The following is a 57465-nucleotide window of genomic DNA, read 5'->3' on the forward strand; positions in this document are numbered from 1 at the left end:
AGGCTGCTTCCCGAGCCGCTGGCGGCGCACACCGAGTACACGACCACCAGCCATGACCTGCTGGACGGGGAGATCGACACCGTGCGGCGCACCGGGTACGCCGTGGAGGCCGAGGAGCGTGCCCTGGGGCGGGCTTCGCTGGCCGCGCCGGTCCGGGACGCGTCGGGCGAGGTCGTGGCCGCGATCTCGCTGTGGGGGCCCACCTCCCTGCTGGGCAGCCGGACCGAGGCCGAGGGGCAGCGGCTGGCCCTGACCCGGGAGGTCATCGAGGCCGCCGACGTCATCAGCCAGGCGCTCGGCGCCCTCTGACCCACCGCACGCCCCGCGCGTTCCGCGCCCCGCAGGCGCCCCGGACGGGAATGCCCCCGGCGGGGGGCTCCGGGCGGGAAAGGAAAGGAGGGTGGTGCAGGCCCGCGGGCCTGCACCACCCCTCCTTTCGTCTGCCGGTCAGGCGCCGTATGCCTTGAACGCGATCACATGGGCGTGCCGTGCCCCGTGCGTGGCGTCCACGACGAGGCGCAGCGCGTCGGTGCGCACGGGGCCGCCGTCGGGGTTTTCGAGCCGGTGCACGCGGTGGCGGCGGCGGTTGTCCGTCACCGTGAGCAGGGTGTGCCAGGTGCCGTCGGGTTCGCGGCTCTGGACGCGGTAGTCGCGGACCAGTTCCGGCATGATCTCGAACGGGGTGCGGTGGCGGTGCAGGTTGTTGAGGTACTCGTCGACGTCGTCGTCGAACACCACGCGTGTTTCGGTGAGCTGCTGTTGTTCGTCCCAGTCCAGGAGCAGCCACTGGGCGGCCTGTTCGGGGTCGGGCAGGGGTGCGGAGGACCACATCTGGGGGCCCTTGTAGGGCCGCTGGTATCCGCCGACGGCGCGCTGGGGCAGGAAGGCGGTGGTGTCGGGGGTGGCGCGGAAGGCGAAGGTGTGGCGGCGCAGGCCGCGGGCCTGCCATTCCAGGACGAGCTGGCCGTCCTCTTCGGGGATGTCGTGGTCGACGGCTGCGTCTCCTTCGGCCCTGCTGCGCAGGGCGAGGACGCCGTCGGTGCGTTCGGGGAGCAGGACCAGGGCGGTGTCCGGGCAGGCGCGGACGATCAGGACGGCGTTGTGCGGGGTGTCGGGGCGGTGGTCGAGGCGGGCGGTGACCCAGTGGGGGCCGTCGGCCGGGGCGGTGACGGTGGTGGTGAGGAGGTGGTCGGTGGGGACGGCGTTCTCGGGGCGGCCGGTGTTCCACAGTTCCACGGTCAGTTCGCGGGCCTGGCCGGGGGCGCCGTGGACGAGCAGGTCGACCGTGTCGAGTGCGGGGTCCACGGGGAGGAGCAGGGCGAGGTCGCGGGTGAGGGGGTAGGGCTCGCCGGGGGTGGCGGGTGCGGGTTCGGCGGCCAGGCGGGTCTGGTGCGAGGAGGCGGTGACGCGGGCGGTGCGGGCGAGGTTGTCGGGGTCGTCGTCGGCGAGGCCGATGACGGAGGCGTCCTGGCGCAGGAGGGTGCGGCGGACCAGGTCGGGGTGCTGGGTGGCCAGTTCGCGGGGGGTGAGGTTCTTGGTGGTGCACAGGGCGGCGGCGGTGCCGGCGGCTTCGCCGAGGGTGGCGCAGGTGGCCATGACGCGGGTGGCGCCGAAGGCGATGTGGGTGGCGGAGATGTTGCGTCCGGCGAACAGGAGGTTGGTGACGTTGGCGGAGTAGAGGCAGCGCAGGGGTATGTGGAAGATGCCGTCGGCGTAGCGCTGGCGGGCGCCGGGTTCATCGGCGTACATGCCTTGTGCGGGGTGGAGGTCGACGGACCAGCCGCCGAAGGCGACGCGGTCGGTGAACTGGCGTTGTTCGAGGATGTCCTGCTGGGTGAGGATGTGGTCGCCGAGGAAGCGGCGGTATTCGCGTTTGCCGGGGAGGCTGCCGACCCATTCGAGGGTGAGGTTCTCGGCGTCGGGGAACTGGCCGGAGTTCTTGATGTGGTCCCAGATGCCCATGATCACGGCCTGGAGTTCGTCGCGGATGCGTTCGTTGTCGTGGACGGTGTCGAGTTCGCCGCCCCATTCGATCCACCAGTAGTCGCAGCCGTTGTCGCCGGTGCGCAGGACGCGGTTGCGCAGGATGGGGGTGGTGGTGAGGTCGCGGGCGTAGGTGGGGGGGACGAATTTGACGGGGCGGCCGGTGTCCTTGGTGTGGAAGAGGATGGTGGAGCCGAGGAGGGCTCCGTCGGCTTCCTGGGGGGCCCAGGGTTCGCCGAATTCGGCTTGTGCTTCGCGGCCGATGCGGTGGTGGGCGCCGGCGAGGTGGCCGAGCAGGCCGTCGCCGGTGCAGTCGAGGAACTGCTGGGCGTGGAAGGTGATGCGGCGTTCGGAGCCCATCATCCAGCCGGTGCAGGAGTGGATCTGGCGTGCGTCGTCGGGGCCGGTGGTGTGGGCTTCCCGGACGTCGGTGTTGAGGTAGAGGTCGATGTTGGGTTCGGCGCGTACGGCGTCGAGGACGACCTGGTCCCAGTAGTAGGGGTTGCCTTCGGGGTTGCGGTACTGGTTCTCGGTGTACAGCTCGCCCATGATGCCGGTTTCGCGGGCCCAGCGGTGGACGCCGTGTGCGGTGGCGCCGCAGACCCAGACGCGGATCTCGCTGCTGGCGTTGCCGCCCAGGACGGGGCGGTTGTTGACCAGGGCGACGCGCCGGCCGAGGCGGGCGGCCGCGATGGCCGCGCAGGTCCCGGCCAGGCCGCCGCCGATGACGGCGATGTCGTAGTGGGCGTCTTCTTCCCGCACGGTGCGGCCTCCTTGGTGTGAAGCTCGGATACGCTCCGGTGTAACGGAGCGGCCTTGAACGTACATCACATGCATATAGTGCAACCACTATTCAGCTAGTGGGATGTGCTGTAGATTTCCGGCGCAGTCGACGATGCCGTCGCCGTGGGCCGACGGCTGGATTCGGCCTGTTCGGCGATGCCGCCGTCCTGCTATGGAACCGGCGTTTCGCCAGCCAGAAGGGTTGACGCCGTCGCGCGATATGGAGAACGATCCCGCATGCTGCAACTTGCGTTCAATGGAGCATGCATGGCATTCACACAGGGGCCCGGCCGGGACTGGGGACGGGGCGCGTCGGCGCCCGCGCCCGGCCGTGCCGCGCCCGCCCTCCGGCGCGCGGCCCGTCGTGCCATGCCCCGTACCACCGCTCCCGCACCGTTCGAGAGGACACACCCATGAGTACGGCCGCACCTCCTCACAAGGCCGCACCCCCCCGCACAGCCCCCGCGCGCCGCGGGCGCCTCGGCGGGCGGCTCTCCAACGGCGCGTTCGCACTGCTGCTGACCGCACCGGGGCTCGCCCTGTTCGCGACGATCATCATCTATCCGCTGGTGTCGGCGCTCTTCACGGGTTTCTTCAAGCAGGACCTGCGGCTGCCGGGCCGTGAGTTCGTCGGTCTGGAGAACTTCGCGCACTGGCTGGACGGCGACTTCCTCACGATCCTCGAGCAGACGATGGTCTTCACCGTCGGCGCGACGATCGTGCCCTTCGTGATCGGCTTCGCGCTCGCGCTCGCGCTGAACTCGGGCCTGAAGGGCAGCGGCTTCCTGCGCGGCCTGTTCCTGTTCCCGTGGGTGATCCCGGGCGTGGTGATCTCCTTCCTGTGGATGTGGATCTTCAACGCGAACTACGGCGTGCTCAACGGCATCCTGATGAAGGCCGGGATCATCGAGGAGTCCGTCTCCTGGCTCGGCCAGCCCGGCACCGCCATGCTCGCCGTCATCATCACCAAGACCTGGGCGAGCTTCCCCTGGATGATGGTGATGCTGCTGGCCGGCCTGCAGACCGTGCCCAAGGAGCTGCACGAGGCGGCCGCGATGGACGGGGCGGGAGCGGTGCGGCGCTTCTTCGCCGTGACCTGGCCGCAGGTGCGCGGGGTCGCCTCGATCGTGCTGCTGCTGGAGTTCATCTGGAACTTCCAGCACTTCGACACCATCTACGTGCTCACCGGCGGCGGCCCGGCCGGCGCCACCGAGACCTTCGCGACCGCCGTGTACCAGACCGCCTTCAAGGGCTTCGACATCGGCCGGGCGACCGCGCTGGGCGGCCTGTGGATGCTGCTCCTGCTGCTCCTGGTCGTCGTCTACATCCGGATCACCGAGCGGAAGGGCGACGCCCGATGACCTCCACGACCTCCACGACCCCGCTGTCGGGCACCGGACGGCACCGCACGCGCACCGCACCCGCCGGGCGCACCTCGCGGCGCCGGATCCGCAAGGACCTGCTGCGTTCGCGGATCGCCGCCTGGAGCGCGGTCCTGGTGATCGGCGCGTTCGGCATGCTGCCGGTGTACTGGCTGCTGGCCACCGCCCTCAGCAGCCCCGAGCAGACCTTCCAGTTCCCGCCGAAGCTGGTCCCCACCGACATCACCTTCGACAACTTCACGGCCCTGGCCGAGAACGAGCAGCTGATCTCGTACCTGGTCAATTCCCTGATCGTGGCCTCGATCACCGCCGTGCTGAGCGTGGTGGTCGCCACGTACATGGGCTACTCGTTCTCCAAGTTCCGCTACCGGGGGCGGCGCTCGCTGATGCACCTGGTGCTGGCCTCCCAGATGTTCCCCCAGGCGCTGCTGCTGGTGACGCTGTACGCGGTGTTCTCCAGTTTCGGGCTGCTGAACACGTACACCGCCCTGGTGCTGTCCTTCACCACGTTCACGATGCCGCTGTGCGTGTGGATGCTGAAGGGCATCTTCGACACCATCCCCGACGCCCTGCTGGAGGCCGCCTCCATCGACGGCGCGTCGCGGTGGCGGACGCTGCACTCCGTGGTGGCGCCGCTGGCCGCGCCCGGGATGATCGCGGCAGGCCTGTTCGCCTTCGTCCGCGGCTGGAACGACTTCATCTTCGCCGTCACGCTGGCCGACAAGGAGAAGCAGACCCTGCCCCCCGGCCTGGTCTCCACCTACATCGGCGAGTTCCAGACCGCGTGGCCCGAGCTGATGGCCGCCTCGCTCGTCGTGTCGGTCCCGGTGGTCATCGCCTTCATGTTCCTCCAGCGCTACCTCGTCGGCGGCATGACCGCCGGCTCGGTCAAGAGCTGAAGCCGGCGGGCCCCGTCCCCCGCCCCCCCTCCCCCCACCTGCCCCTTTTCCGCCCACTCCCCCATCCATGGAGACACCATGACCACCTCTGGCATCAGCCGGCGCGGCGCGCTGCGCATGTTCGGCATCGGCGCGCTCGGCGTGGCCGGCGCCGGCGTGCTGGGCGCCTGCGCGCCGTCCGGCGCGAGCTCCTCCTCCAACGGAGGCGACACGAAGTCCAAGGACTTCGACTTCACCTCCTGGTCGCTCAACGAGGAGGCCGCCAAGCCGGCGATCGAGAAGATCATCAAGGCGTGGGAGAAGGCCGAGGGCTCCAGGATCCGCGCGGTCTCGTACCCCTACAACGAGTACCTGAGCCAGCTCACCCTCAAGCTCGGCGGCGGGGAGACCACCGGCGCGGTGCACCTGGACATCGCCTGGCTGGCCGCGGTGGCGCAGATGGGCAAGCTCGCCGACCTGAGCGCGGTGGCCCTCAAGGGCGGCTACACGAACGTGGCGCTGGACAGCGGCATGTACGACGGCAAGCAGTACGGCCTGCCGTGGAACACCGGCTCGATCGGTGTGATCGCCAACTCCAAGCTCCTGGCGAAGGCCGGAATCAAGAAGCACCCCACCACCATCGAGGAGTTCGAGGACGCGCTGCGGGAGCTGAAGGGGCTGGGCGGCGGCATCGTGCCCTACGCCGCGGCCACCAAGGTCGCGCAGCTCAAGGACATCTTCCCGTGGATGCAGACCTTCGGGTGCACGCTGCTGGAGGGCAACAAGGTCACCATCGGCGACGACGCCTCCGTCGACGCGGTCACCTGGTACAAGAAGCTGCACGACGAGAAGCTGATCGCCGCGGACGTGGACCGCTTCGACGCGCGTGCCCTGTTCGGGCAGGGCAAGGCCGCCTTCTACGACGACGCCATCATCGGCAAGGGCGTGACCGCGGCCCAGTCCAAGGACAAGACGCTGGCCGACGCGATGCAGCCGATGAAGCGCCCGGTGCTGCGCGCCGGTGACAAGCCCCAGGCGCTGCTGTGGGGCGGTGTGATCGCCATCGTCAAGGGCAAGGGGCAGGACGCGGCGACGCAGTTCGCGCTGCACGCCACCTCCGACCGGGCCACCACCACCCAGTACTTCACCGAGCGCGCCCTGCCGCCGTCGACCACCGCGGGCCTGTCCGACCCGAAGGTCGCCGAGGACACCTTCACCACCCAGTGGACCGAGAAGATCACCGACACGGCCACCGGCAGCCCCTTCTGGCAGTACGCGCAGAACGCCCAGATCGAGGAGGCCGTGGCCAAGCAGGTCCAGGCCGTCCTGGTGGGCAAGGAGAAGCCGAAGGACGCGATGAGGAAGGCCGCCGAGGAGGTCACCGACCTCATCAAGCGCTGAACCGGCACCCGGCGCCCCAGGGGCCCGGCACGGACCGCGACGGTCCGTGCCGGGCCTCTGGCCTTTCCGCACACGTATTCCTCAGGGCGTATTTCAGATCCGTATTGTGCAACTTCTGTTCATGATCCGGGATCCGCTGTAGGCTCCCGGCGCGGCGGAGGGGCGGGCCGGCCTGCGGGGCCGCTTCCCGCCCCGCCCGCACCGTCTCCACCCCACGCCCGCGAAGGAGTTCACCTTGCGACGTCCCACGGCACGCGCGTACGCCGCCTCGGCCGCGGCCCTGGCCGCCCTGCTCACGGCCCTGCCGGCCGCCCACGCCGACAGCACCGACAGCGCCGGGGGCACGGCGGCCGCGGCGACGGTGATCGAGAAGGTCCCGTACGCGATGGACTCGTCGAACCAGGCCGCCTGGTGGACGCCGGTCGCCACGTACAAGGGCCGCGGCCAGTACACGTACTTCGCCTTCAACGAGCCCGGCTCGACGGCCGCCACGCACCGCCCGGCCATCGCCCGGCGCGACCCCGACGGGGTCTGGAGCCGGCTTCCGCTGCTGAACAGCAACGGGCAGCAGGCCGAGTTCCCCGACGACAACGGGCACAACCAGCCCTCCGTGGCGCGCGACGGCAGCGGCCGCCTGCACGTGTTCGCCTCCATGCACGCCAGCTCCTGGCGCTACTTCCGCACCGAGGCCCCCGGCACCGACGTCACCGACCACGCGGCCGAACTGCCCGACCAGGGCGTGGGCATCACCTACCCCGTCGTGACCACCGCGCCCAACGGCGACCTGTACCTGGCCGCCCGGGTCGGCTCCGGCGCCGACCAGCGGCCCGGCAAGCTGTACCGCTGGGACAACGCCGCCGCGCGCTGGAGCACGGTCGCCACCTTCGCCGGGGCGCTGAACCGCTCCGTGTACCCCGACGACCTGACGGTGGACGCCGCCGGGCGCGTGCACCTGCTGTACGAGTGGGCCAAGGCCCCGGCGACCGCGTTCCGCCACCAGCTGTCCTACCTGCGCTACGACCCGGCGACCGGCGCCTTCGCCGACAGCACGGGCGCGGCCGTCACCACCCCGGTCACCCCCGCCACCTCCGACGTGATCCAGGACCTCACCGCGGGCGAGGAGTGGAGCATCGACAACGCCTACACCGGCCCGGCGGTGCAGAGCGCCAAGCTCACCCTGGACGGCTCCGCCCCGAAGGTCGCCTACCGCTACCGCTCGGCCGACAGCGGCGGCAACTTCCGCGTGCACTACGCCTACCCGAGCGGCAGCAGCTGGGTCAGCAAGACCGTGTACGCGGGCGGCCAGACCGCGGCGGCCCTGGGCATCACCTGGAACGCGACGGACACCAAGCGGGTGTACTACATCACCGGCACCGGCACCGACCGGGTCTTCGCCGCGACCCAGGCCGCGGACGGGACCTGGACCTCGCAGTCCGCCGCGCCGGGCGTGAGCGCGGACCGGCTCGCGGTGCAGCGGGACTCCGACGGCAGGGACGTGCTGTACCTGCCGGACGTCGCGCACAACTCGCTCTACTACGGGCTGCGCTGAGGCCCCCTCCGGCAGCAGCCGGACACGGACGGACAGGTGGGCGGGCGGGCCGGGGTGCGGCCCGCCCGCCCGTCGTCGTCCGGGGGCGGAAGGCCGCGGTCCGGGGGCGGTATCGGTGTGCGGGCCCGGGCGATAACCCATGGATAAGGGTGCCGCCTACCTTCGGGTTCCATGCAGGAGGCTCAGACCTGAAAGGGGTTTGCCGCATGGACTTCCGGATTCTCGGGCCGGTGGAGGCCCGGCGTGAGGGGGACTGGATCGCGCTGTCCGGTTCCAAGGTGCACACGGTCCTCGCCACGCTGCTGCTCGCGCACGGGCGGGTCGTCTCGGACTCCCGGCTCAGCGCGATGCTGTGGGGGTGGGACCCGCCGGTCACCGCGAACGCGCAGATCTACACGTACATGTCGCGGCTGCGCAAGCTGCTCGGCGACGGGGTCGAGATCGTGCGGCGCCAGCCGGGGTACATCCTGCGCGCGCCCGGGGCCCGTATCGACGTCGTCGAGTTCGAGCGGCTGGACCGGCTCGGCCGTGAGGCGCTGCGGGAGCGGCGGCACGCCGATGCGCGGGCGCTGCTGGGCGAGGCGCTGGGGTGGTGGCGCGGTCCGGCGCTGTCGAACGTGACCGAGTTCCTCCTGGAGGCCGAGCTGCCGCGGCTGGAGGAGGCGCGGATGCTGGCGCTGGAGAACCGGATCGAGGCGGATCTCGCGCTGGGCATGCACGAGCAGGTGACCGCCGAACTGACGGGGCTGGTCGCCGAGCATCCCGTGCGGGAACGGCTGCGGGCGCAGCTGATGACCGCGCTGTACCGGTGCGGGCGGCAGGCCGATGCGCTGCAGACGTACTACGAGGGGCGCAAGGTGCTCGTCGATCAGCTGGGGGTGGATCCGGGTGAGGTGCTCGGGGCCACGTACCAGGCCGTGCTGGGCGGGGAGTTGCGGCTGCGGGGTGCAGGGGCGGCGCGGGGGCGGTCCGATGTGCCCGCCATGCTTCCCGCGGCGGAGGGTGATTTCGTGGGCCGGGCCGCGGAGCGGTCGCTGCTGGCGGCGCGGCTGGCGGAGGGGGCTGGGCGGCCCCGGCGTCTGCTGGTGACGGGGATGGCGGGGGTGGGCAAGACGGCGCTCGTGGTGCGGGCCGCGCAGGACTGTGCGGGCCGTTTTCCCGACGGGCAGCTCTTCGCCGAGCTGTGTCACCGTGACGGCAGGCCCAAGGACGCCGGCGAGGTGCTGGTGCGGCTGCTGCGTGCGCTGGGCGAGCCGGGGCTGGAGGAGGGTTCCTCGCGGGCCCTGGACCGGGACGAGCTGGTCCGGCTCTACCGGGCGCGGACCTCGGGCAAGCGGCTCCTGGTCGTTCTGGACGATGCGGCGGGTGATCTGCAGGTGGCGCCGTTGCTGCCGGCGAGCCCGCAGGCGGCCGTGCTGATCACGAGCCGGTCCCGGCTGGCCCGGGTGGCGGGGGCGGACACGGTGGCCCTGGCTCCGCTGGACGAGGAGGAGTCGCTGGCGATGCTGGTGGCGGCGGCCGGTGCGGAGCGGCCGGCGAAGGACCCGGATGCCGCCGAGGACCTGGTGGCCTATTGCGGGGGGCTGCCGCTGGCGCTGGCCGTGGTGGGGGCGCGGATGGCGGCGCGGCCGTCGTGGCCGGCGGGGCGGTTCGCGAACCGGCTCGCGGATCCGGCGCGGCGGCTGGCGGAGCTGTCGTTCGGTGATCTGGATGTGCGCGGGGCGTTGCTGCCGTCGGTGCGGCGTCTGGCGGCTGCCGGTCCGCAGGCGCTCGCGATGCTGTCGGGTGCCGGTACGGAGCCGTTCTCGGCGCGGGACGTGTCGGTGCGTCTGGGGGTGTTGGAGGAGGAGGCGGAGCGGGTGCTGGAGCTGCTGGTGGACAGCGCGCTGCTGGATCTGTCGGGGCTCGATGCGCAGGGGCTTCCGCTGTACCGGTGTCATGAGCTGGTGCTGTTGTACGCGGCGGCGCCGGACCCGGCCGCTTTCGCTCCCCCGTCCTCCGTGGGGGGTGCGGGGGTGGTGCGCGGCGGTGCCACCGCGGTCGGGTGACCGCGGTGGCCGGGGCGGGGGTGGCGGTGCCGTTCACGGGAGGGCCGGCGTGCGGGGTGTCACCATGTTCCGCGGGTCCAGGAGTAGGTGGGGATCTCGGGGACGAGGGCGGGGGCGATGGTCTCGCGGACCACGGTCCAGGCGTCGGCGACGAGGCGTTCGCGGGGCGGGCGGGGTGTGGCGGGGGTGAGGGCGGTGGCGGTGACCGCCCACATCGCGGCGACGGCGGCGACGGCCCGGACCTCGGCGGAGGGCTTGGCCGGGAGGGTGCGGCTCCGGCCGACGTCGATGCGGAAGCCGAGTTCGGTGGCCTGGGCGGTGCGCACCTGGTGGGCGACCGTGCTGTCGGGGTGGGCGAACACGGTGGTGGACAGGGGGTGTTCGTAGGCGGTGCGGACCCAGGCGCAGACCCGGACGCGTTCGCGTTCCTCCCAGCCGCCGGGTGCGGCGGGGCCGGGGTCGGCCTGTTCGACGGCGGTGGCGAGGTCGGCGAAGTACCGGGTCAGTGCGGTGTCGTCGAGCGGGCCGGGGCTTTCGGCGGGGGTGGTGGCCGGGGCGGGGCCGGGGTGGCGGGGTGGTGCGGTTTGGAGGTGCGGTGTGGTCATGAGGGCGGGTTTCCTTCGGTGCGGGGCGGTGTGCCGGGCCGGCCGGGCGGTGCGGGGAGGGGGTGGATGTGGACGGGTCCGGGGGGGTTGTCGCCGGGCGGGCGGGCGAGGGCGGCGGCGACGTGGTCGTCGAGTTGCAGGTCCTGTACCGACCAGACGGTGGTGCGGCCGGAGTGGGTGTGCAGGACGCGGACCGGTCCGTGCCGGGCCGGCCAGGTCTCCAGCCGGTTCAGTGCGGTGCCCACCAGGCCGAGTCCGGCTGCTTTCACGACGGCTTCCTTGCGGGTCCAGATGCGGTGGAAGCCGGTGTCGCGCCGGGGTCCGGGCGGCAGTGAGAGCAGGTGGGCGCGTTCGTTGTCGGTCAGTACCGAGTCGTACAGCGAGGTGCGGCGCAGGGGGCGCACCTCTTCGACATCGATGCCGATGGCGTGTCCTTCGGTGAGGGCGAAGACGCCGTATCCCGCGGTGCGGGAGAGGCTGATGGCCCAGGGCACTTGGGGGTGTTCGATGATGGGCGGGCCGTGTCCGGGGTCTTTGCAGCCGGGGCAGCGGCGGCGGCCCAGTTCGATGGTTTGCGGTGGTACGAGCAGCAGTTCGGACAGGGCGCGGCGTGCTCCGGCCCTGGTGTGCACGAAGGCGGCGACGTCCCGTTCGGCCAGCAGGCTCAGGGCGCGGTGGAATTCGTCGGTGCCGAGCAGGGCGAGGTCGTCGGGGAGGACTTGCTGCGGTGGCTGCCACCACCAGATGTGGGCGGCGCCGGCGAGGTCCGGTGGGGTGGGGGCGGCCCGGGGTGGCTGCCCGGGGCCGGTGTTGTTCGGTGTGTCGTGCGTGAATGCCATGGGGTGACCCTCGTTTCTTCGTGTCCGTGCCGGCCTCGGCCGGTTTTTCCGGCTTTTCGGGTCTCTTTTTTTGTTGTTCTGTGGTTTCTGGCCGGTCCGTGGGGCCGGGCCGTGCGGGCAGAAATGCCACGGGGCGATCGTCCGCCGGGCGGCTACGGGCCGTCTATATGTGTCCGTGTGCATTCCCCGTAGGGTTGCGATAGCGGTTCCCCGGAGACTGGTGCGGTCATTTCCGACCGATCCGAGGGATATTCGTATGTCCAAGACCCATACGCTTTTTGTGCCGCGTTCCGCGGCTGCGGCCGGTACTGTCGTGGAGCTGACCGCGGCCGAGCGAAGTGCGGTGGCCGCGGTCGCCGGGCAGTTGGTGGCGCAGGATCCGGGGGGCGGCAGGATCGATGATCCTTGCTGGCTGGAGGCTGCTCGTGAGGTGTCCGTGCGGCTTCCGCACCGGATTCTCGCGGCGTTGCGGGCGTTCCGGCACGATGCGGGCCCCGACGGGGTGCTCCTGCTGCGCGGTCTGCCGGTGGTGGCGGGCGATCCGCTGCCGGCGACTCCGGCGGTGAAGGGGTCGGTGGAGCGTGTGCCCACCGTCGCCGCTTCCGTGATCACCACCGCGATGCTTCATCTCGGGGAGGTGGTGGCGTTCCGCAACGAGAAGGGCGGTGCCCTGGTGCAGAATGTTGTTCCGGTGCCGGGGAGTGAGACTTCGCAGAGCAATGCGGGTTCTGTTCTTCTCGAACTCCACATCGAGAACGCTTTCCATGACAACCGCCCGGATTTTGTGGGTCTGCTGTGTGTGCGGGAGGATCCGACGGGGGATGCGAGGCTGTGCACGTCGTCGGTCCGCCGGGCGCTTCCGCTGCTTTCCGCGAAGGCGCGGGCGGTGCTGGGTGAGCCGCGGTTCCTGACGGAGCCGCCGCCGTCCTTCGGTGTGCTGGACCGGGTGGCGGCCGCCCATGCGGTGCTGAACGGGGATGCGGCGGATCCCAATGTGCTGGTGGACTTCTCCGCCACGCATCCGCTGGACGACGAGGCCCGGGGGGCCATGGCGGAGCTGCGGGAGGCGTTCGTGGAGACGATGTCGGCGCTGTCGCTGCGGGTGGGTGACCTGGCCGTGGTGGACAACCGTCTGGCGGTGCACGGCCGTACGTCGTTCACTCCGTCCTATGACGGTGCGGACCGCTGGCTGCACCGGGTGTACGCGCATCTGGACCACCGGCGCAGCCGGGTGGACCGGGCGGGCAATGGTGCGGTGCTGGGCTGAGCGGGGTTGAGCGTCCGGTGTCCGTTGTCGGCCGAGGGGCCGGCCCCCGGTGGTGGGGGCCGGCCCCTCGGCCGTGGTGTCGTGCGGTGTGGTGGGGGTGCGGCCGGGTCCGGCCGCACCCCGGGGTGGTGTCATTGGCGGGCGCTGATGACGTCGGCGGGGCGGCCGCCGAGGGCGACGCGGCCGGGGACCAGGGTGGCCGTTGCGGTGAGGAGTGCGGCCAGGCCGAGGACGCCCAGGAACATCGGCAGGTCGAGGGAGGGCTGGGCGGCGCCGGTCATCCCGATGCTGAAGGCGGTGAGGACCGCGAGGGAGATGGCGGTGCCCAGGACCGCGGCGACCAGGACGATCAGGGCGGACTCGATCCTGAGCATCGACATCACCTGGCGGCGGGTGGTGCCGACCAGGCGCAGGAGGGCGAACTCGCGGGTGCGGTCGGAGACCGACATGGCCAGGGTGTTGACCACGGCGATCGCGGTGAACGCGATGATCAGGCCCATGGCGAGGTAGTTGACCTCGGCGTTGGACTGCTGGACCTCGGCCTGGAGGTCGTCGACCTGGGTGCGGTCCATGACGCCGAGGCCGGGGAACTGTTTGAGGGCGGCGGCCAGTTGTTCGCGGCCGGCCTTGCCGTCGCCGATGGTCTTGACCAGGACGGAGGAGGCCAGCGGGTTGTCGACGTGCCGGGACACCAGGGCGTGGGACATGGTCAGGTCGCCGAATCCCAGGCCGCGTTCGTAGACGGCGGCGACCTTCAGTTCGACCACGGTGGCGTCGCCGAGGGTCACTTTGAGCGTGTCGCCGGGTTTCTTGCCGAGGTGGTCGGCGGAGACGTCGCTCATCGCGATGCTCCTGTCCCCGAAGCCCTTGAGGCTTCCCCGGGAGACGTCGGGGTCCCAGTTGGTGGTGAGGCCGGGGGCGGAGATGCCCTGGGCGGGGTACTTGTCGAGGCCGACGCGGACCTGGGTGCGGACAATCTCGGTGACCTGAGTGACGCCGGGCACGGTGCGCAGGGCGTCGGTGGCCTGGGCGGGGACGCCGGGGCCGTCGGAGGCGACCACCCAGTCGGCCCGGTTGCCGGCCTTGGCCTGGGCCGTGGCGGCGTCGCCCATGGTGGTCTGCACGAACAGGACGGTGCAGGCCATGCCGATGAGCAGGACCAGGGGGGTGACGGCGGCGGCCATCCGTTTGGCGTTGGCGCGGGCGTTGGCGGTGGCGAGGTGGCCGCCGACGCGGGAGAGTTTCAGCGGGATGCCCAGGACGGCGACGGCGATGCGGGCGATGACCGGGCCGAGCAGTGAGACCGCGACGGCCAGGACGACGACGGACAGGAACGTGACGGGCTGCGAGGCCGGTTCGGTGCGCAGGAAGCCCAGCAGGACGACGACGCCGATGCCGAGGGCCAGGACGAGGATGCCCGCGCCGAGCCGTCCCCAGGCGAAGTGGCGCTGTTCCATGGATGCTTCGGACAGGGCTTCGGCGGGGCGGATGCGGGCGGTGCGGCGGGCGGAGATGCGGGCCGCGACCCAGGCGCCGAGCAGGGCCGCGCCGACGGCGGCGGCGAACGGCACGAAGCTGAAGGTGAGTTCGAGGGTGTCGGGGATGGCCTTGAAGTCGATGAACTTGCTGTGCAGCCAGTACGCGATGGGCAGGCCGGCCACCGAGCCGAGGCCGCCGGCGAGGCCGCCGATGATCAGGGCTTCGCGGCCGATCAGCTGGCGGACCTGCTTGGGGGTGGCGGCGATGGCGCGCAGCAGGGCGAGTTCGCGGTAGCGCTGCTGGATGGACAGGGCGAAGGTGCCGACGACGACGAGGACCGCGACGAGCAGGGAGGTGCCGCCCATGGCGCCGCCCATGGAGACGAGTTTGACGCGGGCCTTGCCCGCGTCGAGGAATTCGATGGGGCCGCGTTCGCCGCCGGTGGCGACGGCGTACCTGCGGCCGTCGCCGTCCAGGGCCTTCTTCGCCTGGTCGGCGAGGTCGGAGGGGGAGACGCCGGGTTTGGGCAGCAGGCCGACGGCGGTGATCCGGCCGGGGCGGCCGGACAGGGTGCGGGCGGTCTCGTCGGAGAAGAACAGGGAGGTCTGCTGGTGCAGGTCGCCGTCCTGGGGTGCGGCGATGCCGCTGACCTTGTAGGTGGTGGGGGCGCCGGTGGACTGGATGACGAGACTGCTGCCGGTCTTCAGGCCGGTGCGGGTGGCCAGTTCCCGGTCCAGGACGACGTCGCCCGGGTGGGTGGGTGCTTTGCCCTCGGTCAGCCGGAAGGGGGTCAGTTCGGCGGAGGACCAGGCGTGTCCGTAGGAGGGTTTGTTGTCGATGCCGGGCACGATGCGGCCCTGGGGGCCGACGGCGTGGGCGGGGAAGTTCGTCTCGGGCACCGCCTTGCGCACGCCGGGCAGGGCGGCGAGGGTCTGGAGGGTTTTCTCGGGCAGCCAGACCCGTTCGGCCAGGGGCTTGGCCTTGTGCTTCTGTTTGACCTTGCCCTTCTTCTTCTTGATGGTGGTCTGGTGGACGTTCTGGTCGGCGCCGACGATGACCGGGGCGGCGGCGTAGCGTTCGGTGGCGATGGTGCCGCGCAGGCCGGTTTCCAGGAGGATGCCGCAGGCGGTGACCAGGGCGGCGGCGCAGAACAGGGCGAGGAAGGCGCCGATGAAGCCGCCTTTCCTGGCCTTGAGGGTCTGCAGTGCGTAGCGCAGCATCAGGCCCACGCTCCCAGGTGCGTCATGCGCTCGGCGACGAGGTCGGCGGTGGGGGCTTCCATCTGGCCGGCGATCTTGCCGTCGGCCAGGAATAAGACGGTGTCGGCGTAGGAGGCGGCGACCGGGTCGTGGGTGACCATGACGACGGTCTGGCCGGTCTCGTTCACGCAGGTGCGCAGCAGGGAGAGGATTTCCTTGGCGGTGACGGTGTCGAGGGCGCCGGTGGGTTCGTCGCCGAAGATGACGTCGGGGCGGGTGATGAGGGCGCGGGCGATGGCGACGCGCTGCTGCTGGCCGCCGGAGAGTTCGGCGGGGCGGTGGGAGGCGCGGCCGCCCAGGCCGACGCGGCCCAGGATCTCGTCGAGCCAGTTCCTGTCGAGGCTCTCGCCGGCCAGGCGCAGGGGCAGTTCGACGTTCTGGCGGACCGACAGGGAGGGGATGAGGTTGAAGGCCTGGAAGACGAAGCCGATGCGCTGGCGGCGCAGTTTCGTCAGCTGGGTCTCGTTCATGTCGTTGAGCTGGGTGTCGCCGATGTAGGACTGGCCGGTGGTGGGTTTGTCGAGGCCGGCGGCGCAGTGCAGGAAGGTCGATTTGCCGGAGCCGGAGGGGCCCATCACGGCGGTGAAGGAGCCGCGCTCGATCCCTACGGAGACCCCGTCCAGGGCCCGTACGCCTCTGCCGTTTTTGCCGTACACCTTTGTCACGTCGGCCAGTCGAAGGGCGTACCCCCGGTTGACCGTGTTGTAGCCGTTGTTTCGGGAAGGGCGGCTCGTCTCGGTCACCATGTTGCGACCTGTCCTCTCCATCATGTGGTTCCGGGTCTCAGAGGGATGGTTTTTGAGCGTATAAGGCATCGGGTCGAGCGTGTTCCGTACTTCTATATTCGATCTATTTATGGGCGGTTCGGGGCGGTTGGGTGGGTGTCCTGCGGCGGGAGAGGGTGCGCCGGCGGCGGTGGAGGAGGGCTGCCGCGGCGGCGGTGAGGCAGGCGGCGTAGGAGGCGGTGACCCAGGGGGCGGGGGTGCGGCCCGCGGTGAGGCCGTGGATCACGGCGGCGGTCCAGCCTGCGTAGGAGGCGGCGTGCAGGATGCGGAAGGGGCGGATCCAGCGGCGGGCCGCGAACAGGCCGCGCCAGATGCCGGTGGCGGCGGCCAGCAGGAAGAGGTGGCAGGCCAGGGTGCCCAGGGCGAGCCAGAGGTCGGCCCGGGTGGTGGGGGGCGGGCCGATGAGGAGGGCGTCGCGGGGGGTGATGCGGTGGGCTGCGGTCTTGACGGTGATGTGCAGGAGGAGGAAGGCGGTTCCGGCCAGGGCGGCGGTGCGGTGCAGGTGCTGGGCGTACTGGCGGTGGCGTGGGGTGAGCAGGTCGCGGAAGGTGCTGGTGAGGCCGAGGAGTACGGAGCCGGAGAGGCAGACCAGGGCGGCGACGCCGGCCATGGTGTCCAGCCAGGTGCGGACGGGGCCCGTGGCGAGGGCGGCGGCGGTGATGAGGGCGGCGGCGGTGAGGGCTGCGGCGAGGAGGGGTGCGGGGCCGGGGGCGGGGTGTGCGGGGGCCTTTGCGGGGTGCGGGGGCCGGGGCGGGGGCGGGTGCGGGGGTGGGTGCGGGGGCCGGTGCGGGAGTGGGTGCGGGGGCCGGTGCGGGAGTGGGTGCGGGGGCCGGTGCGGGAGTGGGTGCGGGGGCCGGGGCGGGGGTGGGGTGCTGGGTGAGGGCCATCGGGACTCCGGGTGGGGGGTGGGGTGCGCGGGGTTTCGGGCATGGCTTCGCGCCGCGGGAAGGGGGTTCTCGCGGCGCGAAGCTTGCTCTCACGCCGGGGCGTGGAGGTGGACCGGTCCGGCGGGGCCGTCGGCGGGGCGGGCCACGGAGGCCGCCCAGCGCTCGCCGATGTCGAGGTCCGTCACCTGCCAGCGTGTTTCCTCACCGCGGTAGCGGTGCACCACCTGGACGGGCCCGTCCTGGGCGGGGTGGACGTCCAGGGTGTTGAGCGGCATGCCCAGCAGGCCGAGGCCGACGGCCTTGACGACGGCTTCCTTGCGGGTCCAGGCCCGGTGGAAGGCGGCGTCCCTGGCCGGGCCGGCGGGCAGGCCCAGGACGTGTGCGCTCTCGGGCCCGGTGAGAACCATGTCGGCCAGGCCGGCCGGTTCGACCGGCCGCAGGGCCTCCACGTCCACGCCCACCCAGTCGCCCGCCCGTACCGCGAAGGCTCCGGCCCCCGCGGTGCGGGACAGGCTGACCGCGAGCGGGACCGGCGGGTCGGACACGGCCGGCGGGCCGTGTTCCCGGTCGCCGCAGCCGGGGCAGGTGCGGCGGCCGAAGCCGACCTGGTGCGGTTCGATGCCGAGCAGTGCGGCCACGGCCCGCCGGGCACCGGCCCGGGTGGCGGTGAACGCGGCCGCGTCCGCCTCGGCGTGGAAGCGCCGGGCCCGGCCCCGTTCCACCTCGTCGAGCACGGCGTGGTCGGCCGGGTCGGTCCTGGTGCCGAGCGGCCACCACCACACGTGGATCTCGCCCGATTCCCGCATCCGGGCGACCGCTTCGAGCGCCGGGCGGGGTATGCGCACCTCGCTGATCGCGGTGTTCCGCCGAGGTGTCATCTGGCCTCCTCTCGATCCTTGTCGATACGGCCGGTCTCAGGCCAGTCCGTTGAGGCGCAGGAGCAGTTCCTTGACCTCGGTGGCGTGGTAGCGGTCCCGTTCCTGGCCCGGGTCGGAGCACAGCAGCAGCGGCCCGTCCCGGTGGTCCTGGGGCAGCCGTCCGTGGCTGCCCCTGACGTGGGCCGGGTCGAGCGGCACCACGGTGAGCGGTGCGCGCATCCCGGCCTTCTTGCGCAGCAGGGTGAGTGCCGCCTTCGCCTTCACCGCCCTGTCGGCGGGGTCGAAGAAGAGTTCGGCCGGGTCGTAGCCCGGCTTGCGGTGGATCTCGACGCCGCGCGCGAAGTCGGGGGCGCGGGTGTCGTCGAGCCAGTAGTAGTAGGTGAACCAGGCGTCCGGTTCGGTGACGGCGACCAGTTCGCCCGCGTTGGGGTGGTCGATGCCGTAGGTGTGCTGCTGGGTGCGGTCCCAGATCTCGTCGATTCCCTCGGTGTGCTTGAGGACGTCGCGCACGCGCGGGATGTCGGCGGGGTCGGCGACGTACACGTGGGCGGCCTGGTGGTCGGCCACGGCGAACGCGCGGGAGGTGCAGGGGTCCAGGTATTCCATGCCGCGCTGGGTGGAGACGGACAGGAGTCCTTCGCGGCGCAGGGCGCGGTTGATGTCGACGGGGCGGGAGACGGGGCTGATGCCGTACTCGGCGAGGGCGACGACGGTGGTGCCGCGGTCGCGCAGGTCCGCCAGGAGGGGGGCGAGGGCGGTGTCGGCCTCGCGGGCGGCGCGCAGGGCCTGGGGGCTGTGGGGGCCGTGGCGCTGGAGGTCGTAGTCGAGGTGGGGCAGGTAGATGAAGGACAGGTCGGGGCGGCGGGTGGCGTCGATGTGGCGGGCGGCTTGGGCGATCCACCGGGTGGAGGCGATGGAGGCGGTGGGGCCCCAGTAGTGGAAGAGGGGGAACTCGCCCTGGAGGGCGGTGAGTTCGTCGCGCAGTGCGGCGGGTTTGGTGTAGCAGTCGGGGGATTTGCGGCCGTCGTAGTGGTAGACGGGGCGGGGGGTGAGGATGGTGTCGACGTCGGCGCCCATGGCCCACCACCAGCACAGGTAGGCGGTGGTGTGGGCGGGGTTCTTCCGGCGGGCGGCCTGCCAGACCTTCTCGCCGTGGACGAGGGCGTTGTGCTGGCGCCACATCATGACTTCGCCGTGGTCGCGGTGGTACCAGCCGTTGGCGACGGCGCCGTGGTCGCGGGGCAGCAGGCCGGTGGTGAGGGTGGCCTGGACGGTGGCGGTGACGGCGGGGAAGACGGTGTCGAGGCGGGCGGTGAAGCCTTCCTGGCCGATGGCGGCGAGGTGGGGCATCGCGCCCAGGAGGCGGGGGGTGAGGCCGACGGTGCACAGGACGGCGACCTGGCGGGTGGTCATGGGGTGGCTCCGGGGTGCTCGGTGAGGCCGAGGCGGGTCAGTTCGCCGTGGGTCCATTCGAGTTCGGTGGCGATGCCGGCGGCGATGCCCGGGGCGCCGGTGGGGCGCAGTCCGGGGGGCAGGACGTCCCAGGTGTAGGTCTCGACCTCGACGTGGTCGGTGAGGGCGTGCGGTCCGCCGAGGGTGGCGCGCAGGGTTTCCTGGAGGGCGTCGCTGGTGTTGCGCAGGGGTGGTTCGGGCTGGTCGTGCAGGGGGACGTGGTAGTGGATGCGCCAGGGGGCGTGGCCGGGCAGGGCGCCGGCCAGGGCGGGGGCGAGGTCGTCGCAGCCGCGCAGGGTGCCGTCGGGGAGCTGTTCGCGGACCTGGTGCAGGAAGCGGGGTTCGGTGAAGGAGTGCAGGGCCCGGCGGGACTCGGGGTCGGCGGGGGTGTCGGCGACCAGGGCGGAGGATGCCTGGAGTTTGACGACGGGTACGCCTGCGGCGGTCAGGGCGGCGACGGCGTCGTGCGGGTCCTCGTGCTGGACGGCGAGGTGGCAGGCGTCCAGGCACAGGCCGATCCAGTCGTGGTCGGCGCCGGCGATGGCGTGGGCGGCCTGGGCGGTGGTCTCGGCGACGCAGCCGGGTTCGGGTTCCAGGCCGACGCGTATGGTGCGGCCGGTCTCGGCCTCGATCTGTTTGAGTCCGGCGGCCAGGTCGTCGAGGTGGCGGGCGGCGGTGGAGCGCTGCACGCCGGTCCAGGGGGTGCGCCAGGCCAGGGGCAGGGTGGAGATGGAGCCGCGGGCCGCGTCCTGGGGCAGCAGGGCGGCCAGGACGCGGGCGAGGTTGAGGGTGTAGGTGAGGCGGGAGGGTTCGGACCAGTCGGGGAAGTAGACGCCGCGTTTGACGACGGGGGTGTGGAAGCCGCGGTAGGGGAAGCCGTTGAGGGTGACGGTTTCCAGGCCGCGGGCGGTCAGGGTGCGGCGCAGTTTCTCGGTGTCGTCCGGGTGGGCGGCGAGGTGGTGGGCGACGTCGGCGGGGAGCCACAGGCCCAGGCCGACGAGGTCGGTGTCCAGGTGGCGGCGGACCTGTTCGGCGTGGCCGGTGAGCTGGGCCGTGATCCCGTCGAGGGTTTCCGCCGGGTACACGTTGGTGCAGTAGGCGAGGTGGATGGTGGTGGAGTCGGGGTGGTGCAGACGCATGATGAATCGCCCTCAGCTGCCGCCGCGGGCGATCGAGTTGCCGGCGTACAGCCCCGCGGCCTGTACATCGTTGTAACCGTCCAGGTCGAGCCTGCCCGACTGTCCGTAGAACGTGATCGGGTTGCGCCACATGACGCGGTCGACATCATCCTCGTCGAAACCGGCGTCGAGCATGGCCTGGGCGGTGGTCCTGGTGAGGAGGGGGTCGCTGTGTCCCCAGTCGGCCGCCGAGTTCACGAGCATGTGTTCCGTTCCGTACTTTTTGAGGATGGCGACCATCCGCTGCGGGGTCATCTTGGTGTCGGGGTAGACGGAGAAGCCCATCCAGCAGCCGGTGTCGATCACTTCGGTGACGGTGACCTCGTTGAGGTGGTCCAGGACGACGTGTGCGGGGTCGATGCCGGATTCCTCGATGACGGCCAGGGAGCGGGCGGTGCCGCCGGCCTTGTCGCGGTGGGGGGTGTGGACGAGGGCGGGCAGGGCGAATTCGACGGCCAGGGCGAGCTGGGCCCGGAAGGCGTGGTCCTCGGCGTCGGTCATGGTGTCGTAGCCGATCTCCCCGACCGCTACGACGGAGTCCTTGGCGAGGTAGCGCGGCAGCAGGTCGAGCACGGGGGTGCAGCGCGGGTCGTTGGCCTCCTTGGGGTTGAGGCCGATGGTGCAGTGGTGGCGGATGCCGAACTGGGCGGCGCGGTAGGGCTCCCAGCCGAGCAGGGCGTCGAAGTAGTCGGCGAAGCTGGCCGGGTGGGTGCGTGGCTGGCCGAGCCAGAAGGCCGGTTCCACCAGGGCGCGTACACCTGCGTCGTACATGGCCCGGTAGTCGTCGGTGGTCCGGGACGTCATGTGGATGTGCGGGTCGAATATGCGCATGGCCGGTCTCCGTCGGGTGGGTGGGGCCCGGTCCTGGGTGCGGGGCCGGGCGGGGGTGGTTTCTCAGCCGTCGTGGGTGGCGATCAGCCACAGGTCTGCGGGTACGGTGCGGCCGGCGGCGCGGCGTTCGGCGGCGAAGCCGGCGGCCATCCGGGCGAGTTCGGCGTCGCGTCGTTCGTGCAGTCCGGCGACTTTGGCCAGGGGGATGTTGGTGAACAGGCATTTCAGGACGGCCTGGCGCCAGCGGTACTGGTCGAGGTGGGCCTGTGCGTAGGGGCCGAGTGCGGCGGCGATCAGGCGGGTGTCGTTGGTGCGCAGGGCGTCGTCGGTGAGGTGGACGGCGTGGGGGCCCAGGGGCAGGAAGGGCAGGGCGTGCAGGACGCCGCGGCGTTCGGCCGCGTCGCCGTCGTGGTAGCGGCGGGTGACTTCCTGGGCCAGGGGTGTGGCGGGGAGGCCGAGTTGGGCGAGCAGGCGGGTGCGTACGGCGTCCTCGATGTGCCAGCCCGCCCAGCCGGGCAGGCGGGTGCGGCCGTAGGTGCGGCCGGCGGCGGGGAAGCGGGTGTCGAGGGCGGGCGGGCCCTGTTCGGTGACGGCCTGGAGGTCCTGGGCCAGGCGGGTGCGGTGTTCGTGGCCGAGGGCGGCGCTAAGTCCTTCGGCCAGGGCGCGCAGGGTCAGGGGGTGGTGCACGGTGGCGGGGGGCGGGGTGATCGTGGGTGCGGTCATGCCGGTTCGGTCTCCTTCGGCCGGGCTGCGGTGCGCAGGAACTCGATGCTGTGGCGGGCGGTCGCGGTGGCGGCGTGGCTGTGCCGGGGCAGTTCGACGGAGACCAGTCCGCGGTATCCGGTGGTGGTCAGGGTGTGCAGGACCGGGGGGAAGTCGATCTCGCCCTGGCCGAAGGGGAGGTGTTCGTGGATGCCGCGCCGCATGTCCTCGATCTGGACGTGGGCGAGGCGGTCGGATGCCAGTTCGATGCAGCGGGAGACGGTGTGGGGTTCCAGGCACTGGCAGTGGCCGATGTCCAGGGTGAGGCGGAAGCGGTCGGGGTGGCCCAGGGTGCGGTGGAGTCTGCGGTAGCCGGCGAGGTCGGCGACGAGCATGCCGGGTTCGGGTTCGAAGGCGAGGTCGATGCCGGTGGCGTCGGCGTGCGCGACGGTTTCGGCGCAGCCCTCGACGAGGTGGTGCCAGGCCTGTTCGGGGGTGGTGTCCGGGTCGGGGGTGCCGCTCCAGAAGTGGACGGCCTCGGCGCCGAGTTCGGCGGCGATGCCGATGGCGCGGCGCAGCAGTCCGCGGCGCAGTTCGCGGCCTTCCGGTTCGGCGGACATCAGGGTGGGGCGGTGTTTGTGCCAGGGGTCCAGGAGGTAGCGGGCGCCGGTCTCGACGACGACGGCGAGGCCGGTGGCCTCCAGGGCGTGGCGGGTGCGGGTGATCTGCTGGGGCAGGTCGGGTGCGTAGGGGTCGAGGTGCTGGTGGTCCAGGGTGAGGGAGACGCCCTGGTAGCCGAGGTCGGCCAGGATGCGCAGGGCGTCGGGCAGGCGGTGGTCGGCGAAGCCGTTGGTGCCGTAGGCCAGGCGCAGGCCCTGGGGCGGGGCGGGGTGGCGGGGGCTCATGTCGGGGACACCTTCCGGGCGAGGCGGCCGGCCAGGGGCAGGGCGGCGACGAACGGCAGGGCGAGCAGGGGTGCTCCGGTGCGGGCGATCAGGGCGGCCTGGAGGGGGAGCAGGGCGTGGATGCCGGTGGTGACGGCGGTGCGGACGCGGGGGGCGCAGGGGGTGCGGGCGGCGGCGCTCTGGGCGCGGGTGCAGGTGGCGGCGTAGGCGGCCAGGGCGGTGGCGGTGACCAGGGCGGGGTGTTTGGCGGCGGGCGGGGTGGTGAGGAGGCGGGCGGTGTTGGCGGTGGTGATGGCCGTGGTGGTGGCCAGGGAGAGTTTCGGTTCGCCGGGCGGTGCGCCGTCGGTCTCGTGGCGGCTGAGGCGGGTGAGTGCGTAGGTGTGTGCGGCGATGGTGGCGGCGGCCGGGAGGGCGGCGGGCAGGCGGCCGGGGGCGGTGGCGTGCAGGACGTCCAGGGCGCGGGCGGCGGCCATGGTGGCGGGGCCGAGCGGGGTGTGTTTGAGGCCGAGGTCGTAGGCCCAGACGGCGGCGGCCAGCGGCAGGGTGCGGTGCAGCAGGGTGCGGCGGCCGCCGGCGAGGGCGGCCAGGCCCAGGCCCGTGCCGGTGAGGGCGGTGGCGGTGGCCAGGGCGGCGCGGGGGGTGAGGCGGCCCGAGGGGATGGGGCGGTGGGGGCGTTCGGTGGCGTCCTGGGTGCGGTCGGCCCAGTCGTTGAGGGCCATGCCCGCCCAGTACAGGGTGACGGAGGAGGCGGCCAGGGCCGTGGTGCGCAGGGCGTTGGGGCGGCCGGCGGCCAGGGCCCCGGCGACGACGTCGCCGGGGACCGTGAGGGCGGCCGGGGCGCGGACCAGTTCCGCGTAGGCGGCCAGGGCGGTGTTCACCGGGGGCTGCCCGCGGTGGCCGGGACGGGGGCGGTGGCCCAGGCGGTCAGGGCCTCGTACTGGAGGGTGAGGTTGTGCTCGCGGGAGCCGGCCGGGTCCTTGAAGAAGAAGCCCAGGGCGGTCAGTGCGCCGCTCTCGCCGCGGCGGCGGCCGTGGGCGGCCAGCCGGGCCAGGTCCAGGACGAGCGGGGCGGCCAGGGCGGAGTCGCAGCCCTGCCAGGTGAACTGCATGGACATCCGTACGCCGAGGAAGCCCTCGAAGGAGATGTGGTCCCAGGCGGTCTTCCACTCCCCCATCTCGGGGACGTTGTCGATGTGGACCTGGCCCTGGACGGGGTGGCCGACGGTCTCCTCCAGGCTGCGCTGCTTGGACTCGGTCTTGCTGCGGGCGGCGGCGGGGTCCTGGAGGGTGGCGCCGTCGCCGCCGCCCAGGAGGTTGGTGCCCGACCAGGAGCGCAGGCGCAGGGCGCGCTGGGTGAACATCGGGGCCAGGGCGCTCTTGACGAGGGTCTCGCCGGTCTTGCCGTCGCGGCCGGCGTGCGGGACACCGCGCAGGCGGGCGAGTTGTTCCAGGGCGGGCAGCGAGGCGCCCGCGGAGGGGGTGAAGTTGACGTAGGCGCAGCCGGCGCGGAAGGCGGCGTAGGCGTACAGGGAGCTGGGCGGGAGCAGGCCGGTGCTGGTGGCGAGGGCGTTCTCGAGGTGGGTGAGGTCGAGGTGGGCGGGGTCGGGGTCGGGCAGGGGTTCGGTGGAGGAGACGTTGAGGACGACGACCTGTTCCAGGGCGTGCCGTTCGCGGAAGGAGACGATGTCGGCGGCCAGGCGTGCGGCGGTGGCGGCCTGGGTCTCGCCGGGGCGGGGGGATCCGTCGCGGATCTCGCGGTCGGCGGCTTCCAGGGCGTCGTGCACGGTGGCGGGGAGTGCGGGGGGCAGGACGCCTGCCGCGGCGAGTTGCCCGGCCCTCGCCGTCAGGGGGACGGACACGATGTCGTGTCCGGCGAACACGAGGTCGGCGAGGGCCGGGAGGGATGCGTCGCGGAAGGGGGGGAGGTCCGTGACGCATCCGTCCGGGGAGGCGTGGCCCGCGGCGATCGCGGCGGCGCCGGCGGTCGCGGCCGTGGCGACCGAGCCTCGTGCGCCGATCATCCAGACGCCGATGCGGGGTGAAGTTGCGGTCGTGGCTGGCATGGTGGGCTGTGCCTCCTGAGTCGTACGGGGGGTGGGGCCGGCGGGGCCCGGGGGTCTAGAACTTGCCCAGGTCGGCCGGGTAGGGGTAGGTGTCGAAGGCCTGGTCGAGGCGGCGGGGGCTGCGGTGCAGCCACTTGCGGGTGATGCCGTGCACGGTGCGCCGGGGCAGGTGCTTGTTGTCGTTGGCGTCGGTGACCGGCTGTCCCAGGGACTGCAGTTCCCAGGCGGTGCCCGCGAGGCGGTTGATGTGTGTCCACCACTGCACGTCGATGTCCAGCAGCCGGAAGCCGGCCAGGAAGGGGTGCCAGCGGTGGTAGGCGTGGGTGAAGTCCGGCGGGGTGAAGTTCATCATGTGGACCTTGTTGCCGGCCGGGCGGCGCGGGTCGAACAGGACGCCCTGGCCGAAGAGCTGGAAGGCGCGGACCAGTCCGTGCGGGTCGTGGCGGTAGAACTCGCGGTAGACCTCGCGCTGGGCGTGGGACAGGAGGGCGAAGGCGTCGCGGTTGGGGCGGATGAGTTCCAGGTAGCTGCGCGGGTAGCGGCCGCCGGCGCGGGTGGCGGCCCAGGCGGAGTCGACCTTGGTGAAGTCGCCGAACGGCTTGCAGATGACGTCGACGGCCTCGACGAGGTCGGGGGTGGGGTTGTAGTAGAACCGCTCGTCGTACTCGTACCAGAACTCGTTGGCGCGGCGGTCGCCGACCATGCCCGGGACCTCGGGGAACCGGTGGGGCCGGCCGTGGGCGGTGGCCGGCAGGGTGCCGGCCACCGTCACCGCGGCCGCCGCCCCGGCGATGCCGGCGGCGGCCCTGAGGACGCCCCGGCGGTCCATGGTGTTGTGCGGCATCGGTGGGTCTCCTTCGTCGGTGGGCGGTGCATCGGTGTGCAGTGCGTTGGTGTGCGGTGCGTTGGTGTGCGGTGTGCGTTGGTGTGCGGTGTGCGGTGTGCGTCGGTGTGCAGTGCGTTGGTGCGTGGGTGTGCATGGGTGTGCGGTGGTGCACCGATGCTCGCGGGGTGCGCTATGTGCGTCCTATAACCGCCCCGGCGGGGTGTACTGGCTGGTCACGGGGGTGCGGGCGGGGGTGGAAGCCGCCGTGATGCCCGGACGATAGGGCAACGGATTACGTTCCTCCGGAAAACGGCCGTACGTGGCGCCGGGCCGTTCTCCGGCCCCGTGTGCACGGGCCGGCAGCCGGTCACTGCCCCCACCAGTGAAGGAGACACTGTGGTCACGCTCACCCATGCCCGGGTCCGGCTCAGGGACACCGGAGGCGGGGGGAATCCGCCCCGATTACACGGCCCCCTCGCCCGGTGCGCGGCGGCCATGGCCCTGCTCGCGGTCGTCGCCGCGGGCGGTCTGCTCCTGGACGAACGCACCGTGCTGGGTGAGGGGGTGTGGCTCAAGCCCCTGAAGTTCGCGGTGTCCTTCGGCCTGTATGCGATCACTCTGGCGTGGATGATCGGTCTGATGGAGCGCCGGCAACGTGCCCTGCGGCGGATCGGCACGCTTCTGGTGGTGCTGTTCATCGTGCCGGAGATGTCGGTCATCACGTTCCAGGCCGTGCGGGGCGAGCGCAGTCATTTCAATGTGTCGTCCGCGTTCGACGACGTGCTGGTCAAGGCGATGGGCGGGGCGGCGTACGCCGGCTGGGCCATGACGCTGCTGCTGGGGGTGCTGCTGCTGTGGCAGCGCCGGGTGGACCGGCCGATGGCCTGGGCCCTTCCGCTGGGGCTGTTCGTGTCCCTGGCGGGGATGTCGGTCGGGTATCTGATGACCACTCCCACGGCCGCGCAGCAGCGGGCCCTGGACGCCGGGCAGGATCCGCCCGTGCTGGGCGCGCACGGGGTCGGGGTGGCGGACGGGGGTCCGGGGCTGCCGCTGACCGGCTGGGCGGTGGGCGGCGGTGATCTGCGGGTGGCGCACTTCGTGGGCCTGCACGCGCTGCAGCTGCTGCCTCTGGTGGCCGTGGGGCTGGGGATGCTCGCGGTGCGGGTGCCGTTGCTGCGGGGCCAGGGTACGCGCACGGCCCTGGTCATCATCTGCGGGGCGGGGCATGCCGCTCTGAGTGCTCTGCTGCTGTGGCAGGCGCGGCGGGGGCAGGCGCTGCTGGAGCCCGACCGGGCCACGCTCGTGGCCGGTGCCTGTGTGGCCGGTGCGGTCGTGGCGGCGGCGGGTGCGGTGCTGGTGGCGGCGGCGTGCCGTGCGGGGCGGGCCTCGCCGGACAGGTGAGGTGCGCGCAAGGGTGCTTGCAGGGGCCGTCGCGGCTGCGGCGGCCCCTGCGGGCCTGGGTGCAAGGCGGTGTGGTGCCGGGGCCTGCCCCGGGGGGTGTTGTGGTTCAGCGGGCCGGGGCGAAGGGGCCCCGGCGCAGGGCCGGGGAGAGCAGGGCGGCCAGGGCGGTCGCGGCCATCGCGAGGCTGAGGGCCAGGATGGTGCGGGTGGGGCCCATGCCTTCCAGGGCGAAGCCGGCCGCGACGGGGCCGGCGGCCATCGCGCCGCCGCCGACCAGCATGGCCAGGGAGTTGGCCCGGCCCCGCATGCGGTCCGGGGCGATCCGTACGAGGTAGACCCCGCCGGCCACGTTGAACACGCCGCCCACGTAGCCGCTCAGGGCGAAGATCGCGCCCAGGGCGTAGGGGTCGCGGAGCACGGCGACGGGCACCATCAGCAGGGCCCAGGCAGCCAGTCCGCCGATGACCAGGGCGCGCATCGACAGGCGCTCGGTCCACTTGCCGCCGCTCAGGGCTCCGGCCAGGCCGCCGGCGCCGCTGAGCGAGAGCACGACGCCCGCCTGGAACTCGGTGCCGCCCGCCGACTGGATGCCGGACATCACGGCCAGGTTGAGGCCCTGGAAGAGGAGGTTGGAGACGGCGATGGCGGCCATCACGGCCCGCAGGAAGTGCTGGCGCCACATCCAGGCCAGCCCGGCGCGGACCTCGGCGGCCAGGGCGGTTTCCCGGGTGCCCCGGCGTTCCTGCTGGAGTTTTCCGCGTACCTTGAACAGACAGGCGGTGGAGGCGAGTTGGCCCAGGGCCGCGGCGGCGAACGGCAGGGCCGTGCCGAGGGTGACCAGGGCGCTGCCCAGGGGCTGGCCGGTGATGGCGGCCGCCCGGGTGCGGGCCTCGTTGCCGGTCATGGCGGCGCCGATCTGCCCGGGCGGCACCACGGCGGGCACGGCGGCCCGTTCGGCCAGCTGGAACAGGACGCCCAGGGTGCCCTCGGCGAACGCGGCGGCCAGCAGCGCCCACAGCCAGATGTGCCCGCTCAGCAGGAGCGCCGCGACCGCGCCGGTGACCACCGCCTGTCCCAGTCCGGCCGCCAGCAGGATGCGCCGCCGGTCCCAGCGGTCGACGAGGGCGCCCGCGGGCAGTTGCACCACCAGCTGCGGGAGCAGCAGCGCGGTGCCGACGAGTCCGGCGTCGGCGGGCGAGGCGGTCGCCCACAGGACGGCGAGCGGGTAGGCGACGGCGGTGGCGCGGCCGGCGAGCAGCGAGAGGCCGGCGCCGCCCCACAGCAGGCGGTAGTCGCGGTTGCGGCGCAGCGGTGCGGGCGGGGGTGCCGCGGCCTTCCCGGCCCCTCCCCCGGCCCCGGCTCCTCCCCCGGCTTCTCCCCCGGTCTCTTCCCCGGTCCTGTTGCCGTGCGGGGCGGGCTGCGGCTGTGCGGTCGGGCGGTGGTCCTGCCCCGGTCCGGGGCCGGGTGCGGGGCCGGGTGCGGGGCCGGGTGCGGGGCCGGGTGCGGGGCCGGGTGCGGGGCCGGTGGTGGTGTCGGTCGGGGGTTTCATCGTGCGGCCGCCAGGGTGCGGTCGGGGGCCGGTGCGGGTTCCTTTGCGGTGGCGGGGGTGCGGACGAACTCCAGTACCGCCATTGCGCTGTGCATCTTGTTGGTGGCCTGGGCGAAGGCGATGCTGTGCGGTCCGTCCAGTACCTCGGCCGTCACCTCCTCGCCCCGGTGGGCGGGCAGGTCGTGCATGAACACGGCGCCGGGGCTGGTCTCCCACAGGGCGGGGGTGACCTGGAAGGGGGCGAAGGCGTGGCGCCAGCCGGGGTCGGGTTTGCTGGTGCCGGTGGTCTGCCAGCGGGTCGTGTAGATCACGTCGTGGCCGCCGGTCGGTTCGTCCATGTCGTGCCGCTCGACCAGGGTGGCGCCGGTGCGGGCGGCGCGGGCGCGGGCCCGGTGGGCGACCGTCTCGCTCAGGCCGTAGCCGGGCGGGGTGCGGATCTCCAGGCGGACGCCGGGGAAGCGGGTCAGGGCGAGGGCGAGGGCCGCGGCGGTGTTGTTTCCCTCGCCCGCGTACAGGATGCGCAGGCCCTCGAGGCGGCCGAAGTGGCGCAGCAGGGTGGTGAGGTCGGTGAGGGCCTGGGTGGGGTGTTCCTCGGCGGTCATGGCGTTGACCACGGACATGGTGTTCTGCCGTGCCCAGGCGCGCAGTTCGGCTTCCGGTCCGGCGGTGCGGGCGACCAGGACGTCGAGCATGCCGGACAGCACGCGGCCGGTGTCCTCGGTGGTCTCGCCGGTGTTGAGCTGGAGGTCGCCGGGGCCGTAGGCGATGAGGGAGCCGCCCAGGCGCAGGGCTCCGGAGGAGAAGGCGGTACGGGTGCGGGTGGAGGTCTTGGCGAAGTAGATGCCGACCACCTGGCCGTCCAGTGGTGCGGGGCGCCGGGCGGAGCCGGCGGAGAATTCGGCGCCGCGGTGCACGATCCGTCGCAGTTGCGCGTCGGTGAGGTCGTCGATGGAGATCAGATGGCGCATGGGTTCAGCCTTCCTGGGCCGGGTCGTGGGCCGTGCGGACGTCGAGTGCGGCGGCCAGGTGTTCCACGGTGTGGTGGCGCAGTGCCGTCGCGAGGTCGAGCGGGAGGCCGGCCCTGCGGGCGGCGAGCAGCAGGGGCGGTACGAGCAGGGAGTCGCCGCCCAGGTCCCTGAAGTCGTCGTGCATGCCGACCTGTTCGAGGCCCAGGACCTGGGCCCAGACGGCGGCGAGGCGGCGTTCGGTGTCGGTGCGCGGTGCCTGGTAGGGGGCGGGGGCGGCGGTGGCGGTGCGGGCCGCCGGGGCGGACCTGTCGCGTTTGCCGTTGGCGCCGAGCGGGAGGGCGGGCAGGGCGGTGACGGTGGCCGGGATGGCGGCGGCGGGCAGGACGGCGCGCAGTCTCTCGCGCAGGGCGGGCACCAGGACGGTGTGTCCCGGGGCGGGGACGACCCAGGCGGCCAGGCGTTTGCCTCCGTCGGCGGCGGTGACGGCGGTGACGAGGGCTTCGCTCACCGAGGGGTCGGCGGCGAGTGCCGCCTCGGCCTCGCCGGGTTCGACGCGGTGTCCGCGGATCTTGACCTGGTGGTCGGTGCGGCCGAGGAATTCCAGGGCGCCGCCGGGCAGGCGGCGGGCCAGGTCCCCGGTGCGGTAGAGGCGGGTGCCGGGCAGTCCCCAGGGGTCGGGCAGGAAGGCTGCGGCGGTCAGGTCGGGGCGGCCGGCGTAGCCGCGGGCCAGGCCGTCGCCGCCGATCCACACCTCGCCGGCGGTGCCGTCGGGGACCGGTCGCAGGGTGGTGTCCAGGAGGCGCAGGGTGGTGCCGGGGAGGGGGGAGCCGAGGGCCACGAGGGTGCGGGGGTGGCGGGGTCGTTCGGGGGCGTGCAGGGTGTCGGCGTGCTGGAGTCCGGCCGGCAGGCCGGAGGGGGGTGCGGCGGGGCCGGGGGCCGGGGGCCGGGGGCGGTGGCGGTGGCGGGGCAGGACGCGCAGGGCGGTGGCGGCGACGGTGGTCTCGGTGGGGCCGTACTCGGCGGCCAGGGCCATGCCGCCGGGCCGGATGCGGGCGGCGACGCGGTCGGCCTGGGCGGTGGGGTAGGCGTCGCCCGCGCAGACGGCGAGGGCGGCCAGTCCTGCGAGTTCGGTGTCGGTCAGCTGTGTTTCCAGCAGGGCCAGGTGGCCGGGGGTGAGTCCGACGAAGGAGTAGGGGGCGCCCTTGAGGAGTTCGGTGCCGAACTCTTCGGGCCGGTAGGTCTGCGGGAGCAGGCGCACGGTCTGGCCGGTCATCAGGGGGGCGTACAGGGCGGGGATGCCGAGGTCGAAGGCGGCGGAGGTGAACCAGGGGGCGCCGCCGGTGCCGGCTGCGGCGTACTGCTCGACGGCCCAGTGCAGGTAGTGGGCGAGCGAGCGGTGGCTGATCTCGACGCCCTTGGGGGTGCCGGTGGAGCCGGAGGTGTGCAGGACGTAGGCGAGCCGGTCCGGGTCGTGGGCGGGGGCCGTCCTGCGGGTGGGGGTGGGGGCGGGTTGGGGGGTGGGGTCGAGTTCTTCGGTGATCAGGAGGGGGGTGTTGCCCAGGCGGGGGGCGTGGCGGTGTTCGGTGACGGCGAGGGTGAAGCCGGTGGCGGCGATGCGGGTGTCGGGGGTGCAGGGGTCCAGGGGGATCTGGGCGGCGCCGGTCTTCCAGATGCCCAGGAGTGCGGCCACCAGGTCGAAGCCGCGGTCCAGGAGGACGGCGACGCGGGTTTCGGGGCCGGCGCCCAGGGTGCGCAGGTGGCGGGCGACGGTTTCGGCGCGGGCGTCGAGTGCGGCGTAGGAGAGGGTGGCGGTGCCTGCGGAGAGGGCGGGGGCGTTCGGGGTGCGGGCGGCCTGGGTCTCGAAGGCGGTGAGGACGTCGGTGGGGGTGTGGGAGTGCGGCAGGGCGGGTGCGGTCAGGGCGGCGTGTTCGTGGGCGTCGGGGTAGGCGTGGCGGGCGTCGCCGTCGGCGCCGGTGCGGGCCATGTCGGTGAGGACGGCGGTGTAGAGGGCGGCGAGGCGTTTGGCGCGGCCGCGGGAGAGGGTGCGGGTGCGGGAGGCGAGGGAGAGGTGGCCGCGCACGGGGGTGCCGACGACGAGGCGGAATTCGTTGGGGCTGTCGTCGCGGCTGGCCATGATGTCGATGAGTTCGGTGTCGACCTGGTGGAAGTCGAGGTAGTGGAAGAGGACGTCGATGAGGTGGGATTCGCCGCCGGGGGTGCGCATGGCGGGCATGGGGTAGCGGCGGTGGGGCCACAGTTCGACTTCGCGGGCGAAGACCTGCTGGGCGAGTTGGCCCCAGGTGGTGGCGGTGCGTTCGTAGGGGAAGGGCACCGAGTTGAGGTACATGCCGGAGACGCGTTCGGCTCCTGCCTGTTCGGGGCGGGCGTCGGCGACCATGCCGCCGCGGAAGCGTTCGGCGCGGGTGAGCAGGGACAGGACCTTGCTGTGGGCGGCGTGCAGGACGCTCTTGTAGGGGACTTCGGCGGCGGTGGCCAGGGTGCGCAGGCCGGGTTCGAGGGTGGTGAGGGGGATGTCGATGCGGTAGCGTTCGTCGGTTTCGTCGTCGTCCTGCCATCCGGCGGGGACGGTGAAGCGTTCGTGGGTGTCGACGATGTGGCGCCAGTGGTCGCGGTCGGCCGGGTCGTCCAGGGAGCGCAGTTCGCCGGCGATGAAGTCGGCGTAGCGGACGGCGGGCAGGGGCGGGGCGGGGTCGGGGCGGTTGCCGGAGCGCAGGGCGCGGTAGGCGCGGAGCATCTCCATGAGCTGGGAGTGGTAGCTCCAGCCTTCGATGACGGGGTGGCATTCGGTGATGGACAGCCACCAGCTCTCGTCGTCCAGGAGGTGGACGGCCATGCGCATGAGCGGTGGGCGGGTGAGGTCGAAGAGCTGTTGGCGGTCGCGGTCGGCGAATTCCCACAGGGTCTGGGTGCGTTGCTCGGCGGGCAGGTGGCGCAGGTCGTCGAAGAGGCAGGGCATGCGGGCGGCGGCGTGGACGAGCTGGAGGGGGCGGGAGTGGCCGTCCAGGGCGAAGGAGGTGCGCATGACCTCGTGGCGTTCGACGATCAGGTCGGCGGCCTGCTGGAAGGCGTCGGGGTCGAAGGGGAGGTGGTCGCGGATCCGGAAGGAGGTGATGTTGTGGTAGCGGTTCTCGGTGCTGCGGCCGTACATCTCGACGAGCATTCCGGCCTGGGTGAGGGAGAGGGGGTAGGCGTCGGTGACGTCGGCGGGCAGGGCGGCCCGGTCCTTTTCGTCGATGAGGGCGAAGCGGGCGACGGGGGCGTGCGGTGCGGGGGTTTCGCCGTGGCCGTGGCCGTGGCCCAGGGTGTCGCCGAGGGCGGTGCGCAGGCGGGCGACGGTGCGGTGGGCGAAGATGTCGCGGACGGTGGTTTCCCAGCCGGCTTCGCGCAGGGCGCCGACGAGGGTGACGGCGCGGATGGAGTCGCCGCCGAGTTCGAAGAAGCTGTCGTGGATGCCGACGGTGTCGCGGCCCAGGACGGTGGCCCAGATCCTGGTGAGGGTGTGTTCGGTGGTGTCGCGGGGGGCGGTGTAGGCGCCGACGGCGGTGGCGGTGCGGCCGGGGGCGGGCAGGGCGGCCCGGTCGAGTTTGCCGTTGGGGGTCAGGGGCAGGGCGTCGAGGGTGAGGTAGGCGGCGGGCACCATGTACGGGGGGAGGGTCTCGCCGGCGCGGGCGCGCAGTGCGGCGGGGGTGAGGTCGGCGGGGTCGGCGTCCTGGGCGGGGACGAGGTAGGCGACCAGTTCCCTGGCGCCGGGGGTGTCCTCGCGGACCAGGACGACGGCTTCGGCGACGGCTTCGTGGGCGGTGAGGACGGTTTCGATCTCGCCGGGTTCGATGCGGTAGCCGCGGAGTTTGACCTGGTGGTCGGCGCGGGTGACGAAGTCGAGGTTGCCGTCGGGCAGGACGCGGGCGATGTCGCCGGTGCGGTAGAGGCGGGTGCCGGGTTCGCCGTAGGGGTCGGGGACGAAGCGTTCGGCGGTCAGGTCGGGGCGGCCGGCGTAGCCGCGGGCCAGGCCGGTGCCGCCGATCCACACCTCGCCGGGCACGCCGATGGGCAGGGGGCCCAGGTGTTCGTCCAGGACATACATGGTGGTGTTGGGGATGGCGCGGCCGATGGGGACGAGTTCGGTGGTGAGGGGGGTGTCGAGGAAGTAGGCGGAGTTGCCGACGGTGATCTCGGTGGGGCCGTACTCGGCGGCCAGGCGGGTGCCGTGGGGGCCTGCCGAGGTGGTCCAGCGTTCGGCGAGGCGGGTGGTGAAGGAGTCGCCGGCGGCGATGACGAGGCCGGCCAGGTTCTTGATCTGGTCGTCGGTCAGCTGCTGCTGGAGCAGGTCGAGGTGGCCGGGGGTGAGTTTGATGAAGGAGTACGGGGCGCCGCGGGCGAGCAGGGTGCCGAGGTCGGCGGTGTCGAGGTCCTGTGGGAGCAGGTCGACGTGGCGGCCGGTCATCAGCGGTGCGTACAGGTCGGGTACGCCGAGGTCGAAGGCGATCGAGGAGAACAGCGGGGCGCCGCCGGGGTTGGCGTGGGTGTAGGCCTGGACGGTCCAGCCGAGGTAGTTGGCCAGGCCGCGGTGGGTGACCAGGACGCCCTTGGGGCGGCCGGTGGAGCCGGAGGTGTGGATGACGTAGGCGAGGGTGTCGAGGTCGTGGGTGGTGGGCAGGGCGGCGGTGGCGGTGGTGCGGGCGGCCTGTTCGGCGGGGTCGTCGGTGACCAGGACGAGGGGGCGGTCCTGCCCGGCGGGGGTGCGGGTTCCCTCCCCGGTGGGGCGGTCTTCGCCGCCGTCGGGGGTGGTGAAGCGGTGGGCGTGGCGGGTCTGGGTGAGGACGGTGCGGGTGCGGGTGGTGGCCAGTATGTGGCCGATGCGCTCGTCGGGGCAGCCGGGGTCGATGGGTACGTAGGCGGCGCCGGCGCGCCAGATGCCGAGGAGGGCGGCGATCAGCTGCGGTGAGCGGTCCAGGAGGACGGCGACGGTGTCCTCGGGGCCGATGCCGAGTGCGGCCAGGCGGCGGGCGTGGTGTTCGGATTCCTCGGCGAGCCGGCGGTAGGTGCAGGTGGTGTTGTCGTGGCGCAGGGCGGTGGCGTCGGGGGTGGCGGCGGCCTGTTCCAGGATGGTGTGCAGGACGGGGCGCAGGGTGGTGGGGTCGAGGGGGTGGCCGGTGCCCGGGGGGGTGGCCGGGCCGTTCAGGAGCAGGGCGCGTTCCTGGGGGCCGATCGGGTCGAGGGCGTGCAGGGGGGTGTCGGGGGCGGTGGCGATCTGGGTGAGGAGGCGGGTGTAGTGGCCGGCGATGCGGGCGGCGGTGGCCGGGTCGAAGAGGGCGGTGGCGTATTCGAGGCTGCCGTGCAGGGTGTTGTCGGGGCGTTCGGCCAGGTGCAGGGTGAGGTCGAAGCGGGCGATGGTGCCGGTGGCGGGGACGGGTTGGGCGGTGAGGCCGGGCAGGTCGGGGGTGTTGGTTCCCTCGTCGGTGGCGAGGTCGAACATGACCTGGAAGAGGGGGGTGGTGGACAGGTCGCGTTCGGGTTCCAGTTCGTCGGCGATGCGGTCGAAGGGGGTGTCCTGGTGGTCGAAGGCGTCCAGGACGGTGGTGCGGTTGGCGGCCAGGACGTCGCGGAAGGTGGGGTCGGTGCCCCAGCGGGCCCGCAGGACCAGGGTGTTGTACGCGTATCCGGCCATGCGGTGCAGTTCGGGGCGGGTGCGTGCGGAGACGGCGGTGCCGACGGCGATGTCCCGTTTGCCGGTGTAGCGGCCGAGCAGGGTCTGGTAGGCGGTGAGCAGGACCATGAAGAGGGTGGCGTCGTTGTCGCGGGCGAGGGTGCGCAGTTTTTCGGTGGTGGCGGCGGGGATGTCGAAGCCGTGGGTGGCGCCGTCCCAGGTGCGTACGGCGGGGCGGGGCCGGTCGGTGGGCAGGGCGAGCGGCTGGGTTCCGGCGAGTTGCCGGCGCCAGTGGTCCAGGCCGCGGTCGGCGTCGGGGCTGTTTTGGCTGCGGGCGGTCCAGGCGGCGTAGTCGGCGTACTGGACGGGCAGTTCGGGCAGTTGTTCGCCGCGGTAGAGGGCGGCGAGGTCGTCCAGGAGCAGGGGGCGGGTCAGGGCGTCGCAGGCGATGTGGTGCAGGACGACGAGCAGGACGTGGTCGTCGGGGGCCAGGCGCAGCAGCCGGACGCGCAGGGGGTGGTCGGTGGCCAGGTCGAGGGGCTGGGTGGCGTGGGTCCGGGTGAAGGCGGCGGCGGCTTCGTCCCGGGCGGTGGGGTCCAGGCCGGGCCGGTCGGTGAGGGCGAGGTCGACGGGGCCGGGCGGGTCGATGACCTGGTGGGGGCCGGCGGGGTCCAGGACGTAGCGGGTGCGCAGGATCTCGTGGCGGGCGGCCAGGGCGTCGAAGGCGTGCTGGAGGGTGTGCGTGGGCAGGGGGCCGCGCAGCCGGTGGGCCATCGGCAGGAGGTATTCGGGGCTTTCGGGGTCGAGCTGGTGCAGGAACCACAGCTGGCGCTGTCCGGCGGACAGTTCGAGGGGGCGGGTGCGGTCGGCGGGCGGGATCGCCGTGGTGCGGGCGGGGGTTTTCGCGCCGTTCCCGGCGCGTCCGGCGAGGCGGCGGCGCAGGAGCTCGGCGCGCAGCTCCTGCTGGGTGGGCCGGGTCGGCGCGGTGGGTGCGGTCACGGCTGGTACTCCCGGTGGGCGAGGGCGAGTTCGGCGTCGGTGAGGGTGTGGATCTCGGCCGTCACGGCCTCTTCGACGGCGTGGGCGAGCCGGGTGACGGTGGGGTGTTCGAAGACGGTGCGCAGGGGCAGTTCGATGTCGAACTCCTCCTGGATGCGGGCGATGACCCGGGCGGCGCGTACGGAGTTCCCGCCGCTGCGGAAGAAGCCCTGGCGGGAGCCGATGCGGTGGTGGGTGGCGGTGTGGGGGCCGTGGAGGACTTCGGCCCAGATACCGGCGATGATTTCCTCGACGGGGCCTTCGGGGGCGGTGTAGGGCTCGTCGGCGAGGGCGGCGGTGAGGTCGGGGGCGGGCAGGGCTGTGGTGTCGACCTTGCCGTGCCGGGTGAGGGGGAGGGTGGTGATCGGCACGAGGAGGGCGGGGACCATGTAGTCGGGCAGGTGGCGGGCGCAGTGGTCCAGGAGTTCGCTGTCGCCGGGTGGGGGTGTGCCGTCGGCGGCCACCCAGTGGGCGACGAGTGCGGCGTCGGGGCCGGTGTGGTGGACGGTGACGACGGCCTGGGCGACGGCGGGGTGTTCGGCCAGGACGGCCTGGACCTCGCCGGTTTCCACGCGGCGGCCGCGGATCTTGACCTGGCCGTCGGCGCGGCCGGCGAATTCGAGGGTGCCGTCGGGCAGCATGCGGGCCATGTCGCCGCTGCGGTAGAGGCGGGCGCCGGGTTCGCCGTGGGGGTCGGGGACGAAGGCGGCGGCGGTCAGGTCGGGGCGGCCGTGGTAGCCGCGGGCCAGGGCGGTTCCGCCGATGCACAGTTCGCCGGTGGTTCCGTAGGGGACGGGGGTGAGGTGTTCGTCCAGGACGCGGACGGTGCAGTGGGGGTAGGGGCGGCCGATGGGGGTGGTGGGGGCACTGTCGTGGGCGTCCCAGCGGGTGGAGGCGATGGTGGTCTCGGTGAGGCCGTATTCGTTGATGAAGCGGCGCAGTCGGCGGGAGAGGTCGCGGGCCAGGGCGGGCGGGCAGTTCTCGCCGCCGGTCTTGCCGGTCAGGGGGCGGTGTCCGAAGCCGGCGTCGATGAGCATCTGCCAGTGGGCGGGGGCGGCCTGGAGGTGGCTGACGTCGTGCCGGTCGATCAGGGCCAGCTGGGCGCGGTGGTCGCGCAGTTCGTGGTCCTGGGCCAGGACGACCCGGCCGCCGGCCAGGAGCGGCATGATCAGTTCGGTCCAGGAGATGTCGAAGGTGGGCTGGGCCAGGGCGAGGTAGGCGTCGTCGGGGCCCTGGCCGAAGTCCAGGTGGGCCTGGAGGGCGCGCAGGGTGGGCAGCAGGGTGCGGTGTTCGACGGCGACGCCCTTGGGGCGGCCGGTGGAGCCGGAGGTGTACATGAGGTAGGCGAGGCGGGCGGGGTCGGGGGCGGGCAGCGGTGTGCTGCCGGCCGGCGGTGCGGTGCCGGGTTCCGTGTCCAGGGTGAGGACGGGGCCGTGGTGGAGGCCGGCCAGGCGGGCGGCGCCGGCGGTGTCGGTGACCAGGACGCCGGCGCGGGAGTCGGTGAGGACGTGGGCGATGCGGTCGTCGGGTGCGCCCGGGTCGAGGGGGACGTGGGCGGCTCCGGCGTGCCAGATGCCGAGGATGGTGGCGATCAGGTCGGGGGTGCGGTGGAGGAGGACGGCGACGGTGGTCTCGGGTCCGGCGCCCAGGTCGCGCAGCCGGTGGCCGAGGAACGCGGCGCGGCGGTCGAGCCGTTGGTAGGTCCAGGTCTCGTCGCCGCAGACGACGGCCGGGTCCTGCGGGGCGCGGCGGGCGGCCTGTGCGATCGCGGTGTGCACGCCGCCGCCGTCGTCGGGTGCCTGGGTGAGGGTGTTGCCCGCGCCGGCGGGGCCGGGGCCGTGGGCGAGGAGTTCGGTGCGCAGGGCGGCGGGCAGGAGGTCGGCGGTGCCCAGCGGTGTGCACGGGTCGTCGGTGACCGCTTCCAGCAGGCGGGTCCAGCAGTCGGCGAACCGTTCGACGGTGGCGGGGTCGAACAGGGCGGTGGCGTATTCGGCCATGCCGAGCAGGGAGCCGTCGTCCTGGCGCTGCACGACGAGGGTGAGGTCGGTGCGGGCGGCCTGCCAGGCTTTCCGGAAGGCGGTGAGGTCGCCGGAGGAGGCCGCGGTGCCGGTGCGGCCCTCCTCGTGCAGGTCGAACATCACCTGGTAGAGGGGGGTGCGGGCGGCGTCGCGGCTCTCGTCGAGGGCGGCGACGAGGTGGTCGAAGGGCAGTTCCTGGTGGGCGAAGGCCTCCCGGGCAAGGTCGCGGACGCGGACGACGGCGTCGTGGAAGGTGTCGTGGGGGGCGGGGGTGCAGCGCAGGACGAGGGTGTTGAGGAAGAACCCGACGACGTCGGCGGTCTCGGGCCGCTCGCGGCCGGCCACGGGGATGCCGACGGGGACGTCCCAGCGGCCGGTGAGGCGGGCGACGAGCGTGGCGAACGCGGTGAGCAGGGTCTGCTGGAGGGTGGCGCCGCGGCTGCGGCCGAGGGCGGCGACGCGTTCGGTGAGCGCGGCGGGGACGGTGAAGAGGTGGACGGCGCCGCGGGCGTCGCGCACCGGGGGGCGGGGCCGGTCGGCGGGCAGGTCCAGGGGGGTGATGCCGTCCAGGACCTTCTTCCAGTGGGCCAGTTCGCGGGCGAGGAAGGTGTCGGTGAGCCGGGCGCGGCGGTGGGCGGCGTGGTCGGCGTACTGCACCGGGAGTTCGGGCAGGTCGGCCCGGGTGCCGGTGTGGGCGGCGGCGGCGAGTGCGGTGAGGTCGCGTTCCAGGACGACGGAGGACCAGCCGTCGCAGGCGATGTGGTGCAGGCAGAGGATCACGTGCAGGGGTCCGGTGTCCCGGCGTACGGTCAGGGCCCGCCAGACGGGGCCGTTCTCCAGGTCGAAGGGCCGGGCGAACTCCTGGTGCACGATCGCGTTCAGTTCGTCGTCGGTGGTGGCGTGCGCGGTGCGCAGCAGGGGCGGGCGGGTGCCGGGCGGGTCGGCGATCTGGACGGGTGCGGTGCCGTGCAGGACGTAGCGGGTGCGCAGGATCTCGTGCCGGTCGGCCAGGGCGGTCAGGGCGGCGGCCAGGGTGGTGTCGCTGTAGTGGGCGGGCAGGGTGAGGAAGGCGGGTGCGTTCCACTCGCTGCTGCCGGGGCGCAGCCGGTCGAGCAGCCACATGCCCTGCTGTCCGGGCGAGAGCGGCATGCCTTCGGGCTTGCGGGGCACGGGAAGGATCGTTTCGGCGGTGTGGTCGTCGCCGGCCGGGCCTGCGGGGCGGTCGAGCAGCGCGGCCTGGGCGCGGACGGTGGTGGCGGTGAACAGGGCGCGCAGCGGGACGGGGGTGCCGGCCGCGGCGGACAGGAGTTCGGCCAGGCGGGTCAGCATCAGTGAGGAGCCGCCGAGCTGGAAGAAGTCGTGGGTGGCGCCGATCCGGGAGGCGGGGACGCCGGTCAGCCGGGCCCAGATCTCGGTGACGGCCCGTTCGGCGGTGGTGCGCACCGGGACGTGTTCGGTGGTGGTGGGGCTGTCGGCGGGGTCGGGCAGGGCGCCCCGGTCGATCTTCCCGCTGGCGGTCAGCGGCCACTGCTCGACGGGGACGAACACGGAGGGCACCAGGACGTCGGGCAGGGTGCGGCGCAGGAAGGCGCGCAGTTCGTCGGGGCGGGGCTGTGGGCCGCGCGGCTGGATCCAGGCGGCCAGGCGGCTGCCGGGGCCGGCGGGGTCGGGCACGGCGGCGGCGACGGCGGCGCGTACCCAGGGGTGGGCGGTGAGGGCGGCCTCGACCTCGCCGGGTTCGATGCGCACGCCGTTGACCTTGGTCTGCTGGTCGAGGCGGCCGAGGTATTCCAGGACGCCGTCGGCGCGCCAGCGGACCTTGTCGCCGGTGCGGTAGAGGCGGGCGCCGGGCTCGCCGTGGGGGTCGGGCACGAAGCGTTCGGCGGTCAGGCCGGGCCGGCCCAGGTAGCCGAGGGCCAGTCCGGTGCCGCCGGCGTGGAGTTCGCCGGGGACGCCGACGGGCACGGGGCGCCCGGCCGGGTCCAGGACGAGGACGCGCATGTTGCCGATGGGGCGTCCGATGGGCACGGCGCCGGTGTCCCGTTCGGGGTCCCACTCGTGTTCGGTGATGTCGACGGATGCCTCGGTGGGGCCGTAGGTGTTCCAGATGCGGACGCCGGGGGCGCGCTGGAGGATGCGGCTGCACAGGTCGGCGTGGAGGGGTTCGCCGGCGCTGAAGACCAGGCGCAGGGCGCCGGCGCGTTCCCAGCCGGGTTCCTCGACCAGGCGCCGGTAGACGGAGGGGACGCCCTGCAGGACGGTGATGCCGTGGTCGGCGACGGCGGCGAGCAGGGCCGCGGGGTCGTGTTCGGTGCCCTCGGGGGCCAGCACGAGGGCGGCGCCGCTGATGAGCGGGGAGAACAGTTCCAGTCCGGCGGCGTCGAAGCCGATGGTCGTCTTGAGCAGGACCCGGTCGGCGGGGCCCAGGCGGTGGCGGTGGGCCAGCCACCGCACCCGGTTGGCGATGCCCGCGTGCGGGACGGCGACGCCCTTGGGCCGGCCGGTGGAGCCGGAGGTGTGCAGGAGGTAGGCGGCCCGGGCCGGTTCGGGAACGAACGGCGGGGCGGTCACGGGCTGCTGGCCGGGGGCTCCCCCGGGCTGCTCGGCGGGGGCGGCCGCGGGCCGTTCGGCGGGGACGGCCGCGGGGGGGCCGCCGGGGACTCCCCCGGGGTGTTCGGCGGAGGCTCCCCCGGGCTGCTCGGCGGGGGCGGTCACGGGATGGTTGCCGGTGACGTCCTCGGGCCGTTCGGCGGGGACTCCCCCGGGGTGTTCGGCGGAGACTCCCCCGGGCTGCTCGGCGGGGGCGGTCACGGGCTGCTGGCCGGGGGCTCCCCCGGGGTGGTCGCCGGGGACGTCCTCGGCCAGCAGCAGCCGGGCGGCGGCGGGCAGTTTGCCGGCGGTGGACTCCTGGGCCAGGACCGCCTTGGCCCGTGCGTCCTCCAGGACCAGGGCGATGCGGCTTCGGGGGTGGTTCGGGTCCAGCGGCACGTAGGCGCCGCCCGCCAGCCAGACGCCCAGGAGCCCGGCGACCAGGTCGGGGGTGCGGTGCAGGCACACGCCGACGAAGTCGCCCGGGCGCACGCCCAGGGCGTGCAGGCGGGCGGCGAACAGGGCGGCGCGGGCGCCGAGTTCGGCGTAGGTGGTCACGCTCGCGTCCGCACCGATCACGGCGGGCGCGTGGGGCGTGCGGGCGCGCTGGGCGGCGAACAGCGCGGGCAGCAGGGGTGCGGTCCTGGGCCGGGCGGCGGCGGCACCGGTGTGCGGGCCCGACAGCGTGCGGTCGTTCACAGTCTCTCCTCCATCGGGATCGGGCGGCGCGGTGGGGGACGGGCCCGGCCTCGGATCCGGCGGCCAGTGCGGCCGGGGGCGGTCAGGCGGCGGTGGCGTCCATGCGGCGGCGCAGGCTCAGCGGGCGCAGGTCGGTCCAGATCTCGTTGATGCGGTCGAGGCATTCCTGGCGGGTGCCCTCGGTGCCCTCGGCGTGCCAGCCGGCCGGCAGGTCGCGTCCGGCCCACCAGATCGAGTACTGCTCCTCGTCGTTGAGCACGACGCGGTACCGGGTCTGCTCGTCCTGCTCATTTCGTTCGCTCATCAGTTCGGTGCCCTTTCGTGTGATCGGTTGTGGCCATGGTTGGGCGGGGCCCTATCAGGCCCCTATGCCGGACGTGTACCGGGCCGGGGGCGGGGGCGGGGTGTGGCGGGGCCCCTGGCGCGGGGAGAGCGCCAGGGGCCCCTGGTTTCGGCGGCAGGCATCCGGAACGGTGCCGGGCCGGGCCGTGCGGTGTTGTGGGGTGCGGTGTTGCGTGGTGCGGTGGGGTGTGGTGTTGGTGTGTCAGGCCGCTGCGGGGCGGGGGGTGTCCTGGGTGTGGTGCAGGGCCCTCTCGGCATCGTGGGCGAGGATCCAGTCGACGTTCTGGGCGTCGACGCGGCGCTGCGCGGAGGCGTCCTGGGGCCGCTGCCCGGTGCGGGAGCCGAGCTGCACGCGGGTGGTGTGCGGGCGGCGGGCCCGTTCGTAGCGGTGCAGGGCGGCGGCGGTGCCGTCCGCGCCGGGCGCCGCCTGCTGGAGGCAGACGGCGAGGGCCACGGCGTCCTCCACGGCCTGGTTGGCGCCCTGGCCGTGGTGCGGGAGCATCGGGTGGGCGGCGTCGCCCAGCAGGGTGGTGCGGCGGGTGCTCCAGCGCTGCAGCGGTTCGCGGTCGTACAGGGCCCAGCGGCGTACCTCGCCCGCCGTGCCGGCCAGGGCGCGCACGGCCGGGTCCCAGCCCTCCAGGACGCTCTCCAGGTCGGTGCGGTCGCCCGCGCTGGTCCACGACTCGGCGGCGCCCTCGGGGGTGGGGGTGACCACGACGTAGGTGAACTGCCGTCCCCCGGAGACCGGGTAGAGCAGGACGCGTGCGGCGGGGCCGGCGTACAGGTACATCAGTGCGGGGTCCAGGTGGGGCAGGTCGGCGGCGTCGGCCAGGCCGCGCAGGGCGCTGTTGCCGGAGTAGACCGGGGTGTCGGGGCCGGTGAGGGCGCGGCGGACCGCCGAGTGGACGCCGTCCGCGCCGATCAGTACGTCGGCGTGCGCGGTGGTGCGGTCGGCGAAGTGCAGGACGACGCCGTGGGCGGTCTCCTCGAAGCGGACCAGTTCCCTGCCGGTGTGCACCCGGTCGGCGGGGACGCGGGAGGCCAGCATCCGGTGCAGGTCGCCGCGGTGCACGGTGTAGTAGGGGGCGCCGAAGCGCTGCTGCCAGGCCTCGCCCATCTCCTGGCGGGCCAGGGTGGTGCCGTCGTGGAAGGCCCGTACTTCCAGGGCCCGGGGGCGTACCGCGCACCGTTGCAGGTCCGGTCCCAGGCCCAGGCGCTGGAGCAGCCGGGTGCCGTTGGGGCCCAGGTGCATGCCCACGCCCTGTTCGCGCAGGCGCTCGCCCCGTTCGTGGACCTGGACGTCCAGGCCCCGGTGGTGCAGTGCGGCGGCGGCCGTCAGTCCGCCCAGTCCCGCGCCCACGATCGCGATCCGCATGGTCATCGGTGGTCCCAGGAGTTCTCGAAGGAGTCGAATTCGTCGAAGCCGGCCGTGTCGTCGAAGGGGGTGGAGCCGAGGGCGAGCAGTGCGGCCGTCTCGTCCTGTCCGGCCAGTTCCACGTCGGCGATCCGGGTGCCCGGGTCGGCGACGGCGGCGGCGAGCATCCGTTCGTAGCCGGCCGCGAACCGCTCGACGGTGGCGTGGTCGAGCAGGTCGGTGTCGTAGGAGAAGACGGCGGTGATGCCGTGGGGGGTCTGTTCGATGCGCAGCAGCAGGTCCAGCTGGCCTTCTTGCTGGGGGACGTCGATGAGGGCGATGTCCAGGCCCTTGTGGGTGAGGAAGGGGCCGATGGCCTGTCCGGGCGGGACGTTGGGCACCGGCGGGTCCATCCGGTCCATCTGGACCAGGAACAGGGCGGTGCGGAAGACGGTGGCCTGCGGGAAGGCCAGGGCGCAGGGGTAGCGGACGTTGACCATGCCCCGCATCACCCGCTCGCCGGCCAGGGCGGCGGTGCCCCGGAAGGTGCTGGCGGCGTCGAACTGGGCGCGTACCGGCATGGTGTTGAGGAAGCAGCCGATCACGTCCCGCTGCGCCTTGCCCGTCCGGCTGGTGGCGGGCACGCCGAGGACGAATTCGTCCTGGCCGGTCCAGCGGTGGGTGAGGGCCTGGAAGACGCCGAGCAGGTACGCGAAGGGGGTCACGCCGGCGTCGTCGGCCGCCGCGTCGAGCCCGTGGGCGGTGGCGGGGTCCAGGACGCGGACCACGGTGGCGCCCTTCAGGGAGCGCACGGCGGGGCGGGGACGGTCCAGGGGGAGCTGGGCGGCCGGGGCCCGGCCGGCCGACTCGCGCCACCGGGCCGCGGCGCGTTCGCCGGCCGGGGAGGCGGTGTGGCGCAGTTCCTCGGCGGCGTGGTCGGTGTAGGAGGCGGAAAGGGGGCGCCACTGGGGTGCGGTGCCGGTGGAGATGCCGGCGTAGGCGTCGAGCAGGTCGCGCACGAGCAGCCAGCGGGAGGTGAAGTCGCTGACGATGTGGTGGGCGGCGGTCACCAGGGCCCATTCGGTGTCGCTGCGGCGCAGCAGCACGACGCGGAAGGCGCCGGTTTCCAGGCGGAAGGGGCGGGCGCCGGCTTCCTGGGCGGCGTGGCGCAGGCCGTCCTCGTCGGTGCCGTCGAGGTCCTCGTACTCCATGCGGACCAGGGCCCGTTCGGCGGCGGTGCGCACCGGGGTGCCGTCCTGCTCGGTGAAGACCGAGCGCAGCAGTTCCTGGCGGTCGCCGACGGCGGTGACCGCCTCGGCCATGGCGTCGGGGTCGAGGGGGCCGCGCAGCAGCAGCGGCATCACGATGTTGTAGGCGGCGCTGTGGGGGGCGACGCGGTAGGCGGTCCACATCGCTTCCTGGACGGCGGTCAGCGGCAGGGTTTCCCCGGCCGTGGTGGGCTGGTCGGTGCCGGTCGCGGTGGTCATCCGCAGCCTCCCGCGTGGCTCATGTCGGTGGTCCGGCCCGCGGCGGTGGCGGGGGGCTCCCCCTCGGCACCGGTTCCGGTTCCGGTGGGGGCGGGGGTGGTGAGGGAGGCGGCGAAGTCGGTGACGCGGTCCAGGCCCCAGTACGGTTCGCTGCCGTTGATGAAGTACGGGACGCCGAAGACGCCGTCGCGGTGCACGTCCAGGAGGGCCTGGACGCCCTGTTCGCGTACGAGGGGGTGGTGGGGGGCCTGGGCGACCTCTTCCCCGTCCAGGCCGATCTCCTCGGCCAGTTCGCGTACCACGTCCGGGTCGCAGATGTCGCGTCCCTCCAGCCAGCGGGCCCGGCCGGCGCGGGCGGCCCAGGCGCGGCCCAGTCCCTCGCGCTGGGCGAGGAACCAGGTCAGGTGGGCCGGTTCCCACCAGGGTTTGCGGTCCACCGGCCAGGTCAGGGTCATGTTGCGGGCGGCGGCCAGGCGGCGTACGTCGCGCAGGATGTAGAACTGCTTGGCGCGGGACATGGGGTGGAAGGGGAACTCGGCGCCGGGTGCGGCCCGGGCCAGGAGTTTCTCGCTGGTGGGGTCCGGTTCCCAGAACGGGCGCCACTGGATGCGGTCCAGGAGCTGGGGGTGGTCGCGTTCCAGGTCGGCGAGGGCGAAGAAGTTGTAGGGGCTGCGCAGGCTGAAGTAGAACCGGGGCGGCCTGGTGGTGCGGGCGGTCATGGCGGACTCCTTGGAATCACGGGGTCGCGGGGGCACGGAGGGCGCGGGGCGCGGAGGTCGCGGGGGTGCAGGGGCCGCGGGGGGCGCCGGGGCCGCGGGGGTGGGAAGAGTGGGGGGCCGCGGGGGGTGCGGGGGTGAGGGGTGGGGTGGGGTGGGGTCAGACGACCAGGCCGCCGTCGATGGAGAAGACCTGTCCGGTGATGTAGGCGGCGCGGTCGGAGGCGAGGAAGGCCACCAGTTCGGCGACTTCCCCGGGCTCCCCGAACCGGCCGAGGGGGATGTTCCTGGTCATGGTGGTGGTGTACTTCTCGGAGAGCTGGCCGGTCATGTCGGTGCGGATGAAGCCGGGGGCCACGGTGTTGGCGCGCAGTCCGGCCCGGCCGCATTCCTTGGCCAGGGCCTTGGTGAAGCCGATGATCCCGGCCTTGGAGGCGGAGTAGTTGGTCTGGCCGGCCTGGCCGCGGGCGGCGACCGAGGAGAGGGTGATCACGGTGCCCCGGCGGCGTTTCATCATCGGGAAGACCACGGCCCTGGCGAAGTTGTACGTGCCGTCGAGGTTGGTGCCCACCACGGCGTCCCAGTCGGCGTCGGTGAGGGTGGCCAGGTTGCTGTCCCGGACGATTCCGGCGGCGGTGACCAGGGTGTCCACGGGGCCGAGGGTGTCCTCGGTCTCGGCGACGAAGGCGCGGACCTGTTCGCGGTCGGTGACCTCGACGCGGCCGGTCAGGGTCCGGGCGCCGTGTTCGTGGGCCGCCTTCGCGGCGAGCAGGGCCTCCTGGGTCCGGGAGCGGTAGCACAGGGCCACGTCGTACCCGTCGCGGGCCAGTGCCTCCACGACGGACCGTCCGATGCCGCGCGATCCGCCGGTGACCAGGGCCACCGGCCTGGGAGTGTCGGACATGGTGCGTGCCCTTTCTGCTCTGCGAGTACTGCGCGGGAAGTCCGGAAGGCCGGGGGCCGGGAAGGCGGGGCGGGGTTGGCGGGGCGGGGTTGGCGGGGCGGGGTTGGCGGGGCGGGGTTGGTGGTGCGGGGTTGGTGGTGCGGGCGGGGTTGGTGGTGCGGGACACGGCCCCGCGGGGGTGGGGGCCGTGTCCGGCTGGTGGTGCCCGCCGCCCCGGGGGGAAGGAAGGGGCGGGGTTCAGGGGGCGAGGCGGAGCAGGGCCGCGCCGACGGTGCCGTCCCGGTCGAGGGCGGTGACCAGGGCGGGGCGGCCGGCCAGGTCCGGGCGGGCGGCGGGGGCGGCGAGGACGGCGGCGAGCTGGAAGGCGGCGCCGGCCGCGGTGGTGTCGCCGATCAGGGGGCGGACCTCGGTGCGCGGGGCGGTGAGGTGGTCCAGGGCCGTGCGTTCCTGCTTGCCCAGGATGCCGGGCGGGGTGCCGGGGGCGATGAGGGCGATGTCGTCGGGGGTGTGCCCGGCGGCGGCCAGGACGTCGTCGATGCAGTTCTTCAGCACGGCGCCGGCGCGGTCGGTGCTGCGGAAGGCGCGGAAGCGGCAGCCGAGGACCGTGGCCAGGGGGGTGCGGTGGGCGCGGCGGGCGGCCTCGGCGCTCTCCAGGAGGAACAGGGCCGCGCCCTCGCCCAGCGGCCCGGCCTCGCCGCCGTGGTGGTCGGCGGCCTGTTCCAGGCGGGCGCGCTGGAGCGAGAACTCCTCGGCGGCGCCCGCCAGGAGTGCGCCGGCGTGGCCGCCGCGCAGCAGCCGGGAGGCGTAGTTGAGGGCGAGCAGTCCGGTGGCGGCGCCCGCGGAGACGGTGACGTTGGGGCCCTTGAGCGTGTGCCGGATGGCGCTGTGCCCGGTGGGGCAGTTCATCACGGTGTTGGGGAACTTGGCGGGGTCGACCAGGTAGGGGGCCTTGCCGGTGAGGGCGTCGCGGGTGAAGTCCATGATCGACTGGACGCTGCCGGAGGTGCCCAGGACCAGGCCGGTGTGCTCGGCGTCGTCGGCCGGGCCCGTTGCGTACTCCTCCAGGAGCATGCCCACGGTGGTGGCGGCGATGGCGGTGACCCGGTCCATGGAGCGGGTGCCCTTGCGGCCGAGGACGGCCCTGATGTCGAAGCCGGGGATGAGTCCGGCCCGTTCGTAGGGCACCGGCCACTGCTCGCCGTCCAGGCCGGTGAGGGCGGTGCGGCCCTCGTGCAGTCCGGTCGTGAACCCGTCCCGGCCCAGCCCGTACGGGCTGGAGACGGCCCAGCCCGAGACGACCAGGTCCTGCGCGGGGGTGACCGCGTCGGCTGACATGCCGTTTCAGCTCCTCTCTGTGGCCGCGCGGGGCCGGTTCACGCCGCCGTCGAGGGGGCGGGCGGGCAGGGGGTGTGCGGTGTCCTGGTCCCAGTGGCCGAGCATCAGGACCGCGTTGTTCCCGCCGAAGGCGAGGCCGTTGTTCTGCACGACGCGCAGCCTGGCCCCGACCGCCTGGTTGGGCACGCAGTCCACCGCGCACTCGGGGTCGGTGGTGCGGTGGTTGATGGTGGGCGGGATGAAGCCCTCCCGCAGGGCCAGGGAGCAGGCCGCGGCGGCCAGTGCGCTCGCGGCGCCCATGGTGTGGCCGATCATCGACTTGATCGACACGGTGCGCGGCATGCGGTCGCCGAAGACCTGCCGGATCGCGCCGACCTCGGTGACGTCGTTGGCCCTGGTGCCGGTGCCGTGCGCCGAGATGAAGTCCACCTCGTGTGCCTGGATGCCGGCGTTGCGGTGGGCGGCGGTGATGCAGCGGGCGATGGAGTCGCGGTCGGGGGCCACGGGGTGGCTGGCGTCGCAGGACAGTCCGTAGCCCAGGACCTCGGCGTAGATGCGGGCGCCGCGGGCCAGGGCGGAGGGCAGGGACTCCATCAGCAGGATGCCCGCGCCCTCGCCGGTCAGGATGCCCTGCCGGCCGGTGTCGAAGGGGCGGCACACGTCGGGGGCGATGGTGCCCAGGCGGTAGAAGCCGGTGAACGTCTTGCGGCACAGGGCGTCGGCCCCGCCGCACAGGGCCATCTCCACGTCGCCGGAGCTGATCGCGTCGTAGCCGGAGCCGACCGCGTAGTTCCCCGCGGCGCAGGCGGTGGGGACGGTGACCGTCTCCACGTCCTCCAGGCCCAGTTCGCGCACGATGCCGGCGGAGAGCCGGCCGGGCCACACCCGGCGGGCGACGGTGGCGTCCAGCCGGTCCGGGCCGCCGGCGACCTGCAGGGCCGTCAGGTGGTCCAGGTCGCGGGACTCGCCGTCGGTGGTGCCGACCGAGACCAGGGTGCGCCTGGCCCGTACGTCGTCCTCGGTCAGTCCCGCGTCCGCGACCGCCATCCGGCTGCCGGCCACCGCGAACTGCGCGGCCCGGCCGAGCTCCTCGGCCGGGGTGTCGCGCAGCCACTGCCCGGGGTCGAAATCGGTGATCTCGCAGGCGTTGGCGTGCGCGAAGCCCGTGGTGTCGAAGGCGCTGATGGGCTGGGCGCCGCTGCGCCCGGCCCGCAGCCCCTCGGCGAAGGCGTCCACCCCGGTGCCGATGCTGGTCACCACGCCGAGCCCGGTGATCACCACCCGGTGGCGGGGGGCCGTGCGCGGGGTGGCGCCGTGCGTGGCCGCGCTCACTTTCCCTCGGCCTCCGCGACCACGGCGTACACGCCTGCCAGGTTGGTCATGCGGCTGAGCTCGGCCTGCTCCAGGGCGATGTCGAAGGCGCGCTCCATCGCGGAGAGGATCTCGATGGTGCGCAGGGAGTCCGCGTCGTGCTCCTCCTTGAAGAGGCTGGTGTCGGTGACCTCGTCGAGGTCCAGCTCGAGGATGTCGCAGACGATTTCCTTGATCTCGGCCTTGCGCTCGGTGCTGAGGTCGGCGATCTGGGTGGTCATGGGATGCCTCCGGGTATCGGTTCGGGTTCTTCTGGGGCCTGGCCCCTTTTTTTTCCGGGCCCTTCATCTCCGGGCCCTTCATCCCCGGCCCCCCCTTTTTTTCCGGGTCCTTCTTCCCCGGCCCCCTTCTTCCGGGTCCTTCTTCTCCCGGCCGGGACTCCCGGTGCAAGGGCCCCCGGGTGCCGGGGATTTCGGTTTCCGGGGGTTTCCGGTGCCGGGCCCCGGGTGCCGGGGATTTCCGGTGCCGGGGTTTCGGTGCCGGGGTTCTTTCGGTGCCGGGTTTTCGGGTGCGGGGTTTCGGTGCCGGGGTTCTTCCGGTGCCGGGGGTGGGGGTGCGGGTTTCCGGGTTCCTGGTGGGAGAAATCCTGCGGCGGCCCGCTATTACTGGGCTATATCGGCCAGTTGCCCCGCCGCGGGAGCGGGTGCGGGGGTCTGGTCCCACAGGTGGGTGACGTCCCCGAAGTGGCGGCGTACCCAGGTGTCGTCGTAGATCGTGTCGAGGTAGCGGTCGCCGCCGTCGGGCAGCACGATCACGACGTTGGAGCCGGGTGGTATGGCGGGGGCGAGGCGGGCCAGGGCGGCGACGACGGCGCCCGAGGAGCCGCCGGCCAGGATCGCCTCGCGGCGTACCAGGGTGCGGCAGCCCACCACGCAGTCCAGGTCGCCGACGTGCACGACGCGGTCGGCGTCGCCGGGCCGCAGCAGGCGGGGGGCGATGGACGCGCCGTGGCCGGGCACCAGGCGGGTGCAGGGGGCGGGCGGGCCGAACAGGGCGCTGCCCAGGGCGTCGACGGCGTTGAGGGTGGTGCCCAGGCGGTGGTGGCGGATGTAGTCGGCGCAGCCGCCGAGGGTGCCGCTGGTGCCGGCGGCCACGACGAGCTGGTCGACCTTGCCGTCCAGGGCGAGGTCGATCTCCTGCATGGTGGTGTGGTGGGCCTGCCGGTTGAGCGGGTTGGCGTACTGGTCGGGCCAGTAGGCGTGGGGGGTGGCCGCCACGAGTTCGGCGACCCGGTGCAGGCGGGCGGGCAGCAGCTGGCCGGTGGCCGGGTCGGGTTCGGTGATGATCTCGACCTCGGCGCCGTAGGCGCGCAGGATCGCGATGTTCTGCCGGGTGGTGCGGGAGTCGACCACGCACACGAGCCGCAGGCCGTAGTAGCCGCAGATCTGCGCCAGTCCGATCGCGAGGTTTCCCGAGCTGGACTCGATGACCGTGGAGCGGCCGGGGACGAGTTCGCCCGACCGGATTCTCGCGGCCACCATGTTCAGCGCGGAGCGGTCCTTGACGCTGCCGCCGGGGTTGAAGCGCTCCATCTTGGCGAACACCCGCGAAGCGAACCCCGGTATCAGCCGTTCGAGCTCTACGAGCGGGGTTCCTCCCACGGTGGAAAGGATTCCTTTCGGCCCCGTCTTCGGCTCCCGTTCTGTGCGCGGCATGTGATGCGGCCATCCTCTGCTGGGGGATACGAGTACGGAATCAACAGGTCCCAGGCTGTGCCCGTGCGCTATACGCCCTCCATAAGTACCGGGCCCCGCCGATCTCATTCGGCCTTTTCCGCCGGGTTATAGATGTGCCGTAGACAGGCTGCCGATTCTGGCCATCTCCACAGTTACGGCACCGTAACTCCGTCCGGAAGAGGGAAATCTGATATGACGGGCACCTCCACCGCAACAGACAACTCCATCAAGAAGGTCGTGATCCTCGGCGGCGGCACGGCCGGCTGGATGACCGCCGCCTATCTCGGCAAGGCGCTGCGCAGCACGGTCGAGGTCACGGTGCTGGAGGCGCCGGGCATTCCGCGGATCGGTGTGGGCGAGGCCACCGTGCCCAATCTGCACCGGGTGCTCTTCGACTTCCTCGGGATCGAGGAGGAGGAGTGGATGCGTGAGTGCAACGCCAGTTACAAGATGGCGGTCCGTTTCATCAACTGGCGTACTCCGGGGCGGGGCCAGAGCGGTCCGCGGGAGCTGGAGGGCGGCGGCCCGGACCACTTCTACCACCCGTTCGGCATCAGTCCGGAGCACGACGGGATTCCGATGTCGCACTACTGGTTCAAGAACAAGTACGAGGGGAGGACCAGCGAGCCGTACGACTACGCCTGTTTCCGTGAGGCGCCCCTGATGGACGCGAAGAAGGCGCCGCGGCACCTGGACGGTTCCTCCCCCACCCGGTACGCGTGGCACTTCGACGCGGCGCTGGTGGCCGACTTCCTGCGCCGGTTCGCCACCGGGAAGCAGGGGGTGCGGCACGTCCAGGACGAGATGACGCGGGTCGAGAAGGACGAGCGGGGTTTCGTCCGGGCCCTGCACACCCGGCAGGGGCGGGTCCTGGAGGCGGATCTGTTCGTGGACTGCTCCGGTTTCCGCAGTCTGCTGATGAACGGGGCGATGGAGGAGCCCTTCGTCGACATGAGCGACCAGCTGCTGTGCGACCGGGCGGTGGCCACGGCCGTGCCGCACGACGACGACGCCCACGGGGTGGAGCCGTACACGTCGGCGATCGCGATGTCCTCGGGGTGGGCGTGGAAGATACCGATGCCGGGCCGTTTCGGGACCGGTTACGTCTATTCCAGCCGTTTCACCACGCAGGAGGAGGCCACCGCCGAGTTCTGCGAGCTGTGGGGGCTGGACCCGGAGAAGACCGAGTTCAACCACGTGAAGTTCCGGGTCGGGCGCAACCGCCGGGCCTGGGTGAAGAACGTCGTCGGCATCGGTCTTTCGGGGGCTTTCCTGGAGCCGCTGGAGTCCACCGGCATCTACTTCATCACCGCCGCGGTCTACCAGCTGGCCCGGCACTTCCCGGACAAGACGTTCAACCAGTCCCTGGTCGACAACTTCAACAGGGAGATCGAGGTGATGTTCGACGACACCCGGGACTTCATCCAGACGCACTTCTACTTCGCGCCGCGCACCGACTCGGCGTTCTGGCGGGCCAACAAGGAGCTGGAGCTCCCCCAAAGCATCCGGGAGAAGATCGACGCGTACAAGGCGGGTCTTCCGGTCAACCAGGCGGCGACGGACGACGCGACGTACTACGGGAATTTCGACGCGGAGTTCCGCAACTTCTGGACCAACGAGCGCTATTACTGCATTTTTGCCGGTCTCGGTCTGGAGCCGGACGCGCCGCTGCCGATCCTTTACCACAAGCCGGAGTCGGTGGCCGGTGCGCAGGCCATGTTCGACCGGGTCAAGAAGGAGCAGCAGGAGCTGCTCAACTCCCTGCCCAGCACCCGTGAGGCGCTCGGCCGGCTGCACGGCAAGTAGCCGTGCCGCGCCGCGTGCCCCGGTGGTCCGGTCTCCTGTCCGGCCGGCCGCCGGGGGCGCGGCACACGTCTTCGACAGGAGGATTTCCATGACCGACCGGCCCGTTCCGCAAGCCGACATACGCCCGCTGATGGGCGGTTTTCCTTCCGGGGTGTCCGTGGTGACGGCGCTCGACGCCGACGGCACGCCCCGGGGGATGACCTGCACGTCGCTGGCGAGCGTGGCGCTGGGTCCGCCGACGCTCGTGATCTGCCTGCGCACGGCGAGTCCCACCACCCGCAGTGTGCTCCTGGGCGGGCAGCTGGCCCTGAACCTGCTGCACGAGAAGGCGCGTGCCACTTCCGACCTGTTCGGGTCGGGTGCTCCCGACCGGTTCGCGCTGACGGCCTGGCATCTGCCGCTGGGGGCGGGCGGGCCGCATCTGACGGGGGCCGCGCACGCCATCGCCGACTGCGAGGTGACCGGTACCAGGGAGGTCGGGGACCACACGGCGGTGTTCGTGCGGGTGCGGCGCTTCACCGCCGATGAGTCGGCCGCTCCGCTGTTGTACGGGCGGCGGCGTTATGCGCGCTGGTCGCACGCGGTGGCGGGGGCGCGGGAAGGGGCCGGTCATGTCGGGGCGTGATCCGCTGCCCGGTCTCCTGGTCGCCATCCCGGTGGTGATCCTGGCGTGCCAGGCCGGTGCGCTGGTGTTCCGCAGGCTGGGCCAGCCGCCGGTCGTCGGGGAGATCACGCTGGGTATCGTGCTGGGGCCCTCGCTGCTGGGCTGGGTCTGGCCGGCGGCGCAGTCCTGGCTGTTTCCCGGGCCGGTGGCGGAGTTCCTGGGGGCGTTCGGCAGCATCGGGCTGCTGGCCTTCATGTTCCTGGCCGGGCTGGAGCTGGATCTGGGCGCGCTGCGCGGGCACCGCAAGGTGGCGATAACGGTCAGCCAGGCCAGTATCGTCCTGCCTCTGGTGCTGGGGTCGCTCCTGGGCCTTGCGATGTTCCCGGTGTTCGCGCCGCCGGGGGTGGGCCGGGTGCCGTTCGTGCTGTTCCTCGCCGTGTCGATGAGCGTCACCGCTTTTCCCGTGCTGGCCCGGGTTTTGAGCGACCGGGGCCTGAGCGGGACCCGGATGGGTTCGCTGGCCATGGCGTGCGCGGCGGTCGACGACGTGAGTGCCTGGTGCCTGCTGGCGGCGGTGGCCGCCATCTCCACGAGCGGCTCGCCCGCCCAGGCGCTGACCACGGCGGTGCTGGCCGCCGTGTTCCTCGCCGTCATGGCGGGCGTGCTGCGTCCGCTGCTGGCCCGGTGGGCGGGGCGGGCGGGCGGGGCGGCGGACGGGGCGGTGCTGGTCGTCCTGTTCAGCGGCCTGTGCCTGTCCGCGCTGGCCACCGACAGGATCGGGGTGCACGCCCTGTTCGGCGCGTTCGTCTTCGGTCTGGTCACTCCCCGGGGATCACGGGCGGTCGAACGGTGCACGGCGCGGCTGCGCGCGTTCTGTGTGCCGGTGCTGCTGCCGCTGTTCTTCGTCTCCACCGGGCTGCACACCGATGTGTCGCTGCTGGCCGGTGACCCGGTCCAGTGGCTGTGGGCGCTGGCCGTGCTGGGCGTGGCGGTGCTCGGCAAGTGGGGCGGGAGCACGGGCGGGGCCCGGCTCGCGGGACAGTCCTGGCGTGATTCCCTCTCGCTCGGGGCCCTGATGAACTGCCGGGGCCTGACGGAACTGGTGGTGCTGAACCTGGGGCTGGAACTCGGGGTGATCGGCCCCGGCCTGTTCACCATGCTGGTCCTGATGGCCCTGGTCACCACGGCCCTCACCTCACCGGCCCTGTCCTGGATCCGGCGCGGGGACACCCCCGCACCCCCACCCGCCGGAACCCACACCCCCGCCGGGACCACTCCCCCCGCCGGGAACGGCCCTGCCGGGAACGGCCCGGTGGGGAGCGGCGCCCCGGTGGGGGCCGGTACCCCGGCGTCCGCGGCCGGCCCGGCGAACCCGCCCCCCGAACCGGACCGGGACCCGGAACGGGGCGGGGGGCGGGAACAGGTACGGGAACCCGCCCCTGCCCGGTGACCCGCGGGAAACCCGCCACCACCCACTGCCCGCCGGCCGACCGGCCGGACTGACGGCCGGACTGCCGGCCGGCCGGGCTGCGGCCGGCCGGGCTGCGGCCGGCCGGGCTGCGGCCGGCCGGGCTGCTGGCTGCTGTGGCCGGCTGGGCGGCCGGCACGGTACGCCGGTGACGGTGCCGGCCGGGCACCCCCCGCCCCCGCCGCCCCGCCACTCCGCCGCCCCCGCATGTCCCCTCCCCCGGCCGCCGGGCACGCGCCGGGGCCGGGTTCCCGGGCCGGGGTTGGATTCCCGGACCGGGGTTGGATTCCCGGACCGGGGTTGGATTCCCGGACCGGGCCGGGGGCCGGGTTCGGGGGGCGGGTTCGGGGGCGGGGGGCCGGGTTCGGGGGCGGGGGGTGGGGTGTTCATGCGGCTGTGGTGATCCGGGCCCCGGCGGCGGGGGGCCGGGCGGAGGCGGGGGGCCGGGCGGCCGGGGGGCGGGGGGTTGAGGTGGCCCGTACCCACCGGTCGAGGGTGGCGGCCGCGGCGCCGGAGTCGATCGCCCGGCCCGCCGCCTCCACCGCCCGGCCCAGGCGTTCGGTGACGGTGCGGCCCCGGGCCGGTTCGCCCGCCACCAGTGCCGCGCCCGCCGACAGCAGCACCGCGTCCCGTACCGGGCCGCGTTCGCCGTCCAGGACGCGCCGGGCGACGGCCGCGTTGTGGGCGGCGTCCTGTCCCCGCAGTGCCCGGGGCGGGGCGAGGGCGATGCCCACGTCGCGCGGGTCGAAGCGTTCCCGGGTGATGTCTCCGTCCTGGACGGCCAGGACGGTGGAGGTGGTGGTGACGGTGAGTTCGTCCAGGCCGTCGTCGCCGCGGAAGACCAGTCCCCTGCCGCCGGCGCGGGCCAGTGCCCCGGCGATCAGCGGGAGCATGCGGGCCTCGGCGACCCCGATCGCCTGGGCGGTGGGGGCCGCCGGGTTGGTCAGCGGCCCCAGCGCGTTGAAGACGGTGGGGATGCCCAGCTGTCTGCGCGGGCCGGCGGCATGGCGCATCGCGGGGTGGAAGTCGGGGGCGAAGCAGAAGGTGATGCCGGCCTCGTCGGCCACGGCGGCGACCCGTTCGGGCGGCAGCCGCAGGGTGACGCCCAGCGCTTCCAGGACGTCGGCGGAGCCGGAGGCCGAACTCGCCGCACGGTTGCCGTGCTTGACGACCCGTGCGCCGGCTCCCGCCGCGACGATCGCGGACATCGTGGAGATGTTGACGGTGCGGGCCCCGTCGCCCCCGGTGCCCACCACGTCGACGGTCCTGCCCGGCACGTCGATGTGCACGGCGTGGGCCAGCATGCCGTGCACGAGTCCTTCGAGCTCGTCCACGGTCTCGCCCTTGGCCCGCAGGGCCACCAGGAAACCGGCGATCTGCGCTTCGGTGGCCCGCCCCCGCATCACCTGGTCCATCGCCCAGGCGGTGTCGAGGGCGTCCAGGTCCCGGCCCCCGAGCACCTGCCCCAGCAGCAGGGGCCAGGAGCGTTCCGGTGATGGTCTCGTGGCGCTCACTGGTCCTGTCTCCTTCTTCATCGTCAGTCGGTCGCGGTGCGGGGCTCAGGCGCCCGGCGCCGGGTGCCAGGGGTCGTCCGCCGAGGCCGGTCCGGCCGCCGGGGCGGGGTGCCAGGGGTCGTCCGCCGGCCCGGAAGCGGCCGCCAGGCCCGGGTGCCAGGGGTCGTCCGCCGGCGCGGGGGCCGGGGAGGGGTGCCACGGGTCGTCCAGCAGGCCGGCGGCCACGGTGGCCGGGCAGGAACTGCCGCAGGTTTCCGGGCCGCTCTGCCCGGCCGCCTGCGCGGCGCCCTGCCCGGCGGCGAATAACGCCGCACCGGCCAGGGCCCCGACGGCGGCCTTGCGGATCTTCCCGGTGATCGCATTGAGCTCCATGATGTTTCCCCCCACATGAACTGTTGCGGCTCGTTCCGACATCCAGAACATTAGGAAGGACCGGTTTCGAATCATTATCGCCGGGCCTCCCGCCTGCCAGACCCGGCAATAAAATCGATATAACCGCTGCTCAGACCCCGTACGGGAAGGAATTCCCCGCCCTTGCGGAAGAGGACGGGAAGGGGCCCGGGACGGGGCCGGGGAAAAGGATCACCCCCCTTGCGGAAGGAACGGTCCGCATTCCGGTCACCCCACGCGGCAGCCGTGTTCCGGACGAAAGGATCCGTGCCTGTCTCCCCCTCCCCCGGCCACCCGCCGGAATTTCACCGGGTCTTCGGCCTGTCGCGCGCATCCGGCCCGCCCGCCCTCACCGCCGCACCCGGGAAAACGGACACGGGGACAGGAACGGGCCCGGGCACGGTGGATGCGGGCACGGTGGGTGCGGGTGCGGGCACGGTGGATGCGGGCACGGAGACGGGTGCGGGTGCGGGCACGGTGGATGCGGGCACGGTGGGTGCGGGTGCGGGCACGGTGGATGCGGGCACGGAGACGGGTGCGGGGGCGGGTGCGGTGGGTGCGGGGGTGGTGGGGCGGGCGGTGGCCAGGA

At 73.2% G+C, this 57465-nt stretch carries 41 protein-coding genes and 1 pseudogene (2 of these 42 cut by a window edge); 11 read left to right on the forward strand and 31 right to left on the reverse strand.

Annotation, left to right across the window (positions count from 1 at the left end; genetic code table 11):
- Positions 1–309: the 3' portion of an IclR family transcriptional regulator gene (locus OCT49_RS38920; protein ID WP_283856893.1), read on the forward strand. It extends 480 nt beyond the left edge of the window; the window shows 309 of its 789 coding nt (coding positions 481–789); its start codon lies beyond the left edge, outside the window; its stop codon occupies positions 307–309.
- A 138-nt stretch (positions 310–447) separates the two neighbouring features.
- On the opposite strand, the gene OCT49_RS38925 is transcribed toward OCT49_RS38920, so the two are convergent.
- Positions 448–2745 carry an FAD-dependent oxidoreductase gene (locus OCT49_RS38925; RefSeq protein WP_283856894.1) on the reverse strand — a complete coding sequence of 766 codons (2298 nt, stop codon included), beginning with the start codon at positions 2743–2745 and terminating at the stop codon, positions 448–450.
- 434 nt (positions 2746–3179) lie between these two features.
- Between OCT49_RS38925 and OCT49_RS38930 the strand changes: the two genes are divergently transcribed.
- From OCT49_RS38930 to OCT49_RS38950, 5 genes are all read left to right on the forward strand, one after another.
- Positions 3180–4127: a carbohydrate ABC transporter permease gene (locus OCT49_RS38930; RefSeq protein ID WP_283856895.1), complete on the forward strand. Its 948-nt coding sequence runs from the start codon at positions 3180–3182 to the stop codon at positions 4125–4127.
- On the forward strand, positions 4124–5047 hold the full coding sequence (locus tag OCT49_RS38935; protein WP_283856896.1) for a carbohydrate ABC transporter permease: 924 nt from the start codon (positions 4124–4126) through the stop codon (positions 5045–5047). The genes OCT49_RS38930 and OCT49_RS38935 overlap by 4 nt, the downstream gene beginning before the upstream one ends.
- Positions 5048–5125: 78 nt before the next feature.
- Positions 5126–6427, forward strand: coding sequence for a sugar ABC transporter substrate-binding protein (locus OCT49_RS38940; RefSeq protein WP_283856897.1), 1302 nt, complete (start codon positions 5126–5128; stop codon positions 6425–6427).
- 235 nt (positions 6428–6662) lie between these two features.
- Entirely contained in the window at positions 6663–7976 is a 1314-nt protein-coding gene (locus OCT49_RS38945; RefSeq protein WP_283856898.1) for a BNR-4 repeat-containing protein, read from the forward strand.
- Between the two features lie 206 nt (positions 7977–8182).
- Entirely contained in the window at positions 8183–10024 is a 1842-nt protein-coding gene (locus OCT49_RS38950; protein ID WP_283856899.1) for an AfsR/SARP family transcriptional regulator, read from the forward strand.
- 59 nt (positions 10025–10083) lie between these two features.
- Here OCT49_RS38950 and OCT49_RS38955 read toward each other — a convergent pair whose 3' ends face one another.
- Both OCT49_RS38955 and OCT49_RS38960 read right to left on the reverse strand, forming a co-directional pair.
- The gene (locus OCT49_RS38955) at positions 10084–10629 is read right to left on the reverse strand and encodes a hypothetical protein (RefSeq protein ID WP_283856900.1); all 546 of its coding nucleotides are present in this window, start codon (positions 10627–10629) and stop codon (positions 10084–10086) included.
- A complete protein-coding gene (locus OCT49_RS38960; protein ID WP_283856901.1) occupies positions 10626–11468 on the reverse strand; it encodes a 4'-phosphopantetheinyl transferase family protein in 843 nt (280 codons plus the stop codon). Before OCT49_RS38960 ends, OCT49_RS38955 begins: the two co-directional genes overlap by 4 nt.
- Positions 11469–11724: 256 nt before the next feature.
- Here OCT49_RS38960 and OCT49_RS38965 point away from each other — a divergent pair, with 256 nt between their 5' ends.
- Positions 11725–12735, forward strand: coding sequence for a TauD/TfdA family dioxygenase (locus tag OCT49_RS38965; RefSeq protein WP_283856939.1), 1011 nt, complete (start codon positions 11725–11727; stop codon positions 12733–12735).
- 131 nt (positions 12736–12866) lie between these two features.
- Here OCT49_RS38965 and OCT49_RS38970 read toward each other — a convergent pair whose 3' ends face one another.
- From OCT49_RS38970 to OCT49_RS39025, 12 genes are all read right to left on the reverse strand, one after another.
- Positions 12867–15434, reverse strand: coding sequence for an FtsX-like permease family protein (locus OCT49_RS38970; RefSeq protein ID WP_283856902.1), 2568 nt, complete (start codon positions 15432–15434; stop codon positions 12867–12869).
- Positions 15434–16219: an ABC transporter ATP-binding protein gene (locus tag OCT49_RS38975; RefSeq protein WP_283856903.1), complete on the reverse strand. Its 786-nt coding sequence runs from the start codon at positions 16217–16219 to the stop codon at positions 15434–15436. Before OCT49_RS38975 ends, OCT49_RS38970 begins: the two co-directional genes overlap by 1 nt.
- A 103-nt stretch (positions 16220–16322) precedes the next feature.
- Positions 16323–16868 carry a ferric reductase-like transmembrane domain-containing protein gene (locus tag OCT49_RS38980; RefSeq protein WP_283856904.1) on the reverse strand — a complete coding sequence of 182 codons (546 nt, stop codon included), beginning with the start codon at positions 16866–16868 and terminating at the stop codon, positions 16323–16325.
- Positions 16869–17234: 366 nt separating this feature from the next.
- Positions 17235–18023, reverse strand: coding sequence for a 4'-phosphopantetheinyl transferase family protein (locus OCT49_RS38985; RefSeq protein WP_283856905.1), 789 nt, complete (start codon positions 18021–18023; stop codon positions 17235–17237).
- A gap of 36 nt (positions 18024–18059) precedes the next feature.
- Complete coding sequence (locus tag OCT49_RS38990; protein WP_283856906.1) at positions 18060–19436, reverse strand: alkaline phosphatase family protein; 1377 nt, start codon at positions 19434–19436, stop codon at positions 18060–18062.
- Positions 19433–20614 carry a metabolite traffic protein EboE gene (gene eboE / locus OCT49_RS38995; RefSeq protein ID WP_283856907.1) on the reverse strand — a complete coding sequence of 394 codons (1182 nt, stop codon included), beginning with the start codon at positions 20612–20614 and terminating at the stop codon, positions 19433–19435. The genes OCT49_RS38990 and eboE overlap by 4 nt, the downstream gene beginning before the upstream one ends.
- Positions 20615–20626: 12 nt before the next feature.
- Positions 20627–21484, reverse strand: a complete 858-nt coding sequence (locus tag OCT49_RS39000) for a TatD family hydrolase (protein ID WP_283856908.1) — start codon at positions 21482–21484, stop codon at positions 20627–20629.
- 63 nt (positions 21485–21547) lie between these two features.
- Entirely contained in the window at positions 21548–22207 is a 660-nt protein-coding gene (locus tag OCT49_RS39005; protein ID WP_283856909.1) for an EboA domain-containing protein, read from the reverse strand.
- Positions 22204–23091, reverse strand: a complete 888-nt coding sequence (locus OCT49_RS39010) for a sugar phosphate isomerase/epimerase family protein (RefSeq protein ID WP_283856910.1) — start codon at positions 23089–23091, stop codon at positions 22204–22206. The genes OCT49_RS39005 and OCT49_RS39010 overlap by 4 nt, the downstream gene beginning before the upstream one ends.
- Positions 23088–23969, reverse strand: coding sequence for an SCO3242 family prenyltransferase (locus OCT49_RS39015; RefSeq protein ID WP_283856911.1), 882 nt, complete (start codon positions 23967–23969; stop codon positions 23088–23090). Before OCT49_RS39015 ends, OCT49_RS39010 begins: the two co-directional genes overlap by 4 nt.
- Positions 23966–25153: an inositol-3-phosphate synthase gene (locus OCT49_RS39020; RefSeq protein WP_283856912.1), complete on the reverse strand. Its 1188-nt coding sequence runs from the start codon at positions 25151–25153 to the stop codon at positions 23966–23968. Before OCT49_RS39020 ends, OCT49_RS39015 begins: the two co-directional genes overlap by 4 nt.
- 55 nt (positions 25154–25208) lie before the next feature.
- Entirely contained in the window at positions 25209–25997 is a 789-nt protein-coding gene (locus OCT49_RS39025; protein WP_283856913.1) for a Tat pathway signal sequence domain protein, read from the reverse strand.
- A gap of 378 nt (positions 25998–26375) precedes the next feature.
- Between OCT49_RS39025 and OCT49_RS39030 the strand changes: the two genes are divergently transcribed.
- Positions 26376–27380 (forward strand): hypothetical protein, encoded by a 1005-nt coding sequence (locus OCT49_RS39030; RefSeq protein WP_283856914.1) that lies wholly within the window; start codon positions 26376–26378, stop codon positions 27378–27380.
- A gap of 106 nt (positions 27381–27486) precedes the next feature.
- On the opposite strand, the gene OCT49_RS39035 is transcribed toward OCT49_RS39030, so the two are convergent.
- From OCT49_RS39035 to sbnA, 13 genes are all read right to left on the reverse strand, one after another.
- Positions 27487–28929 carry an MFS transporter gene (locus OCT49_RS39035; RefSeq protein WP_283856915.1) on the reverse strand — a complete coding sequence of 481 codons (1443 nt, stop codon included), beginning with the start codon at positions 28927–28929 and terminating at the stop codon, positions 27487–27489.
- A complete protein-coding gene (locus OCT49_RS39040) occupies positions 28926–29897 on the reverse strand; it encodes an ornithine carbamoyltransferase (RefSeq protein ID WP_283856916.1) in 972 nt (323 codons plus the stop codon). The genes OCT49_RS39035 and OCT49_RS39040 overlap by 4 nt, the downstream gene beginning before the upstream one ends.
- Positions 29898–29901: 4 nt before the next feature.
- Positions 29902–36564 carry a non-ribosomal peptide synthetase gene (locus tag OCT49_RS39045; RefSeq protein ID WP_283856917.1) on the reverse strand — a complete coding sequence of 2221 codons (6663 nt, stop codon included), beginning with the start codon at positions 36562–36564 and terminating at the stop codon, positions 29902–29904.
- Entirely contained in the window at positions 36561–41909 is a 5349-nt protein-coding gene (locus OCT49_RS39050; protein ID WP_283856918.1) for a non-ribosomal peptide synthetase, read from the reverse strand. Before OCT49_RS39050 ends, OCT49_RS39045 begins: the two co-directional genes overlap by 4 nt.
- Before the next feature lie 82 nt (positions 41910–41991).
- Positions 41992–42213 carry an MbtH family protein gene (locus OCT49_RS39055; protein ID WP_283856919.1) on the reverse strand — a complete coding sequence of 74 codons (222 nt, stop codon included), beginning with the start codon at positions 42211–42213 and terminating at the stop codon, positions 41992–41994.
- Between the two features lie 240 nt (positions 42214–42453).
- A complete protein-coding gene (locus tag OCT49_RS39060) occupies positions 42454–43632 on the reverse strand; it encodes an FAD-dependent monooxygenase (protein WP_283856920.1) in 1179 nt (392 codons plus the stop codon).
- Positions 43629–45092 (reverse strand): condensation domain-containing protein, encoded by a 1464-nt coding sequence (locus tag OCT49_RS39065; RefSeq protein ID WP_283856921.1) that lies wholly within the window; start codon positions 45090–45092, stop codon positions 43629–43631. The genes OCT49_RS39060 and OCT49_RS39065 overlap by 4 nt, the downstream gene beginning before the upstream one ends.
- Positions 45089–45811, reverse strand: a complete 723-nt coding sequence (locus OCT49_RS39070; RefSeq protein ID WP_283856922.1) for a 2-hydroxychromene-2-carboxylate isomerase — start codon at positions 45809–45811, stop codon at positions 45089–45091. Before OCT49_RS39070 ends, OCT49_RS39065 begins: the two co-directional genes overlap by 4 nt.
- Positions 45812–45968: 157 nt before the next feature.
- Entirely contained in the window at positions 45969–46712 is a 744-nt protein-coding gene (fabG, locus tag OCT49_RS39075; protein ID WP_283856923.1) for a 3-oxoacyl-ACP reductase FabG, read from the reverse strand.
- Positions 46713–46949: 237 nt separating this feature from the next.
- Entirely contained in the window at positions 46950–48047 is a 1098-nt protein-coding gene (locus OCT49_RS39080; RefSeq protein WP_283856924.1) for a beta-ketoacyl synthase N-terminal-like domain-containing protein, read from the reverse strand.
- A gap of 6 nt (positions 48048–48053) precedes the next feature.
- Positions 48054–49379, reverse strand: a complete 1326-nt coding sequence (locus OCT49_RS39085) for a beta-ketoacyl-[acyl-carrier-protein] synthase family protein (RefSeq protein ID WP_283856925.1) — start codon at positions 49377–49379, stop codon at positions 48054–48056.
- The gene (locus OCT49_RS39090; RefSeq protein WP_283856926.1) at positions 49376–49639 is read right to left on the reverse strand and encodes an acyl carrier protein; all 264 of its coding nucleotides are present in this window, start codon (positions 49637–49639) and stop codon (positions 49376–49378) included. Before OCT49_RS39090 ends, OCT49_RS39085 begins: the two co-directional genes overlap by 4 nt.
- A 381-nt stretch (positions 49640–50020) precedes the next feature.
- A complete protein-coding gene (gene sbnA / locus OCT49_RS39095) occupies positions 50021–51019 on the reverse strand; it encodes a 2,3-diaminopropionate biosynthesis protein SbnA (RefSeq protein ID WP_502963525.1) in 999 nt (332 codons plus the stop codon).
- A gap of 267 nt (positions 51020–51286) precedes the next feature.
- On the opposite strand from sbnA, the gene OCT49_RS39100 reads away from it, so the two are divergent.
- The 3 genes from OCT49_RS39100 (at position 51287) to OCT49_RS39110 (ending at position 54954) form a co-directional block, all read left to right on the forward strand.
- Positions 51287–52900, forward strand: coding sequence for a tryptophan halogenase family protein (locus tag OCT49_RS39100; RefSeq protein WP_283856928.1), 1614 nt, complete (start codon positions 51287–51289; stop codon positions 52898–52900).
- A gap of 88 nt (positions 52901–52988) precedes the next feature.
- Complete coding sequence (locus OCT49_RS39105) at positions 52989–53525, forward strand: flavin reductase family protein (RefSeq protein WP_283856929.1); 537 nt, start codon at positions 52989–52991, stop codon at positions 53523–53525.
- Positions 53512–54954, forward strand: a complete 1443-nt coding sequence (locus OCT49_RS39110) for a cation:proton antiporter (RefSeq protein ID WP_283856930.1) — start codon at positions 53512–53514, stop codon at positions 54952–54954. The genes OCT49_RS39105 and OCT49_RS39110 overlap by 14 nt, the downstream gene beginning before the upstream one ends.
- A gap of 404 nt (positions 54955–55358) precedes the next feature.
- Here OCT49_RS39110 and trpD read toward each other — a convergent pair whose 3' ends face one another.
- From trpD to OCT49_RS39125, 3 genes and pseudogenes are all read right to left on the reverse strand, one after another.
- Positions 55359–56486, reverse strand: a complete 1128-nt coding sequence (gene trpD / locus OCT49_RS39115) for an anthranilate phosphoribosyltransferase (protein ID WP_283856931.1) — start codon at positions 56484–56486, stop codon at positions 55359–55361.
- A gap of 45 nt (positions 56487–56531) precedes the next feature.
- Positions 56532–56858: a hypothetical protein gene (locus OCT49_RS39120; protein WP_283856932.1), complete on the reverse strand. Its 327-nt coding sequence runs from the start codon at positions 56856–56858 to the stop codon at positions 56532–56534.
- Between the two features lie 581 nt (positions 56859–57439).
- Positions 57440–57465: pseudogene (locus OCT49_RS39125) on the reverse strand (anthranilate synthase component II) (its annotated part continues 550 nt past the right edge of the window); the annotation flags it as partial.

It is taken from the genome of Streptomyces sp. ML-6, assembly GCF_030116705.1.
Classification (GTDB): domain Bacteria; phylum Actinomycetota; class Actinomycetes; order Streptomycetales; family Streptomycetaceae; genus Streptomyces.

What these genes read in the sequence shown, in the direction of transcription:
- OCT49_RS38930 (WP_283856895.1), top strand. Translation starts at nt 3,180, where the DNA reads ATGAGTACGGCCGCACCTCCTCACAAGGCCGCACCCCCCCGCACAGCC.
- OCT49_RS38935 (WP_283856896.1), top strand. Translation starts at nt 4,124, where the DNA reads ATGACCTCCACGACCTCCACGACCCCGCTGTCGGGCACCGGACGGCAC.
- OCT49_RS38940 (WP_283856897.1), top strand. Translation starts at nt 5,126, where the DNA reads ATGACCACCTCTGGCATCAGCCGGCGCGGCGCGCTGCGCATGTTCGGC.
- OCT49_RS38950 (WP_283856899.1), top strand. Translation starts at nt 8,183, where the DNA reads ATGGACTTCCGGATTCTCGGGCCGGTGGAGGCCCGGCGTGAGGGGGAC.
- OCT49_RS38955 (WP_283856900.1), bottom strand. Translation starts at nt 10,629, where the DNA reads ATGACCACACCGCACCTCCAAACCGCACCACCCCGCCACCCCGGCCCC.
- OCT49_RS38960 (WP_283856901.1), bottom strand. Translation starts at nt 11,468, where the DNA reads ATGGCATTCACGCACGACACACCGAACAACACCGGCCCCGGGCAGCCA.
- OCT49_RS38965 (WP_283856939.1), top strand. Translation starts at nt 11,725, where the DNA reads ATGTCCAAGACCCATACGCTTTTTGTGCCGCGTTCCGCGGCTGCGGCC.
- OCT49_RS38970 (WP_283856902.1), bottom strand. Translation starts at nt 15,434, where the DNA reads ATGCTGCGCTACGCACTGCAGACCCTCAAGGCCAGGAAAGGCGGCTTC.
- OCT49_RS38975 (WP_283856903.1), bottom strand. Translation starts at nt 16,219, where the DNA reads ATGGTGACCGAGACGAGCCGCCCTTCCCGAAACAACGGCTACAACACG.
- OCT49_RS38980 (WP_283856904.1), bottom strand. Translation starts at nt 16,868, where the DNA reads ATGGCCGGCGTCGCCGCCCTGGTCTGCCTCTCCGGCTCCGTACTCCTC.
- OCT49_RS38985 (WP_283856905.1), bottom strand. Translation starts at nt 18,023, where the DNA reads ATGACACCTCGGCGGAACACCGCGATCAGCGAGGTGCGCATACCCCGC.
- OCT49_RS38990 (WP_283856906.1), bottom strand. Translation starts at nt 19,436, where the DNA reads ATGACCACCCGCCAGGTCGCCGTCCTGTGCACCGTCGGCCTCACCCCC.
- eboE (WP_283856907.1), bottom strand. Translation starts at nt 20,614, where the DNA reads ATGCGTCTGCACCACCCCGACTCCACCACCATCCACCTCGCCTACTGC.
- OCT49_RS39000 (WP_283856908.1), bottom strand. Translation starts at nt 21,484, where the DNA reads ATGCGCATATTCGACCCGCACATCCACATGACGTCCCGGACCACCGAC.
- OCT49_RS39005 (WP_283856909.1), bottom strand. Translation starts at nt 22,207, where the DNA reads ATGACCGCACCCACGATCACCCCGCCCCCCGCCACCGTGCACCACCCC.
- OCT49_RS39010 (WP_283856910.1), bottom strand. Translation starts at nt 23,091, where the DNA reads ATGAGCCCCCGCCACCCCGCCCCGCCCCAGGGCCTGCGCCTGGCCTAC.
- OCT49_RS39020 (WP_283856912.1), bottom strand. Translation starts at nt 25,153, where the DNA reads ATGCCAGCCACGACCGCAACTTCACCCCGCATCGGCGTCTGGATGATC.
- OCT49_RS39025 (WP_283856913.1), bottom strand. Translation starts at nt 25,997, where the DNA reads ATGCCGCACAACACCATGGACCGCCGGGGCGTCCTCAGGGCCGCCGCC.
- OCT49_RS39035 (WP_283856915.1), bottom strand. Translation starts at nt 28,929, where the DNA reads ATGAAACCCCCGACCGACACCACCACCGGCCCCGCACCCGGCCCCGCA.
- OCT49_RS39040 (WP_283856916.1), bottom strand. Translation starts at nt 29,897, where the DNA reads ATGCGCCATCTGATCTCCATCGACGACCTCACCGACGCGCAACTGCGA.
- OCT49_RS39055 (WP_283856919.1), bottom strand. Translation starts at nt 42,213, where the DNA reads ATGAGCGAACGAAATGAGCAGGACGAGCAGACCCGGTACCGCGTCGTG.
- OCT49_RS39060 (WP_283856920.1), bottom strand. Translation starts at nt 43,632, where the DNA reads ATGACCATGCGGATCGCGATCGTGGGCGCGGGACTGGGCGGACTGACG.
- OCT49_RS39065 (WP_283856921.1), bottom strand. Translation starts at nt 45,092, where the DNA reads ATGACCACCGCGACCGGCACCGACCAGCCCACCACGGCCGGGGAAACC.
- OCT49_RS39070 (WP_283856922.1), bottom strand. Translation starts at nt 45,811, where the DNA reads ATGACCGCCCGCACCACCAGGCCGCCCCGGTTCTACTTCAGCCTGCGC.
- fabG (WP_283856923.1), bottom strand. Translation starts at nt 46,712, where the DNA reads ATGTCCGACACTCCCAGGCCGGTGGCCCTGGTCACCGGCGGATCGCGC.
- OCT49_RS39080 (WP_283856924.1), bottom strand. Translation starts at nt 48,047, where the DNA reads ATGTCAGCCGACGCGGTCACCCCCGCGCAGGACCTGGTCGTCTCGGGC.
- OCT49_RS39090 (WP_283856926.1), bottom strand. Translation starts at nt 49,639, where the DNA reads ATGACCACCCAGATCGCCGACCTCAGCACCGAGCGCAAGGCCGAGATC.
- OCT49_RS39100 (WP_283856928.1), top strand. Translation starts at nt 51,287, where the DNA reads ATGACGGGCACCTCCACCGCAACAGACAACTCCATCAAGAAGGTCGTG.
- OCT49_RS39105 (WP_283856929.1), top strand. Translation starts at nt 52,989, where the DNA reads ATGACCGACCGGCCCGTTCCGCAAGCCGACATACGCCCGCTGATGGGC.
- OCT49_RS39110 (WP_283856930.1), top strand. Translation starts at nt 53,512, where the DNA reads ATGTCGGGGCGTGATCCGCTGCCCGGTCTCCTGGTCGCCATCCCGGTG.
- OCT49_RS39120 (WP_283856932.1), bottom strand. Translation starts at nt 56,858, where the DNA reads ATGGAGCTCAATGCGATCACCGGGAAGATCCGCAAGGCCGCCGTCGGG.